This window comes from Westiellopsis prolifica IICB1, assembly GCF_004323185.1.
GTDB lineage: Bacteria > Cyanobacteriota > Cyanobacteriia > Cyanobacteriales > Nostocaceae > Pelatocladus > Pelatocladus prolificus_A.
On record NZ_NAPS01000002.1, the window covers coordinates 1,230,757 to 1,286,670 of the forward strand.

Annotated in this window: 53 protein-coding genes and 1 pseudogene; 20 read left to right on the forward strand and 34 right to left on the reverse strand. The window is 40.3% G+C overall.

Going from position 1 to position 55,914, the window contains the following annotated elements; genetic code table 11:
* Window positions 1-199 precede the first annotated feature (199 nt).
* The 3 genes from serS to B4U84_RS19595 form a co-directional block, all read right to left on the reverse strand.
* Window positions 200-1,480, reverse strand: a complete 1,281-nt coding sequence (serS, locus tag B4U84_RS19585; protein ID WP_131120199.1) for a serine--tRNA ligase — start codon at window positions 1,478-1,480, stop codon at window positions 200-202.
* A 219-nt stretch (window positions 1,481-1,699) separates the two neighbouring features.
* Entirely contained in the window at window positions 1,700-1,918 is a 219-nt protein-coding gene (locus B4U84_RS19590; protein WP_017310828.1) for a hypothetical protein, read from the reverse strand.
* A gap of 300 nt (window positions 1,919-2,218) precedes the next feature.
* Window positions 2,219-2,788: a DUF3611 family protein gene (locus B4U84_RS19595; protein ID WP_017310829.1), complete on the reverse strand. Its 570-nt coding sequence runs from the start codon at window positions 2,786-2,788 to the stop codon at window positions 2,219-2,221.
* Window positions 2,789-3,495: 707 nt separating this feature from the next.
* Between B4U84_RS19595 and B4U84_RS19600 the strand changes: the two genes are divergently transcribed.
* A complete protein-coding gene (locus tag B4U84_RS19600) occupies window positions 3,496-3,843 on the forward strand; it encodes a PadR family transcriptional regulator (RefSeq protein ID WP_017310830.1) in 348 nt (115 codons plus the stop codon).
* Between the two features lie 63 nt (window positions 3,844-3,906).
* Window positions 3,907-4,434, forward strand: coding sequence for a cofactor assembly of complex C subunit B (locus tag B4U84_RS19605; protein WP_131120201.1), 528 nt, complete (start codon window positions 3,907-3,909; stop codon window positions 4,432-4,434).
* Between the two features lie 789 nt (window positions 4,435-5,223).
* On the opposite strand, the gene B4U84_RS19610 is transcribed toward B4U84_RS19605, so the two are convergent.
* Entirely contained in the window at window positions 5,224-5,541 is a 318-nt protein-coding gene (locus tag B4U84_RS19610) for a DUF3155 domain-containing protein (RefSeq protein ID WP_026081913.1), read from the reverse strand.
* Window positions 5,542-5,846: 305 nt separating this feature from the next.
* On the opposite strand from B4U84_RS19610, the gene B4U84_RS19615 reads away from it, so the two are divergent.
* Complete coding sequence (locus tag B4U84_RS19615) at window positions 5,847-7,160, forward strand: GAF domain-containing sensor histidine kinase (protein ID WP_017310833.1); 1,314 nt, start codon at window positions 5,847-5,849, stop codon at window positions 7,158-7,160.
* A 146-nt stretch (window positions 7,161-7,306) separates the two neighbouring features.
* Window positions 7,307-7,810 carry a 2TM domain-containing protein gene (locus B4U84_RS19620; RefSeq protein ID WP_017310834.1) on the forward strand — a complete coding sequence of 168 codons (504 nt, stop codon included), beginning with the start codon at window positions 7,307-7,309 and terminating at the stop codon, window positions 7,808-7,810.
* A gap of 176 nt (window positions 7,811-7,986) precedes the next feature.
* Here the strand turns inward: B4U84_RS19620 and B4U84_RS19625 are convergent, their stop codons facing one another.
* Complete coding sequence (locus B4U84_RS19625) at window positions 7,987-8,784, reverse strand: DUF1868 domain-containing protein (RefSeq protein WP_131120203.1); 798 nt, start codon at window positions 8,782-8,784, stop codon at window positions 7,987-7,989.
* 146 nt (window positions 8,785-8,930) lie between these two features.
* Here B4U84_RS19625 and holA point away from each other — a divergent pair, with 146 nt between their 5' ends.
* Together holA and B4U84_RS19635 are read left to right on the forward strand one after the other, a co-directional pair.
* The gene (holA, locus tag B4U84_RS19630; protein ID WP_131120205.1) at window positions 8,931-9,920 is read left to right on the forward strand and encodes a DNA polymerase III subunit delta; all 990 of its coding nucleotides are present in this window, start codon (window positions 8,931-8,933) and stop codon (window positions 9,918-9,920) included.
* A 110-nt stretch (window positions 9,921-10,030) separates the two neighbouring features.
* Window positions 10,031-10,507: a DUF4168 domain-containing protein gene (locus B4U84_RS19635; protein ID WP_044447044.1), complete on the forward strand. Its 477-nt coding sequence runs from the start codon at window positions 10,031-10,033 to the stop codon at window positions 10,505-10,507.
* Between the two features lie 24 nt (window positions 10,508-10,531).
* On the opposite strand, the gene B4U84_RS19640 is transcribed toward B4U84_RS19635, so the two are convergent.
* Window positions 10,532-11,158, reverse strand: a complete 627-nt coding sequence (locus B4U84_RS19640) for a helix-turn-helix transcriptional regulator (RefSeq protein ID WP_044447042.1) — start codon at window positions 11,156-11,158, stop codon at window positions 10,532-10,534.
* A 553-nt stretch (window positions 11,159-11,711) separates the two neighbouring features.
* Here B4U84_RS19640 and B4U84_RS19645 point away from each other — a divergent pair.
* Window positions 11,712-12,071: a DUF6464 family protein gene (locus tag B4U84_RS19645; RefSeq protein ID WP_017310839.1), complete on the forward strand. Its 360-nt coding sequence runs from the start codon at window positions 11,712-11,714 to the stop codon at window positions 12,069-12,071.
* A gap of 69 nt (window positions 12,072-12,140) precedes the next feature.
* Here the strand turns inward: B4U84_RS19645 and fmt are convergent, their stop codons facing one another.
* Entirely contained in the window at window positions 12,141-13,148 is a 1,008-nt protein-coding gene (gene fmt, locus B4U84_RS19650; protein WP_131120207.1) for a methionyl-tRNA formyltransferase, read from the reverse strand.
* Window positions 13,149-14,519: 1,371 nt separating this feature from the next.
* On the opposite strand from fmt, the gene B4U84_RS19655 reads away from it, so the two are divergent.
* The 5 genes from B4U84_RS19655 to B4U84_RS19675 all read left to right on the forward strand — a co-directional run bounded on the left by B4U84_RS19655 (window position 14,520) and on the right by B4U84_RS19675 (window position 18,384).
* Window positions 14,520-15,758: a hypothetical protein gene (locus tag B4U84_RS19655; RefSeq protein ID WP_131121012.1), complete on the forward strand. Its 1,239-nt coding sequence runs from the start codon at window positions 14,520-14,522 to the stop codon at window positions 15,756-15,758.
* Between the two features lie 269 nt (window positions 15,759-16,027).
* Window positions 16,028-16,273 (forward strand): regulatory protein SipA, encoded by a 246-nt coding sequence (gene sipA / locus B4U84_RS19660; protein ID WP_017310842.1) that lies wholly within the window; start codon window positions 16,028-16,030, stop codon window positions 16,271-16,273.
* A 38-nt stretch (window positions 16,274-16,311) separates the two neighbouring features.
* Window positions 16,312-16,869, forward strand: coding sequence for a peroxiredoxin (locus B4U84_RS19665; protein ID WP_044447037.1), 558 nt, complete (start codon window positions 16,312-16,314; stop codon window positions 16,867-16,869).
* 216 nt (window positions 16,870-17,085) lie between these two features.
* Complete coding sequence (locus tag B4U84_RS19670) at window positions 17,086-17,571, forward strand: hypothetical protein (protein WP_017310844.1); 486 nt, start codon at window positions 17,086-17,088, stop codon at window positions 17,569-17,571.
* 624 nt (window positions 17,572-18,195) lie between these two features.
* Entirely contained in the window at window positions 18,196-18,384 is a 189-nt protein-coding gene (locus B4U84_RS19675; protein WP_131120209.1) for a DUF2949 domain-containing protein, read from the forward strand.
* Window positions 18,385-18,508: 124 nt separating this feature from the next.
* On the opposite strand, the gene B4U84_RS30705 is transcribed toward B4U84_RS19675, so the two are convergent.
* The 4 genes from B4U84_RS30705 to B4U84_RS19690 all read right to left on the reverse strand — a co-directional run bounded on the left by B4U84_RS30705 (window position 18,509) and on the right by B4U84_RS19690 (window position 23,927).
* Entirely contained in the window at window positions 18,509-18,682 is a 174-nt protein-coding gene (locus tag B4U84_RS30705; RefSeq protein WP_017310846.1) for a hypothetical protein, read from the reverse strand.
* Between the two features lie 75 nt (window positions 18,683-18,757).
* A complete protein-coding gene (locus B4U84_RS19680) occupies window positions 18,758-19,312 on the reverse strand; it encodes an Hsp20/alpha crystallin family protein (RefSeq protein WP_044447036.1) in 555 nt (184 codons plus the stop codon).
* Between the two features lie 188 nt (window positions 19,313-19,500).
* Window positions 19,501-19,881 carry a response regulator gene (locus B4U84_RS19685; RefSeq protein ID WP_017310848.1) on the reverse strand — a complete coding sequence of 127 codons (381 nt, stop codon included), beginning with the start codon at window positions 19,879-19,881 and terminating at the stop codon, window positions 19,501-19,503.
* 14 nt (window positions 19,882-19,895) lie between these two features.
* On the reverse strand, window positions 19,896-23,927 hold the full coding sequence (locus B4U84_RS19690) for a response regulator (protein ID WP_131120211.1): 4,032 nt from the start codon (window positions 23,925-23,927) through the stop codon (window positions 19,896-19,898).
* A gap of 766 nt (window positions 23,928-24,693) precedes the next feature.
* On the opposite strand from B4U84_RS19690, the gene B4U84_RS19695 reads away from it, so the two are divergent.
* Complete coding sequence (locus tag B4U84_RS19695; RefSeq protein ID WP_131120213.1) at window positions 24,694-25,548, forward strand: DUF72 domain-containing protein; 855 nt, start codon at window positions 24,694-24,696, stop codon at window positions 25,546-25,548.
* A 177-nt stretch (window positions 25,549-25,725) separates the two neighbouring features.
* Here B4U84_RS19695 and B4U84_RS19700 read toward each other — a convergent pair whose 3' ends face one another.
* Window positions 25,726-26,607: a shikimate dehydrogenase gene (locus tag B4U84_RS19700; RefSeq protein ID WP_131120215.1), complete on the reverse strand. Its 882-nt coding sequence runs from the start codon at window positions 26,605-26,607 to the stop codon at window positions 25,726-25,728.
* Between the two features lie 247 nt (window positions 26,608-26,854).
* Here B4U84_RS19700 and B4U84_RS19705 point away from each other — a divergent pair, with 247 nt between their 5' ends.
* Window positions 26,855-27,796: an alpha/beta fold hydrolase gene (locus B4U84_RS19705; protein ID WP_044447032.1), complete on the forward strand. Its 942-nt coding sequence runs from the start codon at window positions 26,855-26,857 to the stop codon at window positions 27,794-27,796.
* 90 nt (window positions 27,797-27,886) lie between these two features.
* Here B4U84_RS19705 and B4U84_RS30710 read toward each other — a convergent pair whose 3' ends face one another.
* The 5 genes from B4U84_RS30710 to B4U84_RS19730 all read right to left on the reverse strand — a co-directional run bounded on the left by B4U84_RS30710 (window position 27,887) and on the right by B4U84_RS19730 (window position 32,470).
* Window positions 27,887-28,090: a hypothetical protein gene (locus B4U84_RS30710; protein WP_207390970.1), complete on the reverse strand. Its 204-nt coding sequence runs from the start codon at window positions 28,088-28,090 to the stop codon at window positions 27,887-27,889.
* 161 nt (window positions 28,091-28,251) lie between these two features.
* Complete coding sequence (locus B4U84_RS19715) at window positions 28,252-29,796, reverse strand: mercuric reductase (RefSeq protein ID WP_131120220.1); 1,545 nt, start codon at window positions 29,794-29,796, stop codon at window positions 28,252-28,254.
* 139 nt (window positions 29,797-29,935) lie between these two features.
* On the reverse strand, window positions 29,936-30,703 hold the full coding sequence (locus B4U84_RS19720) for a TVP38/TMEM64 family protein (protein WP_131120223.1): 768 nt from the start codon (window positions 30,701-30,703) through the stop codon (window positions 29,936-29,938).
* Window positions 30,704-30,817: 114 nt separating this feature from the next.
* Window positions 30,818-31,519 (reverse strand): TVP38/TMEM64 family protein, encoded by a 702-nt coding sequence (locus B4U84_RS19725; RefSeq protein ID WP_131120225.1) that lies wholly within the window; start codon window positions 31,517-31,519, stop codon window positions 30,818-30,820.
* 228 nt (window positions 31,520-31,747) lie between these two features.
* Entirely contained in the window at window positions 31,748-32,470 is a 723-nt protein-coding gene (locus B4U84_RS19730) for a TIGR04283 family arsenosugar biosynthesis glycosyltransferase (RefSeq protein ID WP_131120227.1), read from the reverse strand.
* Window positions 32,471-32,534: 64 nt separating this feature from the next.
* On the opposite strand from B4U84_RS19730, the gene B4U84_RS19735 reads away from it, so the two are divergent.
* Both B4U84_RS19735 and B4U84_RS19740 read left to right on the forward strand, forming a co-directional pair.
* Window positions 32,535-33,053, forward strand: a complete 519-nt coding sequence (locus tag B4U84_RS19735) for a pentapeptide repeat-containing protein (protein ID WP_131120229.1) — start codon at window positions 32,535-32,537, stop codon at window positions 33,051-33,053.
* Between the two features lie 16 nt (window positions 33,054-33,069).
* Window positions 33,070-33,498 (forward strand): pentapeptide repeat-containing protein, encoded by a 429-nt coding sequence (locus tag B4U84_RS19740; RefSeq protein ID WP_278248355.1) that lies wholly within the window; start codon window positions 33,070-33,072, stop codon window positions 33,496-33,498.
* A 102-nt stretch (window positions 33,499-33,600) separates the two neighbouring features.
* Here the strand turns inward: B4U84_RS19740 and B4U84_RS19745 are convergent, their stop codons facing one another.
* The 6 genes from B4U84_RS19745 to B4U84_RS19770 form a co-directional block, all read right to left on the reverse strand.
* Window positions 33,601-33,906, reverse strand: a complete 306-nt coding sequence (locus tag B4U84_RS19745) for a type II toxin-antitoxin system RelE/ParE family toxin (RefSeq protein ID WP_131120233.1) — start codon at window positions 33,904-33,906, stop codon at window positions 33,601-33,603.
* The gene (locus tag B4U84_RS19750; protein ID WP_131120235.1) at window positions 33,903-34,157 is read right to left on the reverse strand and encodes a type II toxin-antitoxin system ParD family antitoxin; all 255 of its coding nucleotides are present in this window, start codon (window positions 34,155-34,157) and stop codon (window positions 33,903-33,905) included. Before B4U84_RS19750 ends, B4U84_RS19745 begins: the two co-directional genes overlap by 4 nt.
* Window positions 34,158-34,161: 4 nt before the next feature.
* Window positions 34,162-34,314, reverse strand: a complete 153-nt coding sequence (locus B4U84_RS32140; RefSeq protein WP_510650807.1) for a PIN domain-containing protein — start codon at window positions 34,312-34,314, stop codon at window positions 34,162-34,164.
* The gene (locus B4U84_RS19760; RefSeq protein WP_096678957.1) at window positions 34,314-34,541 is read right to left on the reverse strand and encodes a hypothetical protein; all 228 of its coding nucleotides are present in this window, start codon (window positions 34,539-34,541) and stop codon (window positions 34,314-34,316) included. The genes B4U84_RS32140 and B4U84_RS19760 overlap by 1 nt, the downstream gene beginning before the upstream one ends.
* Window positions 34,542-34,790: 249 nt before the next feature.
* Window positions 34,791-35,282, reverse strand: a complete 492-nt coding sequence (locus tag B4U84_RS19765) for a PIN domain-containing protein (RefSeq protein WP_131120237.1) — start codon at window positions 35,280-35,282, stop codon at window positions 34,791-34,793.
* Between the two features lie 5 nt (window positions 35,283-35,287).
* Window positions 35,288-35,527: a hypothetical protein gene (locus B4U84_RS19770; protein WP_017310862.1), complete on the reverse strand. Its 240-nt coding sequence runs from the start codon at window positions 35,525-35,527 to the stop codon at window positions 35,288-35,290.
* 182 nt (window positions 35,528-35,709) lie between these two features.
* Between B4U84_RS19770 and B4U84_RS19775 the strand changes: the two genes are divergently transcribed.
* Entirely contained in the window at window positions 35,710-36,936 is a 1,227-nt protein-coding gene (locus B4U84_RS19775) for an LL-diaminopimelate aminotransferase (RefSeq protein ID WP_131120238.1), read from the forward strand.
* A 180-nt stretch (window positions 36,937-37,116) separates the two neighbouring features.
* On the opposite strand, the gene B4U84_RS19780 is transcribed toward B4U84_RS19775, so the two are convergent.
* Window positions 37,117-38,400 (reverse strand): aspartate aminotransferase family protein, encoded by a 1,284-nt coding sequence (locus B4U84_RS19780; protein ID WP_131120240.1) that lies wholly within the window; start codon window positions 38,398-38,400, stop codon window positions 37,117-37,119.
* Window positions 38,401-38,540: 140 nt separating this feature from the next.
* Between B4U84_RS19780 and B4U84_RS19785 the strand changes: the two genes are divergently transcribed.
* Window positions 38,541-39,605: a potassium channel family protein gene (locus B4U84_RS19785; protein ID WP_017310865.1), complete on the forward strand. Its 1,065-nt coding sequence runs from the start codon at window positions 38,541-38,543 to the stop codon at window positions 39,603-39,605.
* Between the two features lie 80 nt (window positions 39,606-39,685).
* Here the strand turns inward: B4U84_RS19785 and B4U84_RS19790 are convergent, their stop codons facing one another.
* The 4 genes from B4U84_RS19790 to pyrG form a co-directional block, all read right to left on the reverse strand.
* Complete coding sequence (locus B4U84_RS19790) at window positions 39,686-40,240, reverse strand: methylmalonic aciduria and homocystinuria type D protein (RefSeq protein WP_017310866.1); 555 nt, start codon at window positions 40,238-40,240, stop codon at window positions 39,686-39,688.
* Between the two features lie 425 nt (window positions 40,241-40,665).
* Window positions 40,666-40,872: a hypothetical protein gene (locus tag B4U84_RS19795; protein ID WP_017310868.1), complete on the reverse strand. Its 207-nt coding sequence runs from the start codon at window positions 40,870-40,872 to the stop codon at window positions 40,666-40,668.
* Between the two features lie 210 nt (window positions 40,873-41,082).
* Window positions 41,083-42,249 (reverse strand): ABC transporter permease DevC, encoded by a 1,167-nt coding sequence (devC, locus tag B4U84_RS19800; RefSeq protein ID WP_131120243.1) that lies wholly within the window; start codon window positions 42,247-42,249, stop codon window positions 41,083-41,085.
* Window positions 42,250-42,745: 496 nt separating this feature from the next.
* Window positions 42,746-44,383 carry a CTP synthase gene (gene pyrG / locus B4U84_RS19805; protein WP_131120245.1) on the reverse strand — a complete coding sequence of 546 codons (1,638 nt, stop codon included), beginning with the start codon at window positions 44,381-44,383 and terminating at the stop codon, window positions 42,746-42,748.
* A 123-nt stretch (window positions 44,384-44,506) separates the two neighbouring features.
* Between pyrG and B4U84_RS19810 the strand changes: the two genes are divergently transcribed.
* Together B4U84_RS19810 and B4U84_RS19815 are read left to right on the forward strand one after the other, a co-directional pair.
* Window positions 44,507-46,321 carry an N-acetylmuramoyl-L-alanine amidase gene (locus B4U84_RS19810; RefSeq protein WP_131120247.1) on the forward strand — a complete coding sequence of 605 codons (1,815 nt, stop codon included), beginning with the start codon at window positions 44,507-44,509 and terminating at the stop codon, window positions 46,319-46,321.
* A gap of 986 nt (window positions 46,322-47,307) precedes the next feature.
* On the forward strand, window positions 47,308-48,084 hold the full coding sequence (locus tag B4U84_RS19815; RefSeq protein WP_131120249.1) for an SDR family NAD(P)-dependent oxidoreductase: 777 nt from the start codon (window positions 47,308-47,310) through the stop codon (window positions 48,082-48,084).
* Between the two features lie 443 nt (window positions 48,085-48,527).
* Here B4U84_RS19815 and B4U84_RS19820 read toward each other — a convergent pair whose 3' ends face one another.
* From B4U84_RS19820 to B4U84_RS19845, 6 genes and pseudogenes are all read right to left on the reverse strand, one after another.
* Window positions 48,528-49,307 carry a photosystem II electron transport protein, Sll1252 family gene (locus B4U84_RS19820; RefSeq protein ID WP_017310873.1) on the reverse strand — a complete coding sequence of 260 codons (780 nt, stop codon included), beginning with the start codon at window positions 49,305-49,307 and terminating at the stop codon, window positions 48,528-48,530.
* A gap of 68 nt (window positions 49,308-49,375) precedes the next feature.
* A complete protein-coding gene (locus B4U84_RS19825) occupies window positions 49,376-49,876 on the reverse strand; it encodes a hypothetical protein (protein ID WP_017310874.1) in 501 nt (166 codons plus the stop codon).
* Between the two features lie 81 nt (window positions 49,877-49,957).
* Window positions 49,958-50,338: a hypothetical protein gene (locus B4U84_RS19830; RefSeq protein ID WP_016859203.1), complete on the reverse strand. Its 381-nt coding sequence runs from the start codon at window positions 50,336-50,338 to the stop codon at window positions 49,958-49,960.
* 445 nt (window positions 50,339-50,783) lie between these two features.
* Window positions 50,784-51,287: a hypothetical protein gene (locus tag B4U84_RS19835; protein WP_017310875.1), complete on the reverse strand. Its 504-nt coding sequence runs from the start codon at window positions 51,285-51,287 to the stop codon at window positions 50,784-50,786.
* Between the two features lie 220 nt (window positions 51,288-51,507).
* Window positions 51,508-55,311 (reverse strand): tetratricopeptide repeat protein, encoded by a 3,804-nt coding sequence (locus tag B4U84_RS19840; protein ID WP_131120250.1) that lies wholly within the window; start codon window positions 55,309-55,311, stop codon window positions 51,508-51,510.
* A 414-nt stretch (window positions 55,312-55,725) separates the two neighbouring features.
* A pseudogene (locus B4U84_RS19845) lies at window positions 55,726-55,914 on the reverse strand (hypothetical protein); the annotation flags it as partial.

The window sequence follows — 55,914 nt, forward strand, 5'->3', positions numbered from 1 at the left end:
CTCGCGCACGAGTCTTTGATTCTCGCCGATGAGTCTTTAATACTGCTGGGTTAAGGATTTTTCGTCATATTTTTGGCGTTGTACCAGACGCGATATATCGCGTCTCTACATGATTTAAAATCAATTGGCGGCCTAACCCATCATGATTTACGATGCGTTACGCTGTCGCTAACACACCCTACTAATTACGAACCAAAAATCACAAAACTTCCCGTCCCAAATAAGGCTGTAGGACTTCTGGTATCTTCACCGTACCATCTTCTTGTTGATAATTCTCCAAAATAGCCGCCATTGTTCGTCCCACAGCTAACCCGGAACCATTGAGGGTATGGACTAACTGTGTTCCTTTCTTACCAGCTTCTTTAAAACGAATATCAGCCCGTCGTGCTTGGAAGTCTACAAAATTAGAACAACTGGAAATTTCCCGATATTTCCCAGACGAAGGAAGCCAAACTTCTAAGTCATAGGTTTTGGCAGAATGGAATCCTATATCCCCAGTGCATAAATTAATGACTCGATAAGGCAACTTTAAAGCTTGTAAAATTGCTTCTGCATCACCAACTAATTTTTCTAGTTCCTCAAAAGAAGTGCTGGGATGGACAAATTTCACCAACTCTACTTTATTAAATTGGTGCAGCCGAATTAATCCCCGCATATCCCGCCCATAACTCCCAGCTTCACGGCGAAAACAGGGAGTGTAAGCACAGTGATAAATAGGTAAATCTTCTCCAGCGAGAATTTCACCGCGATAAAGGTTGGTGACGGGTACTTCTGCTGTGGGGATAAGCCACAAATCGTCATCAGCGCATTTAAAGCTTTCTTCCGCAAACTTGGGTAGTTGTCCGGTAGCTGTCAGTGAAGCACTATTAACTAAAAACGGAGGAATAACTTCTACATATCCTGCTGCTGTTTGGCGATTCAGCATAAAAGAAATTAATGCTCTCTCTAGTGCTGCTCCAGCCCCAATCAAGGTCACAAAGCGACTTTGGGCAATTTTCACAGCCCGTTCGGCGTTGAGAATACCCAACTTTTCCCCAATTTCCCAGTGCGGGATAATATTCGCGTTTTGCGGAATGTACTCATCACCCCAGCGCCGCACTTCCACGTTTTCTTCTTCATTCTTCCCTATGGGTGTGGTGTCACTGGGTAAATTAGGGAGTGCAAGTACTAGTTCTTGGATTTTGGCTATGATTTCTTTTTCCTGCGGTTCCAGTTCGCTTAATATGGCTTTAACAGAGTTACCCTCATCCCGCAAGGCTTGAATTTCTGGGTCTTGAGGATTTGTCCCAGATTTAATCTTTTGTCCAACCAGCTTACCAATTTCATTACTACGCGCTTGAAGTTGGCTACGCTTACCCTCCAATTCACGTTGTTGTTTATTTAAATCTACTATCGGCTGAATATCATAGTTACTACCACGAGTATTCAACCTCTGTTGTACAAATTGTGGATTTTCCCGTATTTGCTTAATATCCAGCACAGATTTTTCTCAGTTTTTAGTATAAGAATAAGTAATTTGCCAAAATTTTGCCCCAGCATTACCGCCGGGGCTATCACACTGCAATTTGTTTTAGGCATTTCCAGGGCAATTTTCCAATAATTATATCGGTTCTACCAATATTTTGATTATTTTAATAGTGCGATCGCTTAACTATTTCTTAAATATCGCTAAATAATAAAAATTATATATTTCTTAAGATTATTTTTCTTGTTGGTTGGCTTTAGGTTGGCTGAAATTCTCTTCTTGAGTACTAGAAGGAGAAGGTAGCCAATAGGCTAGCACAGTGCTTAAACCACTCCAATACAGTGTCTGATTTTCTTTAGTTTTATCGTTGACAAGCTGGAAAGTACAAAGACCAATCATTACTGTACTGAAAAGAAACTGTATCCCAAATCTCCAAGTTTGTAATTCTCTCATCGTGTTAGACCTCCAATTTCTAATATCACCTCATTGGCTTAACTTGTATCAGTCCCTGGTAAGATGCTTGTGTCAGGAACATGTATTAGTCTCCACAGCCCACAGAAATGATTCCGGAAATGAGCGATTCGATTTAAGATTTTAGATTTTGGATTTTGGATTTTAGAGTTGGAATTGACTTTTTTGTCTCCCTGCTCTCCCAGACGCGATGAATCGCGTCTCTACATTACTCCCCACACTACCCGCTCTCCCCGCTCTCCCCGCTCTCCCCGCTCTTCCCAGTCTCCCCACACTCTTCATCTAACGAGTAATGCGATTGAGTAGCCAAATTGACCCTACAAGTCCAGCGAAGTGAGCAGAGACAGTATTAGTGTTTGCTTGCACCACAAGCATATCTAGACCACTAATAATGCGGTTGGGGTCAAACAATTGTGTAGTAATTGCTTGGGGAGATATAGACCTTGCTACCAGAGTACCAACAATCGCCTGCGCTCCTAACAAAGTCAACAGCATTCCGACTAAATTTACTAATAGCCCTAACCGCAAGACTTGGACTGTTTCTAGTTTGCTGGGGTGATTACTCGGATTAGAAGATAACAGTTGTCTGCCAATACGGGTGTAGCGGAAAGCTAAATATACACCTACACCCAAGGTAACTAGTCCACAAACTGCCAGAAATACACCAAATCCATTACCTGGGTTATTACTCGGACTACCAGGTCTTTGACTAAAAACACCATATAACAGCACAATAATTGTAGAAACTACGCCTAGCACTAGCTGAATCCAAAAGCTAATCCAACCAACGAGGCGAAAGATTTTGGCAATTTCTTGACGACGAGAGGAAGATGATTGAGAGTCTACTGACATAGTGATTACCTATGTGCTGGAGGGCTTGATTAATTGATAAATTAACTATGACACTTAATACCATTGTGATTGGTAAATGTTGACTGGATGAGCTTTTGGGTTATCTATCTGTCGCAATTTTTGTTCAAACAGGGATATAAACAATAGCCTTTAAGTATGCCAAGTCTAAAAATTCAGTAGACTATGGGACTTGGAATGTGTCAAGAGCTGCAAGGGTTGAAAATTATAGATATTAACTTATGCTTGATATTTAAAGATTTATACTGGTGCGATCGCTGTAAAAAAAGTGTTTATTAAGTTTTACAGAAAAATTTGCAATTAACCTTTAAAATTGCTAAGGCAACAATTTATGCTTAAACAGTCCTCACACGCTCGGCATCACTTAACACAAAGATAATGGTCAAACCGAAACCGTTGTCTGTTTGCTCCTCACCACACTGACTAGAGCTTGAGGCAAAAAGGAGTGCATGATTTTGCACTTCTCAAGCTGGCGCATCAATCAGGCGCTGTCACTGGAATTTATTTCTGGTGCTGAAAGTGCCGTCCCTACGCTTACAAACTTGGGTTAATGATTTTATTGTGTGCGCTTGCTAATTTCGCCTAAGTAGCGTTATATACTTACCCAAGTAGGGGGGTAGCACTATATACTCACAAAAAAGATTGTAGGCTTAACCCTTGGGCATTGTTTTAGCAATTCTTCACTAACCATGAAACTTGAGGATATATATCAATTCTTTGAGAATCCTCCGCCAACTTACCTTTGTCAAGAACTAGCAGTTTGTTACATCTTGTACGTTTTATTACAAGGGGAGTCTTACGGAACCGAGTTAATCCAACGCTTAGAAACTGAATATCCCAACTATCGCCTTTCGGATACAGTACTTTACAGTGCGATTAAGTTTCTCGAAGACAACAAGGCAATCACAGGATATTGGAAAAAACTTGAAGGACGCGGACGTCCCCGGCGGATGTACCAAGTTTCTTACGAGTGGACTCCACAAGCACAAGATTTAGCTCGTCTTTGGCAACAGTACATAAATGGGAGGACAAATTAACGAATACACTGATAATGAATAATGAATAAGTCCCCTCCAATCAAACAGTAAAAACTCACTATTATGGATACCGCTATCCTGCCATCCACGTTGATGCTTACTTTGTTATTATCGGTCGGATTATTTTTCTTTATCCGTGCCTCTACTAAAGACCGTACAGAAGTAGCACAACTGGTATCTGAACAAGACGAAGCTACTTTAATGTCTCAATTAAGGGAGTATTTTCGAGCGCGGTCTTACCGGGTGGCAGCGGTAGACCCAGAACAAAACCAAGTGATTTTTGAAGGCAATGTTCGTCCCAGTTGGTTTTTAGCCATATTTTTGACCGTGCTAGCTGCTACTGGTATTCTTTGTCTATCACTGGTTTTGTCACAACTTTTTCCTAGCCTGAGTGTTTTTTTTCTAGGGATGGTATTACTATCGCCTTTGGTCGGAATTTACTACTGGAAAAAAGCTAAAAAACTTGAGAAGGTGTCGCTGAAGGTAGAAACAACCGAGAGCGAATCACCATCCTCAAGTACTATTACTGTTACTGCCCATCGAGATGAACTAATTGAGTTAAAAAGGGTATTAAAGCTAAAAACTAGCTAACAACCGCTAGTTGCAGTTACCATTTCCAAATCACAAAATTCTGATTTTTGACCAATCATAAAAACTCGCGGTAAGTGTGGAAACCCATAGCCTTTAGGCATGGGAGGAAACACGACGCGGCACTTTTAAGTGTCTTAAATATTTACACCATTACACGGGGGTTACTTAATCCCGTGTAGCTTTGCAATCTACTTTCGTCCGGGCAGTTACGAACTGAAATTTTTCGCCCTGTACGCATAACGAGGCGAATCTTGGAAAAAGAAGGAGGCTTGTTCCCTTGATTACTCGAACGACCCACTAATAAATCAGGGGGTTTTAAGCCTCCCTCTTTTTCTTTAGCCAAATGCGATAACCGTTCTGCACGCGATGTGCCTCCCAAAAGGGGTAATGTTAGCCTTGACAATGTTATTGGTCGGTACTATCCGAAAGATACTGGCTTAACCAAATAAACCTGTTTAATCTTTCAGTTCTAGAGCAGGGAACTGGCTACGCATTCCCTGGTAGGTCTTTAACTCTCGCCAATAACGTAGTACGCAAAGTACTTAGTCGGCTCAACTGCGAGCTAGAAGCCCATCAGCTTTAGCCATGGGTCGTTGACTTGTTATCTAAATATAATCCTACAAATACAAAGATCTGACAGGATTTGATTCGTCTTATTCAGAGTGCTAAAGTTGACTGGCAAATTAGCCTAAAATTAAAAAAAAATTAAATTTTTAGATATCTTGAGCATTTTGCCAGTTAATAAAAGTCAAAAGCCACAATCACAATCTACAAATCGCCTTGAATTTTTTAGCGACTAACCAAGGCTATCGATTCTTGAACTGGAGAAGGTTCCAAGGTTCTTAGACTTGGGAATAGGAAATGGTTCTCTTCTACATACTGAGCACCAAATAAACCTTTTTCAGCCCAAAAATACCGATCTGTTGTATGTTCGTTGCGCTTTACGAGCAGCAAAGCGGGTGGCAATATCCCTTCAGCTTGAATAAATTTTCTGGCTGCTGTCACAGGTTTCTCTTCGCCACTTTCAATGCTATATTGGGGCACATGCTCTAAGATACGCCGTCCTTCTTGCCGACGACGGCTTTTCCGCTTTCGTCTCCTTGCCAACCTTTTTTCCTCCTCTTCAAAGCTACAGATTGTAGTTATAGCTACAAAATCCGTCGTCATTATAAAAGTTCTAGTTCAAAAGATCAACAGTTTTTAAACTTTTGATACAAAAAACATAATTTATTTTAAAGTAGATAAATTATTTAGGTAAGTATTTATAAACTGTATTGTTGGTTGGTGCTTACTCACCTTCTGCCTTGAGACCAATGTCATTAGTTGCAAAATATAGTTAAGCTTTGTTACATATAGAACTCACACTTTGTCCTCGTATTTATTTTGTCCCGATTGTGAGCAAGAGCTAAAAAATGTTAATGTCTGCCAGTTCGGAGTTTATTGATCTGTGTCGAGAGCAAATGGCCTTACTAGTCCAAGGGCTAGGAGCGTCTTTGAGTGTCGTATATTTAACACAAGAATTGGTAGAGGCTCCAACAAGTGAAGCGAAATTAATTCCACTGGTGGTTTATCCGGAAACGGCGGTTGGAGTTCAACATGCAAATGCTTTAGCATTGCCAAAACTGAATCACAAGTTATTGACAGCAGCAAAAGATTTTCCTACCCCATTAAATGCTGAGACCGAAGATAGAACTTCAAAAAATCCACACGAGGAGTATCTATTAAGCGGCGACAAAATAGTTTTACCTCTGGTTTATAAAGATGTAGTCATGGGGTTACTAGTGACAGCCAGAGAAGACAGGACATGGAATGAACAGGAGCGCGATCGCATAGAAAGTATAGCTAGAACACTGGCTATTGCCTGTATTTTAGATCAACGACGCACATGGTTGGAGATGCAATTGCATCAACAACAAATCCTCCAAGAAAAACAGCAGGATTTACTAGATAATCTCTTGCATCAATTTCGTAATCCTCTGACAGCATTGCGAACCTTTGGAAAGCTGCTTCTCAAACGACTGCGACCAGGAGATCCTAACCGAGAAGTAGCAGAAAGTATAGTGCGAGAGAGCGATCGCCTACAAGAATTATTGAAGAAATTTGATGAAGTGATTGATTTTGGAGTAGAAAATTTAGCACCTTTAAAACTACCAGAACAACAAGAAATATTTGTAGAAGCAACTGTAGAGAAAGAACACAAACCAGCATTATTATTACCAGGAACAGGAGAAAAAGAAGCAGATTGCTACATAGCTGAAATCTTGCAACCATTATTAGTTTCAGCACAAGCAATAGCCCAAGAACGTAACCTACAACTTACAACAAATATTCCATCTCATTTACCGTTAGTACACGCTAATCGTAAGGCATTAACAGAAGTATTTAGTAACATCATTGATAATGCTTTAAAATACACTCCTGCGGGCGGCAAGATATTAATAGAAGCCGGACAACAAAAAGACAATTTGCAAGGAGTTGCAATTACAGATACAGGTCCCGGTATTCCAGTCCAAGATTTGGAACATCTGGGTGAACGTCGTTACCGGGGTGTACAAGCTCAAACTACAATTCCTGGAACAGGGTTAGGAATAGCTATTGCTAAACAACTAATAGAACAAATGCAGGGAGAAATTGAAGTAAAAAGCCCTGCTTTAAACTCAGCTATTACATCACCTCAAACACCAGGAACTACTTTTATTGTGTGGTTACCAATTGCTGATAGATAGTGGTAAACTACCCACAAATTACAAACAATCAACCGTAGATTTGCTAATCTAATGATATTGGCAAGTGCGTTGCTGGCGATCGCACAAGTGGCTAACTGTTAGTAAATAGAGAAACTTATATACAAAGTAATAACAGAGACATTCTTATGACAGCACCAGAAGATCAACTCTCTCGTTTCTACACTCAAGAAGATATACAGAAAATTCTACATTTGGCGATCGCCCGCCAAGCGAAAGACCAAGAAAAAGAATTTTCCTATGAACAACTCTTAGAAATTGCTGGAGAATTAGAAATTCCCCCAGAAACCCTGCAATTAGCAGAACGTGATTGGCAAGTTACCCAAGGAGAAATACAGCAAAGGCAAGCTTTTAACAATTATCGCATCGGGAGATTTAAAAAGCGCTTTGGTAAATTTTCCATTGTCAATGGTGTGTTGCTTTTAGTTGATTTAGTAGGTGGTGCTGGTCTATCTTGGTCACTGTATATTTTGCTATTTTGGGGACTGGGTGTAGCCCTTGATGCTTGGAACACCTTTCAAACTAAAGGCGAAGATTACGAAATCGCTTTCCAAAAATGGTATCGCCAGAATCAGGTTAAACAAACTATTAACAGAGTTGTCAATAAACTCCTTAACGCATGGCAGAGTTAGAAGAAGAGGAAGAGAGACTTATCAGTTATCAGTTATCAGTTATCAAATTAAACTGTTAACTGTTAACTGTTAACTGATTCATACCCAATACCAATGACCAATGACACTTGACCAATAACCAATTGTACAGACGCGATTCATCGCGTCTCTAATGACCAATGACACTTGACCAATGATTAACTAAAATTTAAAGCAGGCCAATCTACTTGGCGATAATAACGAGTCATATCGTCAAACTTTCGCAATTCCGCAAGACTGATCAGAAATTCTGGTGTATTTAATAACCATTGTTGATTCAACTGTGAAAATAGGTTAGCAAGGCGAGCGCGATCTAAATTTGGTGAAACTTCGCCAAAATAGCCTAAAGTTACGTGGGCGGTAAAGTGATACTGCTGTTCGATGCCTAAAGTCATGATGTTAGGATTTTGATAAATTGCTCGACGAAAATTAATGATCTCTTCGTAAGAATTTTGATCTTGGGGTACTAAACAAACAGCTACAGCCCTTGTCATTACCATAAGTCCTAGCATTTGCCAACGAATGGGGTTAACAACACGTTTTGTCAAAGATCTTTGATATTGCTGAAAAATTTCAGCAAAGCAAGAACGCAACTGTTGTTCGTAGTCAGGATTTTTTTCACAAGCATCACGAAAAGCACTATCCCAAATCAAATCTGCCAAAGTTAAATGGAAGCTACCAGGGGGTACGGGTACAATCAGATTATTACCAATCGGTAACTGCAAAAGTTCCTCTTGATAACTCTGCAATTGAGCGTAGAAATTAGAGTTTTGTGTTTCTTCTTGGTGGGGCGGGGTAATAACTGTATAACCTGGAAAACCCACAGCTTGTCTATTGCCATTTTGTGTCAGCTGAAATTTGGAAGATTCCAGGATATGCTGGACTTGAGTTCCATAGGCTTCTGGTAGTGTCATCCGTGCTACCCGATTGAGGTAGGTTTGATAATTATCGTCCACGTTTCATATCCTCGCACTCTGTCCTTGATTTTAATTTGTTAGTGGTTGATTGTTGATTGTTGGTTGTTGGTCAATTGTCAATGTTTACCCTTCACATCCTCTTTTTAAATTTTTAATATTTAATTTTTCATAACAGGAGGTTTCTCATGCCAATTCATGTTTACTGGGGTGAGGACGATTTTGCTATCGAAAAAGCAGTTGCACTTTTACGCGATCGCGTCCTTGATTCTTCATGGACGAGTTTTAACTACACTACCCTTTCGCCAGATCAAACTGATAGTGCGATCGTTGGGTTAAATCTAGTGATGACACCACCTTTTGGTGCTGGTGGCCGCTTGGTATGGCTTGTCAATACAACTATTTGCCAACACTGTCCAGATAATGTCTTATCAGAATTAGGACGTACTTTACCAGTAATTCCCGAAGATTCATTTTTATTACTGACTAGCCGTAATAAACCTGATGAACGGCTCAAGTCTACTAAACTTTTAAAACAATTTGCTGCTGAATATCGAGAATTCTCGTTAATTCCGCCTTGGAAAACAGAACTATTGGTACAATCTGTTCAGACTACTGCTCAAGTTGTGGGTGTAAAATTAACTTCTCAAGCAGCAGAAATTTTAGCAGAAGCTGTAGGCAACGATACACGACTACTATACAATGAGTTAGAGAAAATACAGCTTTATGCTGGTGGTAGTAACAAACCACAAGATATAGATGTTATTACTCAGCTAGTTAGAAATACTAATCAGAATAGCTTACAACTAGCAGCAGCTATGAAAGCCGGAGATACAGCCAAAGCTTTAGCTATATTGGCTAATCTCATCAATGCTTGTGAACCCTCTTTACGGATCATTGCGACACTGATTGGTCAATTTCGTACCTGGTTATGGGTAAAAATCATGGTCGAAAGTGGTGAACGCGACCCACAAGCGATCGCCAAAGCAGCTGAAGTCAGCAACCCCAAGCGTATTTACTTTTTACAACAAGAAGTTAAATCTCTTTCTGTGCAACAACTAATTGACTGTTTACCCCTATTACTAGAATTAGAAGTAAGCCTCAAACAAGGGGCAGTAGAAATGTTAGTACTCCAGACAAAAATTATCGAAATTTGTCAGTTATGTCAAAGAAAATGAGAAAAAATCTGAATGTAGCCGAAATTGAGTTTTTTTTTGGAACTTCTCTTTGATAAAATTATTCATTCTAATTAACATAATGATATTTGTAGTTGTTTTGAACACAGCAAATGAACAGACTATATCAACTATTGTGTCGCCCTAAGCTAACTCAAATGGTTTATCAAAGTGTGTTTTTTCGCTCTTTGACCATAGCTAGTTTTTTCTCTACAGTTTTGATATTTAGCTCAACAGCTAATGCCCAAAATTCTCCACTCAATAATAAAGATATACTTAACTACTCTAGATCTTTATTACGCATCGAACCAGAACGACAACAAGCTTTTGATGAAATAAAGAAAATTATTGGTGATCGAGAAATTCCTAAGATTGTTTGCAGTGAACCCACTAGCTTCACCTCTCTACCATCCCAAGCTAAAGATATAGCAGTCAATTACTGCAATCGTTCCCAGCAAATCGTTGAATCCAATGGTCTTAGCATTGATGAATTCAACAAGATTACTCTCCAACTACAAAATAATGATGACTTAAAACGACAGATTTACAATAATTTAATCCGTTTACAAAAAAGACCTAATGAGCAATAGGAAAAAGTTACTGATATTTTATATTTATATACTATATAGAGTGCTTTGATAAAATTGGCTTTCTAAGAAATTTTGCCGTCGTTTGGCATGAATATTCTTCATATGTTTTTTAACAGTGTTAATACTTATGTAAAGATAAGCTGCAATTTCTTTATAACTATAATTAGCTCTATATAGACACCAAATATCAGTTTCTCGCTGTGTGAGATGATATTGAGCAACTTCTGCGATCGCTAAGTTTCTCATTGATTCATAACGATTTTCAATTGTAACTAAAAAACCAGAACGTTTGCATTTAGTTAAATCAAGCCATCTCACACGGACTCGAAAAATTTTTGTCTGATTAAGTGAAATTTCATCAGATAAAAAAAATACTTTATTAAGCGATTGATGATTGCGGTTGACAAGTAACAACTCACAAAGATGCCAAATTGCTTGTGGTAATTTGTGGTGTTCATAGCTATCTTGTTTCAGTTGATTAAAAATATGATGTGCTGATGCATTAGCATAAATAAGTTCACCCACTTCACTAATAATTAGTAATCCATCTTGTAAACATTCCATAACTTCTTGTAAGAAATCTGTTTGCTGACAATAATGGTATTTAAGATAATCTTTTGAATTTAGTAATAAATCTGTGAAAGCGGTCATAATAATTTAATAATTTATTTTCAAAATTGTCTGTTGAATTAATTTCAATAAAAAGTCAAAACTGGTTCATAGCCGCGCTGAAGCCCAGCTACAAACAAAAAAATGTGGCACAGATGAGATTTATTTAAGTCCCAAAATATCTTGGAAACCTATATTGATTTAAATTGACATAATTTAAATACAAATCTTTGATTCCTGATTTCGGATATATAGCAATCCTATATTATTTATGAGAATCGCAAAGCCTAGATACCTGACTTCTAGAGAGAAGTCGGAGATCTGGTCTCTCATGAATTATTTATAAATGCTATATGATTGAGATTCTAATCTTTGATTTTATACTTCATACATCATTGGTATCAGTTAATTGCTGATCCCTGACCCTTGGTGTCCACTTTCAAGACACGCAACATCCTGACGCATTTATCCAAATTAAAAGTATATTATTTTTTACATTTTTTTAGATAATCGTTAACTATAACATAAACTCCAGATGTTAGCGCCATTGAGTGCGTTACTATCCTAAATAATGTAAATCACATTACCAGAACTTATGGAGCTAGAAACTTTACCAACCGAGGTAATTCTGACGCATCCGCGTCAGTCCCTTGGAAGTGTGAAACTTGATTGGATACCCCAACCGGGAAATTATCTTGATATAGAAGGAAAAACCTATGCTGTTTTAGAACGTCGTCACCGTTATCAACTGAAGTCGGGGCGTTACCGTTTGTATAAAATAGCTTTGTATGTGCAATCTGCTAAACGACCAGAAGAAAAAAGCTGGTTGGATGGACGTTGGATTGTCGGCAATGCTAATTGCCGCTACAATGCTCATTCAGAAATTATTCGCTGTGCGGTTAATCCAGAAGGACCATGCGAATCTTGCCGCTACTATGAAATCAGCAATCAGTGATCAGTTAGTTATCAATTGGTAACTGTTTGCTGCTAAATAGTAACTAGTAACTGAATCAGGCTTCTGGCTTTATCCTTGAAGATTTTCAAACACTTCTCCTACTGTTAAACGCATACCATTGACAAAATCCCATCCTGACTGGGGACGTTTCCCAGCTAAGTGAACTTCTTGTATAATTAACAAACCATCTCCTGTTTGCGCGATCGCTCCTATCCCCTTGGCAATGCTTACTACTTCTCCTGGATTACCTGATATTGTTAATGAATTAGATTCTTTTTGGAGATATTCCTGAAGCTCCAATGGTAGTTCCTGCCAATAAGTAGAGTCAAGGGGAGCGGTTGCAGTAATTTTTATTGGTTGGTTGCGAAAGCTAGTGATACAGTTAGGGTAAAAGCCTCTGATTTGATTGTGTAATTGGATTGCGCTCTTTGACCAATCTAGTTGGTAATCTTCCTTTTTAATCAAAGGTGCATAGGTAGCCTCAGAATTATCTTGAGGAATTGGCTCAATTTCTGTCCGTTCTAAACCGAGCAAAGTTTCTACTAGTAAATTTGCACCTATTGCGGCTAATTTTTCCCCTAAATCTTGGGCATTATCTAATAAGTTGATTGGTGTAGTAGCTTTTAATAGCATGGCGCCAGTGTCCATACCCGCATCCATCAACATAGTTGTGATCCCTGTTTCTTTTTCCCCGTGATACAAACACCACTGAATTGGAGCTGCCCCCCGGTACTTGGGTAAAATCGAGCCATGTACATTCACACAACCTAATTTAGGCATATCCAAAATTTCTTGAGAGAGAATTTGCCCATAGGCGATGACTACAAATACATCTGCACCAATTTCTCTAAGTTGAGTGAGAGTTTCAGCATCTTTCTTGATTCGCTGGGGTTGCCATACTGGTAAACTGCGAGTAGTCGCAACATTTTTTACAGGTGAAGGTATTAGCTGGTTTCCTCTACCTCGGCGCTTATCAGGCTGGCTAACAACTGCTAATACCTCAAAATCTGGATGATTCAGCAATTTTTCTAGAGTCGGAACCGCAAATTGTGGAGTACCAAAAAATACAACTTTCATGCTTTATCAGTGGTCATTAGTAGACGCGATTAATTGCGTCTGTACAAATAGTCAATGGTCAATGGTCAATGGCCAATGGTCAATGGTCAATGGTCAATGGTTCTTTGTTAGTCCTCACACCAATGACAAATGACAAATGACGACCCCTACTTTAATTTGTGCCGATTGACTTAACTAGAGTTATAATATATTGACTGAGTATTCAATCAGTATAACTGTATTTGTTACAATCAAGCTCTACTGTTCGGCTTTGTCTACTAGCAAGCCAACCAGCATCTACCTAATAATCAAGATAAATTTTTATAAATTTTCGCCAAGTTTCTAGGTTAGGGTGTGTTACCAAAAAGGCTGTCAGCAAAAGATAATCTTGTTGCAGTTATTCTCAATATAGATTTCTTTTAGCTAGACTTGAGTCACTGACTCAACCCTAAAGGGATTGAGCTTGTAAATAACAAACTTCACAACGCAAGCAGCGACTAGCCCACTAAGCCTAATCCTGGTACGCACTTCCGAATACTTCCCCAGTTCGGATTATCTGCAAGACTGTTTGTTCAGTCGTTGGGAAAGCCAAGCCATCTTGGATTAGGTGGGCGAGGGGACTTAATATGGGTTTGCTGGTTACTGGGATTATATCCATTTAAAAACCAGCATTAACACATACGGCGATGTTCATATCGCCCGTGTCTCTTTCCTCTGGGCACTGAAAGTGACTGAGTTTCCCACATCCCGTGAGGTTCTATGACTTATGGCTTGAGTTTGTTTAATTTAAAACAATACTTAACCTTCTGCTGAATTTATCAGATCTGATAAGACATGGTCGTTATCAGTAACTTTTAATCTAGTAGAAAAAAATAGACAGGCTTAATCTGCCAATTTCAACCTACTCATTTTTGCTATCTCTAGTAGTCAATATCACAAATTAATTAAAAATTAACTAATGACTATAGAGGCAACCTCTAATTAGGATTTAGGATTTTGGACTGATCCCACAGCCCCTTCCCCTAAGACCCAATATGGGGAAATGAGGACTGGAAGTTAAGGGCTTGTACCATAAAAAAATTATCGGTGACAAGCATCAACTGCTCATGGGTCAGTGTTGTGCTAGTATATTTTGCTAGCTTGTATTGGCTTGTAATATTTTGTAAGAATTCTTACACAAGAATTTGTAAAATTATGACAAATTTTAGTGATTTATCTAGTGAATACAGTTAGTTTCCTGTTATACATATAATCGAAAGTCTGCTCCATAACTATACTGGCGTCACTTCTCACACAGCAACCGCCCTCTAGTAGAGTCAACCAATGCTTAAACATCTTTTGCTGTCAGGATGGTTTCGTGTACAACCATTCTTCAAGTATGTTGTCGTCTTGATGCTGATCGCGCCCCTAGTGGATGCATCTAGTCACTCTTCCTCCGCGCAATCACAAACAGCCAAAAGTACTTCGATGATGACGGAGTTAGCATCTGCTTCTGTCGAAACAGATGCTAGAAAAATATTTAATCAGAATCAAGTATCAAAACTAGCCAATATTGACTCTTTGGCAGGCAAACACCACTCCTTACAGTTGTCTATAGCTGCTGCTGATCCGCAAATATTAATAGTGGATAAAGTAGAGTCTTGGGCGGTAGAAGGTGACTCTCTATCGGTGTTCGAAATACCAGATAACCACTCATTGGCGGCGGTGGAACTCGCACCAGCAAAAGTACAACCAGATTCTGTATCTAAAGGGCTGTCTACTAGTCAAATCAGTTTAGTGGAAAAGTTAAAGGCTGCAAAACTACAGTCTTTAGATGGGGATAAAATTTATCTATCGATGGATCAGTCTAATAGTTCATCACCTCAAGCAGCTACGATACTAACTCCACATTACAAAGAATTACCTGTAGTTGAACAACCTGAGCAAGCACAACAAGAACAGCAAGATCCAATCGCCAGTCCGCATCCGATTCCTTGGAATTGGATCATGACTACACACCAAACTGTTAGTTCTAAAAAAGGTTCTGGAGTAAAGTATTATCGCAGTTTACCAGTAGTTTCCCCCGATGGTAGGTATGCTGCTTACAGCCGTGTTCAACTAGAAGTTAAACCAGAACTTTATAACAGCCGTGTTAGCAGTGTTTTGTTCTTAGAAGACAGACAAACTAAGCAATTGCGAGTGGTATCTTCCACTTCTCGCAACATGGATACTTTAATCAATGCAAAAGTTACCCATGATGCAAATGGCGAAGGGACTATTGGGGTACTAGTTCCCGTCAGTTGGTCCGAAAAAGGCGATCGCTTCCTTGCACGTAAATTTGAAGCTGTGTTTAATACCTCTGACGCTACAGACAGGGCGGTAATTTGGGATCGACAAAGCGATCGCACTAACACTATCTCTCCTGCTTATGATGAGCAAGAACATGAAAAAATTGCCGTACTCTTAGGCTGGAGTAAAACCCAACCGAATAAGATTCTATTCCGTACTGGTGAAATGGGCGAAGAAGAATGGCCCGTATTGGCAGTTTCTAATGATGGTAGTACAGCTATAGCTACAGATACAGATAAAGCAGTGACTTTTGGTGAAAAGGTCAAAGAAGTCTGGCCTGGTCCGCAAGTCGCTTATCGCTGAAAATACCTATAATCTTCCCCTCCTCACACAAAGGGGAGGTAGGAAGAAGAGGAAGGGGACAAGGGAGAGGTGGAGGACAAGAGGAAGGGATTTTATTGAGTGCAGGATTTGGGTTATTTATTTTTTGGAGTTTTCTCAGTAAAAATAATTGGTTAAATATATATATTGAGAATTATTATTAATTGTAAATTTATGCGCTCGCTCCCACAATGATCAATGATGAACTATGCTTTTTCATAATTCACCATTCATAATTCATCCATTTGATCATGTCTCAAGAATTTCCTATAGGTAGCAAAGTCCGCGTCATCGCCTTACCCCCCTACGTCAAAACAGCCGATCCCATGCCGATGTTACGTCCGCCTGATGTGATTCATATTGGCGAAGAAGGTGTGGTACTGGATCGCCGTCCTGCTGGATATTGGGGTGTTCGTTTTACGAAGGGGGCTTTTCTGATGGAAAGCCAATATATCGAAAGTGTAGAAACTAGCCAAGCTGAGAATAGCGACGAGTAATTGTAAACTTATGTTAAGTTGTGATTCTGGTCAACACAATGACTTCTCGCCGCCATTTTTTAACTATATTGTTCGCTAGTTGTTTTGCACTCATCAGTTGGTTAAATTTTGCCCCAGTAGCTAATGCTTTGGGTGGAAAGCTTCCCACTCTTAACCAACCTGCACCAGAGTTTTCTTTACCAACCAACTCTGGCGATGGTAAAATCTCCCTTTCTGATTATCGTGGTCAGTGGGTAGTTCTTTACTTTTATCCCAAAGACTTCACCCCAGGTTGTACTATAGAAGCCCGTCGGTTTCAGCAAGATTTACCCAAATATCTCGAAAAAAACGCACAAGTAATAGGTGTTAGTGCAGACGATATAAATTCTCATGCCGAATTTTGTGATTCCGAAGGACTAAAATTTCCTTTGTTGGCAGATACAACAGGCGCAGTCAGCAAAGCTTACGGCTCTTGGATGAGCTTTATTTCTGTGCGTCATACATTTATCATCGATCCCCAGGGTATTGTGCGAGACACTTTTGTCAAAGTTAATCCAGTCATTCATAGCCAAGAAGTACTAGCCCGATTGGAGGAGTTGCAACAAGCCACCTCCTAGCCCTCAAATAAATAGCTGGCTCATAGTTAAAGTCAGCTGAAAGCTGAGTGGTACGAACTTTTACCCTGAACTGATGTGATAGGGTTTGTAGTAGACGCGTAGAAAGATTCCACAGGGTCATTTCGCGTCTCCATACAACAATAAGTAGTTATTGATAATTAGCTTTAGACTTATTGGTAAGAGTCATTGCTCATTAGTTATTCTGGGGTAATAACTATGAATTTTAAAAGCGAAGTAAACCTTAAAGATAATACACAAAATTTAAATTTTTCTCAGGCCAGTATCAGCCGTAGACCATTGGAATTACTTAGGGATACCGAGGCTTGGCTACGGCGTCCAACTGTGGCAACATTAGTGCCAATACTACCACCAAAGTTAGGGGATAACTTACAAATCGCCTCTTCGATAGCAGAAGAATCATTACATGAATTAGCAGAAATCGATTTAGAGACGATCAGCGATTGGGAACTAAGACCTCTACGGATGCGGATTGGGTTAAGTTTTGTTGGATTTGGAGCGCTGATGACAGTTTTGCTGCTACTTTACCTCGATACTCTGTACTCACAATTAAGTCCAATTGAGCAGATCGGAAAATATTGGCATGAATATGTTTGGTTTGTTTGCTTAGGTGTAACCGGCATGTTTATTCTAGGTCGAGAGGCAATGCGTCCGATTAACAAACCTCGAAAATCAGGTAAATAAATTTGTGTAAAGCCAGGTTCAAGAATTTTTCTCGAACACCAGTAGCAATACTGCAAGGGATAGGATTTTTCGTCATATTTTTGGGGTTGTAGACGCGATACATCGCGTCTCTACATGATTTAAATGTCAATTAATTTATATTATCCGAGCAGTATTGACACCACTAGTGGTCCGCCACAGCAACTTTCCTGGGTTCGTAGTGAGCGCTTAAGCGCTCATAGAGGACTAAAGTCCTCACTACAAACCCTTCAAAGTTGATGCGACAAGTACTAGGTCATGCGCCTTATTGAAACTCCGACAACGGAAGCGCGTGGAATTCTTGGGCTAAGTTTCGTAAGTAGACTGAGCTTATGAGCCGCGCTGTTTACTAGCGGGCGAGTAGATTGTTTAGTCTGATAATATTTATCTAACTCACCTTATATGACTGCTAATAACAACATAGTTTACACGCCTCGCTGTTACTGATATTATTTTCTCAAAGTAAAAATTACTCCAACTGAGAACTTTATAAAGTTAAGTAAAGAAGATAGACAGTAGCTCTTGCAAACTTAAAGGATGTTAGAGCGCAAAGGCCAATTTTATAAACATAACCTCAACATATTGCCGTAAGGATAGGTGGCGAATATGGAACCGAGAAGACTTGCACAATTTCTTGATTTTTTGCAAGAAGATTTAGCAATTCCTAACGCTGACCTACAGTTAGCATTACGACATCCTGAGCAGACTCCCAGTTTGTTACCAATCATTCTGTGGCAATACGGACTGGTAACATTGAACCAGCTTGATCGTATTTTTGACTGGTTACAGGGGTAATTATTTGTTATTAGTTATTGGTCATTGGTTATTGGTCATTGGTAGAGGTTTTAGGGATGTTTATTTTTATTAACTATTCCAACCAATAACCACTAACCACTAACAACCAACAAATCACTAACTATTAATGTCTTCCCTTATCAATTTCTCCCTCAAATGGTTGTACACCTGTTTCTGGATAATTGTCATCTCTAGGAGTAAAAATTCTCACAAATCCACCGTAAATGAAACGAAAAACTTGCTGAGGAACTTCTATAATTTTCTGCCAAATATTGTTTTTGTTTGTTGTATTAGTCATACAATATTCTCCTAAATTATTGAAAAGTGTTGCAAAAGTTTTAACAAGATTACTGGGATACTTGTTAATTAGTGCTTAATTAGTCCCAACTTCAGCAGCAGCACGAGTATGCATAGTATCTTGTAAATGTTCTTGATGTTGACGTTCTTTTGTCATTGCTTCTCGCGCTGCTTCTTGCACGGTGAGATCGATTTTTACGACATTGCGTTTAGCTGCTTCGACTTTGGGAAGAGTAAGTGTCAAAACACCGTTTTTAAATTCAGCTTTGACTTGATCATTTTTGACAGGAACTGGTAAAGGTACTATCCGTTGAAACTGACCATAGCGGAATTCAGTTTTGAGAAAACCTTTATCTTGTTCTTGTTTTTCTTGTTGATATTCTCCAGCAATTGCAACTACATCTGTGCTGACTTCCACGTCTAAGTCTTTAGCTTCCATACCTGGAATTTCAGCTTTGAGAATCATGTCTGTTTCTGTTTCTTTTAATTCAATAGCTGGTGTCCAAGTTGTATTTAATTTTGGAAACAAATTTTCATGTTCTTGACCATGCATCCACTCATCAAGCAGATGATTGATTTGTTGACGTATAGTATCAATTTCTCTAAAAGGTTGCCAACGAATTATAGACATATCCTCTCCCCCTTTTATAACTAATAACTTTTTTGTTTCGAGCCAAGAAGACTTTGGGGATTAACCTTGTGATAGTTGGCTCTACTTTCAGAGTAGGAAAAGAATATGAGGAACTTGTGAAGATATTCAAGAATTACAAATGATGAATTACAAATTATAAATTATTGTTTATTTATGAAACATAATTACTATAGATTCCAACCCAAAGCTGACGCTACTTGAGGAGCTAATTCTAAAGGATTGAATGGTTTCGCGATCGCAGCTTTTATACCCAACTTCGCATAACGGCGACAGTCAGAAGCTTGAATCTTTGCAGTTAATAAAATCACCGGGATCGCTTTTGTTATTTGATTATTTTGTAGTTTTTCAAAAGTCGTCAGTCCATCCATATCTGGCATCATTACATCTAGCAGAATAGCATCTGGTTGGTCATTTTCGGCTTTGCTGATACCTTCTTTCCCAGAACCTGCTGTTAACACTTGCCAACCTGCTACTGTTTCTAAGCAAATTTTAGCAACTTCTTGAATATATTCTTCATTATCAATTACCAACACTTTTTTATTTGTCATTCTTACCATCCTGATTACAAATTATTCTGGCTTTTTAACACCGCATTCGATTGTATAATTTGCTGTAATAAATTCATTACCCGCTGTTCAAATTCTTGTGGCGTCACCTGTCCTTTTTCAATAAATTCTGTATGTCCTAGTTTGAGAAGTTTTCTCTGAGACTCTTCTAGTTTTTTCGCCGAATAAATCATTAATGGAATTTTGCAAAGTTGATTGTGTTGCTGTAGCCATTCCACAACTGTAAATCCATCACCTTCAGGTAAAATCAAATCTAAAATCAGCAAATCAGGTTTAATTTTTTGGCTGAGATGAATTGCTTCTTTACCTGTTTTGGCATGGACAATATTAATATCATGGAGCTTAAATAGAGTCTGCAAAACTTCCGCCAAGTCGGGATCATCTTCAACCAACAATACACGAATTTGTTTAGTAGAATTTGTGAGTGCTTGTCGTAACGACTCAAATAATAAGCTTTCTTCTAAAGGCTTACTTACCCAATTGACAAAATCTTGATTTGGTTTGTTGTTATGATGAGGTGTGCAAACACTGCAAATAATGATCGGAATATTTTGAGTATCAACCCGTTGTTTGAGAACTGTCATTGTTTCCCAACCATTCATACCGGGCATGAGTAAATCTAGTAAAATTACATCTGGATGTTGAGTAGATGCAGTTGCGATCGCCTCTTCACCATTAGCGACTGTAACTACCCGATAGTGGCGTTTCTCCAACAGAGTTTGTAATTCGTTACGAATATCAAGATCATCATCACATACAAGCACCAAAGGTACATGATCAATATCATGGTCTTCTAATTCACCAATCTGAGAAACCTGTAATACAGGTAATGTAAAGTAAAAACTACTACCCTCACCCAATTGACTATCTACCCAAATTTGACCACCATGTTGTTGGACAATACTTTTACAAATTGCCAAACCCAAACCTGTACCCTCATGATTGCGCGAATCCGAAGAATCCACCTGTTGAAAGCGCTCAAATATACTCTCCAATTTATCAGATGGGATACCACGCCCAGTGTCACGAACTGTGAACACAATAGCGGGAGAATGAAAAAAACTGCTCCCTTGTCCCCCTTGTCCCCCGTGTCCCCCGTGTCCCTCTTCCCGATTCTTCAACTCTACACTCAACCAAACCGTAGAACCAGCAGTAGAAAATTTGATCGCATTACTTAATAAGTTCGTCAATGTTTGGACAATCCGATCAGGATCTGCCCACAACTGTTGAGATAAGCTAGATACCGAGAGAGTAACCTCAGCTTTGTCAGCTAGGGGTTGGATGACATTTATAGCTTTGATGATCAAATCAGCAACATTGCAGGTTTGTTTTTCCATCTTGACTTTACCTGACTCAATGCGCTCGATATCAAGAATATCGTTGATGAGTCTCACAAGACGTTCGGTACTATCCACAGCAATTTGCAGCAAGCGTTTCCCCTGTTCTGAATCTGGTTTGATTAAACCACTGGCTAACATTCCCAAAGAACCATGAATTGAAGTTAGGGGTGTGCGGAGTTCGTGACTGACGACAGAAACAAATTCATCTTTCATTCTTTCTACTTGCTTGCGATCGCTTACGTCTTGCAAGTAAACCGTATATAGTACTTCTTGACCCAGTTTTAACTTAGAAATAGAAGCTTCTGCTGGAAACTCTGTACCATCTTTGCGCCGACCGTAAATTTCCCGACGTTCTCCCATCCTCCGGGCGACTTTTGGAGATTTACCAAAGTCTGACACATACTGTCGATGTGCCTGAGTATATTGTGATGGGAGCAATAAATCAAGGGATTGTCCTAACACTTCTTGGCTAGTGTAACCAAAAATTTTCTCCGCACCTTGGTTAAACAGAGTAATATTTTGATTGCTATCAATAGAAATAATTGCATCATCTGCGATCGATACTATACCAGCAAAGATCGCTTGGGAATTCCGTAGTTCTTCTTGGGTGCGTTGGCGTTCATTGAGTTCAAACTGGAGTTGTTCGTTAATTCTAGTTAACTCGACTGTGCGTTCTACTACTGCGAGTTCTAATTCATCCTTAGCTTGGCGTAATTCTTGTTCTATTGTCGCTTGTTGACGCAGATGGGTGTTGAGTTGGGTCTGTGTTTGGGTGTTTCCTGTTTGATAAATTTCTCGCATCCGCCGTAAGCTCACCCGTTCTAGGCGATTGACAATCCTAGTAATCAGTTCTGGTCCAACAATAGGTTTGCTCACAAAATCATCTGCACCAACTGCGAAAACTTGATTCACAATATCAGCATCGTTATGAACTGTGAGAAATAGGATTGGTAGTTCACTCCATTGAGGATCATTGCGTACAACTTGACAAATTTCTATACCATTTACACCTGGTATTTCGACATCAAGAATAAGTAAATCTGGTGTGACTGTTTCTAGAGTTTCCCAAAAATTCTGGGTATTTTCCAAGGATGTCACTTTGATTCCCCAAGGCGTTAGTAATTTTTGTAACAACGCACCAATTTTTGGATCATCGTCTACAGCTAGTATGTGTGCTTCTGCATGGGGAGACTCTTGTAACACTTGATTGACTGCTTCTAGCACCTGGTTAGCAGACATCGGTTTCGGTAAAAAGGTGTGTCCACCATTGCGAGCAGCTTGTAAACGGTTGTTAAAATCGCTGTCTTTGGTTAAAACTATAACTGGTACAGGAGGTTTACGCTGATGCAACTCTGCTAATAGGTTGAAACTGTCTTCGTGATCTGAAGAAATATCTGGGTCTAACAGTACGATACTAGGATGGTTTTGATAGAGAATATTTCTAGCAGTTATAGTATCAGTAGCGATCGCCACCTGTAAATTTTTGTGACTAGCAGCTTGTTGAATTTGTGTAGTGAAAGTGCGATCGTCATCCACCACCAACAACAAAGGATACTCATCTTCAGAATAGATTCTAGATGCTGTATCTTGCTCATTACCTGCAATTTCCTGGTGTAATTGCTGTACCCAACCAACAAACTGAGTAGTGTCATCTTCACTCAAAGTTTGATTAGCTTTGAGTAAAAGCTCAATTTTGCGTGCAAGTTGGGAACCAACAGCAAAGCCAAAAGTACCTAATGATCCAGCAAGGGTATGTGCTTCTTGTAAAGCCTGTTTTCGTAGCTTTTGATTTAATTTTTGACTTTTAGCATCATCAGCAGCTTGCTTCAATAATGCTACTTGTTCTTCTACCCTAACTTTATATTTATGCCAAACTCCAGCAATAGCCTCAAGTGTCTGTGGTTGAGAAGACGCAGTGACTCGGTGACGCGGTGACCCGGAGAATATCTCATCTGTATTCCCCACGTCAGAGTGTCCCCCATCTCCCCTATCTCTTCGTATCTCCGTCTCTTCCCTACGTGGTTTCAACCGATAACCAATACCATAGACTGTTTCAATTAAATCCCCTGGTGCGCCCACAGCTTTTAATTTCTGCCGTAATCCTTTAATATGGGTGCGAACAGCTTCTTCACCTGGTATGTCCTCATAAGACCAGAGATGCTCCAAAATCATCCCACAGCTAAAAACTCGGCGACTATTTCGCAAAAATAGTTCGAGCAAAGCATATTCCTTGGGAGTTAATGATAATAGCTCTCCTGCATAGATCACTTCACAACTTGTGGGATCAAGTCGCAAATTATTCCATTCCAAAACTGGTTGGGATGCTACGCTACCGCGACGTAACAGCGCCCTAATTCGAGCAACTAATTCTTCTTCATCAAAAGGTTTGACAAGGTAGTCATCCGCGCCAGCATCTAAACCAATCGCTTTTTCATGGCTACTATCGCAACCAGTTAATAATAAAATTGGCATTTGCAAACCACGCGCTCTGATTTGCCGACACAGAGTAATACCATCTATCTCTGGTAAGATAACATCTAAAAGAATTAAATCGTAATCATAAGTTTGTATTAAATCCCAAGCTGTCTGACCATTCGAGGCTGCTTCCACAGCATAATTGTAATTAGTAAGGACAGCAGCAAGCACATGGGCAACTAGCTCATCATCTTCAACAATTAATATTTTCATTGTAAATAGTTAAATTATATTAATCAAACCAAAAGCTTACAGACACAAATAACTAAAATTTAAGTCAAAAAATATAGACGTCACTGTAATTTTAAAAAAGATATCAAAAAGAGTTAATCGCACTTTACTATTTTAAATAACTTATACCATTTCACAAAAAATCTAATACAAATACAGACCCTGTACCAGACGCGATATATCGCGTCTCTACTTACGCAAAACCATTAGGACTTACGCACACTCAACAAATCCTTGGCGTTCTACCTTACGGTAGACACGTAGTGTTCCGCAGGTAGCCGCTTGCGCGTCTAAGGCGTCTTGGCGGTAGCCTACGGCAAGGCGCAGTGCGTCTACAATAAATTAAGCTTTTTGACGATTTTTGCGTAAGTCCTGATCATGAAAAAACGAATCGCGAAGTATTATAGGAGCCTGCGATTGAAATCGCAGTCTCATAGTGAAACTCTGCTGAAGCAGACTACTTGATTTTATGAAGTCGTTTTCACGCGGCTTGTGCTATTAGCAAAGGATTCACACCCTTTAGGGTATATTGAGAAAATTGGGATGCAGAATGAAGATATTTAATCAAGGAATATAATTGTGAGCGATTGAAATCGCAGTCTCATAGTGAAACTCTGCTGAAGCAGACTACTTGATTTTATGAAGTCGTTTTCACACGGCTTGTGCTATTAGCAAAGGGTTCACACCCTTTAGGGTATATTGAGAAAATTGGGATGCAGAATGAAGATATTTAATCAAGGAAATAATTGTGAGCTTTTTTATCGGTTGTGCTGTTTGGGCCTATAAAGGCTGGGTAGGCGAACTTTTTCCTCCAGGTACTCGACCAGGTGATTTTCTTCATCTCTACAGCCGCCGTTTTGCGACAGTGGAAGGTAACACTACATTTTACGCTATACCAAATCAAGAAACTGTAGCTCGTTGGGCAACTGATACACCAGCAGGTTTTGAATTTTGTTTAAAACTACCACGAGATATTACCCACAATCAACAGTTGCAACCTTATATTCCTGATGCTAGCAAATTTATCGAGAGGATGCGTCCTTTAGGTAAACGTCTTGGCCCGATTTTTGCCCAGTTACCCCCTAGTTATGCACCGACATTAATTGACGATCTCACCGCTTTTTTATCAGCTTGGCCTCATACAGAAATACCACTAGCCTTGGAAGTACGACACCGCGACTGGTTCAAAGAACCCCATGCAAGTAATTTAACTGTACTACTAGAAAAATTAGGTGTGGGAAGAGTATTGCTAGACACTCGCCCGATCTACACTGGCGACGACGATCCTCAGCTAGAATCAGAACGACGCAAACCCAAACTACCAGTACAATTCAGCATCACCGCACCTTTTAGTTTGATTCGGTTTATTTCCCACCCCAATTTAGAAATCAATCAGCCTTTTATGGCAGAGTGGGTAACACAAATTCAGCAATGGTTGCAGCAAGGAAAGCGAATATACTTCTTTGTCCATTGTCCCATCGAAGAGCGATCGCCAAGCACAGCCCGTTACTTCCAAAAATTACTCGAACAAAGCGGTGTCAAAGTCCCACCTCTACCCTGGGATAACTTAGATTCTCCACCCAACCAACTGAATCTTTGGTAATGGTCATTGGTCATTTGTCAATGGTCATCGGGCATTGGGCATGGGGCATGGGGCATTGGGCATTAGAGACGCGATAAATCGCGTCTGTACAATGGTCATTGGTCATTGGTGTTTATTCTCTCCCTTCCGATCCCCTTTCCCCTTTCCCCTTTCCCCGATCCCCGATCCCCGCTCCCTTCACAAACCCAAATGCTTTTGCAAAGCTTGACGCATTACATCTACAGGTACATTTTCTCGTTGTAACCAGATTTTTAATGCTGCTGCGCCTTGTTGGACAAGCATTTCTAGTCCGTCGATGGCGGTTGCACCTATGTGTTGCGCCTGTTGTAAAAATTTTGTGGGGTTAGGGGTGTAGATTAAATCGTAGGCGATCGCTTGTGGTGATAAGTTTGCCATTTCTGCTGTACTCAAAGGTGATTCATCTACCTTGGGGTGCATACCGATGGGAGTTGTGTTGACGAGTAAATCTGCTTGCGGAATTAATTTTGGTAATTCATCCCATTTGTGAACACTGAGATTAACTTGTATTGGAGAATTTTCCCAACTCTTAGAAAATTCTCTCAATCGCTGGACATTTCGCCCGACAACATGAATTTCTGCACATCCCAATTGTTTACAACCTGCTACTACAGCCCTAGCAGCACCACCATTACCTAAAATTACTGCTACTTTCTGACTCCAATCTTGATGATATGTTTGTAAAGGAGCAAGAAATCCTTCTACGTCTGTGTTTGTACCTATCCAAGAGTTGTTTTTATTAGTAACAGTATTAACTGCCCCTATGGCTTGAGCAATGGGTTCTACTGCTGACAAAAGCGGTATGATTGCCTGTTTATGAGGAATTGTGACACTAAATCCTACAACACCAATAGCAGTAAACCCGTAAACAGCCGTGTATAAATCTTCTGGTTTAATGGGAAAGGGCAGATAGATGTAATCTATTCCTAATTGAGCGATCGCTGCATTGTGCATCACTGGCGACAGTGAATGTTCCACCGGATGTCCGATGACTCCGAGAAGTTTGGTTTTTCCTGTAATCAATTGTTTGTCCTTTGTCATTGGTCATTAGAGACGCGATGAATCGCGTCTGTACAATGGTCATTGGTTATTGGCGATGAATCGCGTCTGTACAATGGTCGTTGGTTATTAGAGACGCGATGAATCGCGTCTGTACAATGGGCGAGAAGCCGCTCTTACGAGCGTCTACGCGTCTGTACAATGGTCGTTGGTCATGAGTTCTGCTAATCACTAACTACTAATCACTAGCCTACAATTATTAGAGGTGACTTAACATTTCTTTGGAATCATGCAGGCAACAATAGCCTCTTCTACAACCCCTATTCCTGGTAAATGCTGGCAGTGGCGAGGACATAACATTTACTATGTACAAGCAGGACAACCCCAACCCCAACATCCGCCTTTACTGTTAGTGCATGGGTTTGGTGCTTCTACTGACCATTGGCGCAAAAACATTGCTGAACTACAGCACGATTTTGAAGTTTGGGCTATAGACCTTTTGGGGTTTGGACGTTCAGCCAAGCCAAAGTTGCAGTATAGCGGTGATCTGTGGCGAGATCAGCTTTATGACTTTATCACTGAAGTCATAGGTCAAAAAGCTGTGTTGGTAGGTAATTCTCTGGGTGGCTATGCTAGCTTGTGTGTTGCAGCTCAACGTTGTGACGCAGTGGCGGGTTTAGTTTTATTAAACAGCGCAGGCCCGTTTAACGAGAACGAGCATACACCTGAACCAGAAGCACTACAAGCTCAGATAGAACCACCGCAACAGCAAGATAATTTGCAGAAACTTTTGGGTGATGTTGCCAAATGGATTTTTCAACAACCTTTTGCCCAGTTTCTATTATTTCACTACGTCCGGCAAAAAAGCGTCATTCGTCAAACTCTAGAAAAAGTTTATCTTGACAAAAGCGCAATTACAGAACAATTAATAGAAGAAATTTCTCGCCCTGCTTATGATCAAGGTGCTTTCGATGTCTTTTCTTCGGTGTTTAGAACTCCCCAAGGCGAAAAAGTAGATATGCTACTTAAGCAATTAACTTGTCAGTTACTACTATTGTGGGGAGAAGCTGATCCTTGGATTAACGCTAGAGAACGTTCCCAAAAATTTCGTCAATATTATCCGCAACTGACAGAACATTTTCTACAAGCGGGTCATTGTCCCCATGATGAAGTACCAGATCAGGTTAATTCCTTACTACGGGAATGGGTTTTATCTGTAGTTAGTGATTAGTCTGCGACTAGTGAGGAGTTATAGATCCCCGATTTCTTAGAGAAATCGGGGATCTGATGTATTTTTGATGAGCGATCGCCTTCCGAAAAGTTACTGGGTATCTAAGCACTTTTCAAATTCACTTTGTGACAAAATCATTCCATCAATCGAAAACATCGCGACGTTTGTGGTCAACGTCGCGACATTTGTGGCTAACATCGCGACGTTTGTGGCTAACATCGCGACGTTTGTGGCTAACATCGCGACGTTTGTGGTCAACATCGCGACGTTTGTGGTCAACATCGTCTTGTTCATAAAGAACATCGTGACATTTGCCACTAACATCGCGACGTTGCTTATGAATGAGACGACATTCACCACAAACGTGAAGGCGATGCTAGAAAGCAGCTGCTACGCGATCGCAAATTAATGATTAAATTTATAGCGCCGAAATTTCGCGTCTCTACCTGTATTGCCTATAATTTTGCCAACAATCCCAAAAAGCGCTTAGTATTTGCCGTCAACAGTGTCCGTCGATAAGCATCCGCCGCTTTCTTAATTCCTTCTGCTTGTGTCGGGTAAGGATGAATGACGCTACTCATCTTACTCAAACCAATTTTATTCACAATTGCTGTGGTGACTTCCGAAATCATCTCACCTGCATGACGGGCGACAATGGTTGCACCAATAATTTGATCTGATCCTTTTTTGTAGAGGATTTTGACAAAACCATCTTCTTCACCATCTGCGATCGCTCGATCTACACTACCAAAAGGTATCTTAATCGTATTTACATCAATACCTTTTTTTTGTGCTTCTTGTTCATACATCCCCACATGGGCAATTTCTGGATCAGTATACGTTACCCATGGCATAACTAAATTACTAAGTTTATAACGTCCCAAACCAAAAGGAGAAAATAAAGTATTCTTAATAACTATCCGCGCCGCCGCATCCGCAGCATGAGTAAATTTCCAATCCATGCAGATATCACCAGCAGCATAAATCTTGGGGTTGGTGGTTTGCAAATAATCATTTACCATTACACCCCGTTGCTGATCATACTCCACACCCACAGTTTCTAAATTTAAACCTTCTACATTCGGGACACGCCCCGCACCTGCTAAAATTTCATCTACTGTCACAGAATCTTCTCGACCATTGCAGCTAAAATATACGTTCTTACCATCGCTAATTTTTTCTACTCGCTGCATTTGGCAATTTAAAACCAAACGAATTCCTTCTTTAATAAAAACATTTTGCACAATTTCAGCAGCATCAGCATCTTCTTTATTCAGAATGTGGGAACCGCGATGGAAAAGCACCACTTCACAACCCAAGCGTCGGAATGCTTGCGCCAATTCGCAACCAATCGGCCCACCACCAATTACCGCCAAACGTCTTGGTCGTTGAGTCAGAGAAAAAACTGTCTCGTTAGTTAAATAACCTGCTTGTTCAATTCCTGGAATCGAAAGACGCGCCGCTCTTGCACCAGTAGCAATCACAGCCTTTTTAAAGTTGAGAGTTTTGTCACCAACCACTACACTATTATTACTCGAAAAACTAGCGCTACCCAAAAAAACATCAACTCCCAGCTTTTGAAAACGTTCCGCCGAGTCATGATGGCTAATACCAGCACGCAGCTTTCGCATTCTTTCCATGACTGCGGGAAAATCCACATCGATGTGTTGGGGGATATTGACTCCAAAGTTTTTCGCATTCCAAATTTCACCCACAACCCGCGCCGACCGGATGACACACTTTGATGGTACGCAACCCACATTCAAGCAATCTCCACCCATGAGATGCTTTTCAATCAACGCCACTTTCAAACCTAAATCTAAACCCGCCGCACCCGCAGCTACCACCAATCCCGCCGTACCCGCACCAATCACAACCAAGTCATAATCATCAGCAGGCTTGGGATTCATCCAATCAGGTGGATGCACGTAGGAAACAAGCCTTTGATTATACTCATCTAATGGGCGAATTATGACTTTTTGAAATTCCGAATTAGACATTACGATAACCTGTTTATATTATTGGTGATCAGCCGTTTCAAAGTGTTAATTTGGAAAATTCTTGGTGTCTATGTGTGTTGGTGTTTCACCACAAAAACACCAACACACAAAGGAAGAAATATAAGCTTATTGACTTCTTCTACAAAACGTCCTGTTCCAAAGCTTTTCTCGCAATCCGAGTCACATAAATTGTGACTGCAACTGTGGCAATAAAACCTATAATCCGAATTGCCCATTGTACTGTCGGGTTGGTTGGTTGAGTTTGTGTACCAATCATGGCAATATTTCCAGCTAGGGAACCAATGTAAACATACATAATTGTTCCGGGGATCATGCCTACAGAACCAATAAAGTAGTCTTTGAGGGAAACGTCGGTGACACCGAAGGCATAGTTTAATAAGTTAAAGGGAAATATGGGGGAAAGTCGGGTTAATAGAACTATTTTGAGTCCTTCTCTACCAACAGCGCGGTCAATGGCGGCAAATTTTTTGTTATCTGCGATTTTTGTAGCTACCCAGTTTCTCGCTAGGTAACGTCCAACTAGGAAAGCAGCTGTTGCACCCAAGGTTGCACCAATAAAGACGTAAATGGAACCCCAGATGACACCGAAGACGACGCCTGCACCTAAAGTGAGGATGGAACCTGGTAAAAAAGCAACGGTGGCGATGATGTAGAGGACAATAAATGCGATCGCTCCTACTGTACCAAGATTGTCTATCCACTGCAAAGCGTTTCGCAACCATTCTTGAGGATTAAATCCTGGGGTTTTTACAGCTTGTTGTGCTAATGCAGAGTTTGTGTCTAGGCAAAAAATTAAGGTAAATACAAGTAAGGTGAAAAAAGTTTGTTTGAAGAATTTATGCGGTTTTTGGGATTTGAGTTTATTTGGTAAGGTTTGATTTTTCATGAGTGGTAAGTATTAATTAAGAAGTCATTTATAAGTAAATATTAAGTAACGCATTATTAAGGTGGCGGTGCGTTACGCTCTGCTTTAACGCACCCTACAATAAACTTTTTATTTTTACTCTACGCTTTCTTTCAGTGCTTTTTGAGCAATTCTAGTTATGTAAATAGTGACAAATATAGTGGCAATTAATCCTATGATTTGTATTAGCCATTTTCCAATTTGTGCTTCTGGGGTTGTTGGCTGGTTGGAAGTGCTAATCATTGCTAAGTCGGTAGCAAGGGAACCGATATAAACGTACATCACAGTACCTGGAATCATACCAATTGAACCCAAGATATAATCTTTCAGTGAAACTTGGGTGATTCCGAAAGCATAATTTAACAAGTTAAATGGAAAGATGGGAGACAAGCGAGTCAAAAATACTATTTTTAATCCTTCTTTGGCAACTGCTTGATTGATTGCTTGAAATTTTGGATGCTTTTCTAATTGTCTACAAACCCAATCTCGTGATAAATAACGTCCTATTAAGAATGCAAAAGTAGCTCCGATAGTAGCAGCAATTAATACATAGACAGAACCCCAAACTAAGCCAAAGAGACAACCACCTTTGAGTGTGAGTAAGGAGCCGGGTATAAAAAGTAAGGTTGCTAAATTATAGATAAAAACGAATGCGATCGCACCAAATGGACCAAGACTTTCAATCCAGATAATTAATGTCTGCAACCATTCCTGAATATTCAAATATTTGGCAGCAATAATCAAGCTGACAACTAGAAAAAATAATAGTATTAGTTTGAGCTTAGATTTGTTTTGCATATCGGGGATCGGGGACAGGGGATCGCTTAAGGTGGGGCCCCCTCTGGGGATAAGGGGTAACGGGGATCGGGGATCGGGGACAAGGGAGCAGGGAGCTCTTAGCAGGGAGACAAAGGAGAATGACCGATGCCCAATGCCCAATGACCAATGACCATTGTACAGACGCGATTTATCGCGTCTCTAATCACCTAACCACTAACAAACTACATAAACAAAATGAGAAACTACTTAAAACCTTTTAAGTTTTTCCCGACGATACCAACTGCGAATTCGTTGGGGGGAGATTCCGAGAAAATATGCGATGATTACTATTTGATTCGTTAATGTTGTTTGCCAAACTCCTTTTTTGAGCCAGCGTCGTGCTGAGGTAATAACTGGTACAAAAATAAGCGTGATTTTACCCAGGGTTTTTAAACGTCGTATGAGTTCAAAGTCTTCCATGATTGGTAACTCTGGAAAGCCACCAATATGATTAAATATATTTTTAGTTAAAAAAATTGCTTGGTCTCCATAGGGCATTTGTAGAAAGCGCGATCGCATGTTCACTCCCCATTCTACTAGTCGTAAACTTGGCTGTTCTGCACCAATTCGCAAGCAAAATGCACCTGCTACAACTCCAGAATGTGTAAGTGCTTCGCGAACCATGACATCAAATCCAAGCGGTAAGCGAGTATCAGCATGGAGAAACAGCAAAATTTCGCCCCTAGCAACAGCAGCACCTGCATTCATTTGCATGGCGCGTCCAGGAGCAGATAATATTACTTTGACGCCTAAAGAATCGGCGATTTGTACTGTTTCATCTTGGGAACCACCATCGACTACAATTACTTCGACATGATTGCTTGTTTGAGTGCTAGCTAAGGCTGCTTTGATGTTCCCCGCTTCATTGAGAGTTGGAATAATAATGGAGATTGTAGCAGGAGTAATGTTTTGACTAATAATTTCTGTCATTGGTTATTGGTCATTGGTCATTGGTCTGTGAGTTATTTACTAAATTGTGATTGGAGAATTATCAATGAAGCGTCATTTTATAGCTTGGTTACAGTCTGTTTTATGTGTTGTGCTATTTATTTGTTTCACAGGGTTGTTGTCAATTTTAAATACTCCTGCTGTTTTGGCGCAGGAAAACACGGTTAACTATACACTTTCTGACTTACGAAATCGAGATTTTGCTCATCAAGATTTACATGGAACGTCTTTTGCTGGTGCTGAAATGCAGCGAGCAAATTTTCAGGGAGCAAATTTGAGTGGAACTATTCTAACTAAGGGGTCATTTTTACAAGCTGATTTGAGTGATACTAATTTAGCAGAAGCATTTGCTGACCGCGTGATTTTTAATAAAGCTAATTTAACTAATGCTATTTTTACTGATGCGATGCTTGCTAGTAGTCGCTTTTTTGAGGCGGATATTACAGGTGCAGATTTTTCCGGTGCAATTGTTGATGCTTACCAAGTAAAATTAATGTGCGATCGCGCTGATGGTATTAATCCGGTGACTGGTGTTTCAACCCGCGAAAGTTTGGGATGTCGGTGAATTTTAGATTGATAATATCTCAAAGTTCTACAAGCGTTGGCGAAGCCTCTCTGAAAGAGACTCGCTCAATGCATCTAATCTTCAAAGATGGTGTACTAACCTCACTTCTGCCATCCTTAGTGATGCCATGCTCAACGGTACTAACTTCAGCAATGCTAAACTTAGCAGTGCCAAACTCAAGAGTGCTGATCTTAGTGATGCTGACTTTAGCCGTGCTAACCTCAGCCGTGCCGACTTCAGTAATACCAAGCTCGCTTTTACTACTTTCAATAGTGCTAACCTCAATCGTGTTAACTTCGGTGGTGCAGATTTAGACAGTGCTGACTTCAGTGGTGCCAAAAACCTAACTCCTGAGCAAGTTAAATCTGCTAAAAATTGGGATAAGGCGAAATACGACAAGGATTTTCGTGCCAAACTTGGTTTACCACCGGAAAAGGCGAAGTGAATCAGTTAACAGTTAACAGTTATCAGTAAATCTTCATCACATTTTTGGATTATTCTTAGATATAACGAAGCTGGTTTTTCATCTCATCAGCTGTGACTTGATTCAGTCATCATCTGATTCTGAAAATAAAGATTCTAAATCCCGATAACCGCTGACAACGCGAGCTATATCAATTCCATCTTCTCTGGAAGAGTAAAAAATAATATAGTCATCTACAATAAACCCCCGCAAGCCATGAGCCAGATGATCATAGCTTTTTCCCATGTTTGGAAAGCCTGCCACCAGTTTACATTTTTGACGAATAGTGTCAAAAAGCTTACTAGCTGCACGGGGATTACTCCGAGCAATATACTCACAAATTTCATCTAAGTCTTGAACAGCTGCATCGGAAAAAGAGTAATTGCTCATGCTCCAGATTCAGCAATTTTATTCATCTTTTCTTGCAGTCTGGCAAAGACTATCTCGCCATCCGTTACCTGTCCTCTAGCAATTTGTTCAGTTCCCACGGCAATTTTCTGACGCAGTTCTTCTAGGCGATGCTCCCTTTCCTCAAGTAGTTTAAATGCTGCACTAATCACCTCTTGGGCGTTGGCATATTTCCCTGTTTCAATTTGGGATTGAATAAACTGCTCATCTTCAGGCTTCAGCGAAATATTCATCGGCTTAAAACCTCTGTTCCCTTTTTCTGTAAGCTGTCACATATCCAACCACTTGCCCAGAATCAATTGTATTAAACAAAGCTTCCGCGTCTTGCACAAATGGCTCTCGATCTAGCAAGTAATCTAAAAGAATATTAGTGTCAATCAGAACTCTCACTAAAGATACTTCTCCACCCGACGTTCTTCTAACATCACTTCTACCTGTTCATCGGTCGGCGCTGGCTGGTCGGTCTTCAATAAACCTTTCATTTGCTTGATAATTTGCGTCCGTTCGGGTTGTTGACTTTGAGTATCTTGTAAGGATTCGACGATCGCACGGATGAGTTCAAGGCGATCGCTTGCAGACAACTGACGAGCTTCCTCTTTAAGCTTCTGTAGGGTCATAGGAATTACTCCAACAAACATGGTAGGTTTTAAACTGGTTAATCAGGCTACTGACTGGGTATGTTTATATAGCAATCCTAAATCATAAGCCCTTTGGGCAGGCTGCGCCAACGTGAGAGGCAAGATCCCCGATTTCTGCGAAGTCGGAGATCTGGGACAACTCAATTAGAATTTCTATAGGATAATATCTCAAGGATAATATCTCAAATTCCTACAAGCGTTGGCGAAGCCTCTCTGAAAGAGACTCGCTTAAAGCATCCAATCTTCAAAGATGACATCAAAAAGCGATCGCTTAACTCTGAAATTAATAGCCATGATGTCTTGATACAATTGCTCTAGGCTACTAATGGTAATTTTGCCATCTGCCTGAAGTTTCTTGATTACTGCTAAAGTTCCCTTAACATTCAGTCCCAGTCGATTTGCTTCTTTTCTCGCTGCAAAGTCATCTAAAATTATGTAGTCTGTCTGTAATTCAATACCTAAAGCAATGGCTTCTGATTCTCCTCTTCCCAGTCGCATAGTTAGACTATTGGCTAAGGAAGTTAATTGAATTGCTTTGACGCAAATTTTATCAGAATCAATCAACGCTCTCACATGTTGACAAGGCTCATCAAATTTCGCACTGATTTCTTCAGCAACAAATTTCGGTAAGTAAAAATCATCTGGAGAATCAACAAAACAATCCAGAAATCCCAGACGTGATAAAAAAATTAATGGAGAAGAATTAAAAACAACCTTCACAGCGTTTACCAATTCTTCTCAAGTGCGATATCCTGTGGAGTCAAGTAGGAAAACTCAAGCCCCATCAAATCTAATAGCTGCATAAATACATCAGGCTCTAACTCCATAATCTCTGCGGCTTTTTTCAAGCTAATGACTCTGGAGAATAACGCCCCTAGCACAAACAAAAATGTTTCTTTCTGTTCAATATTATTAAAAAGTTGAATTTCTGAAGCAACGCTTCTTAAAACTTCCTTGCTAGTCATGAGTTTTCAAGCTACTGACTGGGTATGTTTATAGGATAATATCTCAAATTCCTACTAAAATCCATAGACGCCCCTTGGGCGGCTTCAAGGTAGAGTAATCCAAAATCCAAAATAGATTCACCCAAGATATCACACATGGCAGTAAGCTGTTTTATTTAGAGCATTTATAAAAATTTACAACTATGGCAACGATTAACGACAACTACCTCAAGCTGAAAGCTGGTTATCTGTTTCCGGAAATTGCCCGCCGGGTCAACGCTTTTGCAGAAGCTAACCCAGATGCCAAAATTATTCGGTTGGGTATTGGTGATGTCACCGAACCATTGCCAGAAGCTTGTCGGACTGCGATGATTAAAGCAGTAGAAGAAATGGGCGATCGCGCTACTTTCAAAGGCTATGGTCCAGAACAAGGTTACGCTTGGCTACGAGAGAAAATAGCTCAATCCGACTTCCAAGCACGGGGATGTGAGATTGATGCATCGGAAATATTTATCTCTGATGGCTCTAAATGTGATACTGGTAACATTCTTGATATATTTGGCAAAGACAATACTATTGCCGTCACAGACCCCGTTTACCCCGTATACGTAGATACTAACGTCATGGCGGGAAATACAGGCAGCGCCAACGATAAAGGTGAATTTGAGGGTTTAGTTTATCTGCCAATCACCGCCGAAAACAACTTCACTGCTACCATTCCCTCGCAAAAAGTTGATTTAATTTACCTCTGCTTCCCCAATAATCCCACCGGCGCAGTTGCGACCAAAGAACATCTTCAAGCTTGGGTGGAGTATGCGAGGGCAAATGGCTCGATCATTTTCTTTGATGCTGCTTACGAAGCTTATATTACTGATCCAGAGATTCCCCACTCCATCTATGAAATTGCAGGTGCAAGAGAGTGTGCGATCGAATTTCGCTCTTTCTCTAAAAATGCCGGTTTTACTGGTACACGCTGTGCTTTGACAGTAGTACCCAAGACACTCACAGCCAAAGCCGCAGATGGTTCTAATGTGGAACTCTGGAAACTCTGGAACCGCCGCCAGTCTACCAAGTTCAATGGCGTATCCTACATCGTCCAACGTGGGGCTGAAGCAGTTTATTCGGAAGATGGGCAAGCGCAAACCAAAGCGTTAATTAGTTTTTACCTGGAAAATGCCAAAATTATCCGTGAGCAACTCATAGCCGCAGGATTAGCAGTCTACGGTGGTGTAAATGCACCTTACGTCTGGGTGAAAACACCGAATGCTCTTTCCAGTTGGGACTTCTTCGACAAATTGCTGCACACCTGCAATGTTGTGGGTACACCGGGTTCTGGCTTTGGTGCAGCAGGTGAAGGCTATTTCCGCATTTCGGCGTTTAACAGTCGCGAGAATGTGGAAGAAGCGATGAAGCGGATTACATCCATTTAACTTGACCGAAAAAAGTGACCAAGCCCCGTTGGGGCGGGTTTAGGGGTGTGGGGTGTAGGGGAAAGAACTAGCCCCAACAACCTTTGGGATACAAGCCGCGTCTTTTTAAGAAGCTCGCGCCCAAGGGAGCTTGAACTCCCTTGGGCGCTGTTTTCCCTACACCCTTATTCCCCCACACCGCTAGTTTTTGACAGTCGCCATTGCTTTGTCAACAATTTGCAGTGCTGTATTTACTTCTTTTTCACTCACAATCAAGGGTGGTACAAACCGGATGACTTTGGGACCGGCTGGTACAAGTAATAAACCCTCGTTAATTGCAGCTTTGACGATATCACCGGCGGTAAGTTCAATGTCTGCTGTTAATTCCATACCATTGATCAAACCCCAGCCGCGTACATCTACGATGTGATTGGGGTATTTGCTGGCGATCGCTCTTAAGCCACCTCTGAGCTGTTCACCCCGTTGTTGGACGTTCTGTAAAATATTCTCTTTTTCCAAAGTCTGACAAACAGCCAAAGCCACACCACAAACAAAAGGATTACCACCAAAGGTGCTAGCATGTTCACCTGGTGCGAAGACGTCGCAGAATTTTTTGCTCATCATTGCACCGATGGGGATACCACCACCCAAACCTTTAGCACTAGTAAAGATGTCTGGTTCTACCCCTAGATATTCGTAACCCCACAATTTGCCACTGCGCCCCATTCCAACTTGCACTTCATCGAAAATCAGTAGCACGCCCGTCTCATCACAAATTTGCCGTAATTTTTGGAAGTAGGCTACATCCCCCGGACGAACCCCGCCTTCTCCCTGTAATGGTTCAATCAAAATTGCTGCAACGCGGTAATCACCTTCATCCAACTCGCTAATTGCCGCTTCTACCGCTGAAATATCATTGTAAGGTACGTAGTGGAATCCAGGTACTAGGGGATCGAAATTTTTTTGATACTTTGGCTGCCCTGTGGCAGTAATAGTTGCTAACGTCCGTCCGTGGAAACTGGAGTGAGTAGTGATAATAATTGGACGTTCGATTTGCAACTCTGTGTGAGCGTATTTACGCGCCAGCTTAATTGCAGCTTCGTTTGCTTCTGCCCCTGAATTGCAGAAAAATACGCGATCGGCACAGGAATGGTCAACGAGCCATTTTGCCAACTCTCCCTGTTCGGGAATGTAGTATAAATTAGAAACGTGATGCAGTTTTTGAATCTGCCGTGTCACCGCCTCTACCATGGCTGGGTGAGCATGTCCCAAGGTGCAAGTAGCAATCCCTGCTACAAAATCGAGATATTCTCGTCCTTGGGTATCCCAAACGCGACAGCCTGCACCCCGCTCTAAAGCGAGGGGAAACCGCCCATAGGTAGACATAACAGCCGCATCAAAACTATCAGCATCAAAGGTGGTAGATGATGCAGTACCTGACTCTGGAGTAATGGGGTGTTGTTGAATTAGAGTTTCTAGGCTCACCTGTTTGGCTCCCTAAATTCTTTATTATAGGGTGATTAACTGGTCTGATAGAAATCCGTCAAAATTTCTTATCCTTCCTAATATTTCATCTTAAGCTGACACTCGGTTATCCTCAAAACGAGTGGCGATGGTGAATAATTGTGTACTCAAATCTGGAACAAAAATATCAACGCATCCAAAAAGAGTTAATGTTAGGAGCGATCGCTCTGGCTGGTGTCTTTTTGATTGGTACTTTATGGTACGCCCTAGTAGAACGCTGGTCATGGGAAGATGCAGCATATATGACAGTCATTACCTTAGCTACCGTTGGTTATGGTGAAACCCATCCACTAGGAGACAGAGGACGACTATTTACCATCGCCTTAATTTTAATGGGTGTAATTACTATTGGTTATATAGTTAATAGATTTACAGAAGCAATTATTCAAGGCTACTTTCAAGAAGGAATTCGATTTCGGCAGGTGCGGCGGGCAATGGAATCTTTATCAGGGCATTATATCATCTGTGGATTCAGTCGGACTGGTCGGCAAATTGCGATAGAATTTCAAGCAGAAGGCGTCTCTTTTGTGATTATTGATTCTGATGCCGAATCTGTAAGAAAAGCGCAGGAACAAGGTTACACTATATACCAAGGTGATGCCACCCTAGATGAAACTTTATTGAGAGTAGGCATTGAGAGAGCAGTTTGCATAGTTGCAGCCCTTCCTTCCGACGCAGAGAATTTATACACAGTACTTTCCGCTAAATATTTGAATCCAAGCATTCGGGCGATCGCCAGAGCCAGTACAGAAGAAGCTTTGCAAAAGTTGCAACGCGCGGGTGCAGATAGTGTAATTTCTCCTTATATTACTGGTGGTAAAAGAATGGCTTCTGCTGCTCTTAGACCTCAAGTTATGGACTTTGTAGATGGAATTATCTCAGGTACAGACCGACAATTATACATGGAAGAATTTTTGCTTGACCCCAAAGTGTGTCCTATGGTAGGACTGACTCTTGGACAAGCCAGATTACGAGCGCAAACAGGTGCATTGATACTCGCTGTCCGACGCAACGACGGCACTCTCATCGGTGGTCCCACTCCTGATACAGTATTTATGCCAGCAGATGTATTAATTGCTATGGGTACACCAGAACAACTACGCGCCCTCAATCAACTTCTTGGGCCAATTGGTTCTAAGCAGTTACGGAAACCAAAGAATAGTTGATCGGGGACGGGGATTGGGGACTAGGGAGACTAGGGGGACAAATAACAATTGACTATTGACTATTGACCATTGACCAATAACTAATCAATTTCTTTCCAACCATGCAAAGGGGCGATATTTTGAATTGCCTTTTTAGTGATAGCTGGGGGGGCTACTGAGAGTAAAATGCTAGGATAAACTGCCATGCCCCATCTAGGATGAACTAGGACACGGCATTTATTTTCTATAACTGGATAACCGAGTAAAGCTTTGACAACAGCTGTGTCATCGTGAGGAATTATCCCCGGATGAGAAAGTAAAGGGTAGCCTGTGCGGGGATCGATGAGGTCTGTCAAATAACCGCGATCGCGCAAATTAAAAGCCACATCTAAGCCAAACCTCATAAATTTTTCGCGTAATTTTTGTTTTTCCGCTTCAATTTCTGGCGTGCTTATTATCATTTCGTAGCTAGATTGTTGTAAAACAATCACCACCCACAAAAAAAGCTGATGTTTCCAATCAGGTAAGATCCGTTCGCAGTTGGCACAAATGTACTGACTCGGAGAATGAATAGAAATCTCAATCGCTTGTCCGCTTGTGCCAACCAAATTAATAGGATAGCCTGCAACAAAAGTGTTAAGCGTTGGATAGTTCACTTATCTTATTTTGTTTTTTTCAAGTTTTTTAATCTTTCCTTTGTATAGATGATAACTCTGAAAGTTTCAAAAAAATCATCAAATATATTAAAAGAATAGTTGTCTTTGCAGCTTTTATTAATTATTTATTATTTCTTAATCTTGTGGTGATATTTTCTTAACCTCTGAGCAAGATGGCTATACTATTTTGGATTTTGGATTACTCTACCTTGAAGCCGCCCAAGGGGCGTCTATGGATTTTGGATTTTGCGAAAAGTTTGAGCGGAGGTTTCCTCCGATCAAAGCTTTTAAAGACGGATTTTGGATTTTGGATTGGGAAACTTTTTGTGCATAAAAGTTCTATGAATCTATCTGTCGCATTCTTTTTTTAAATTGGTGTTAGTGGTTATTAGACACCACTAATACCATTTCATGTCTATTGACAATTAATTTAGTTTCAAAGCATTGACTGGAACTTGATCCCAGGAATTAACTGTCCGTAACTGTGCTACCCAACCTGCTATTTTTTGTGTTTCAGTCAAGTTTTTCTTAAAAGACTCATGACACTCTTGAGCTTGGGACTCATTACAGCAGGCTATACAGGCATAAATCAAGCCAGATGGATCAATTTGCTCATTCACCCAAATAGTCATGCTCTATTCCCTCAAAAAGTCAAGTGAAAAAATAATACGTTATTTTAGGGTACTCTCTTTAACACTCCCCTGGCTACTTCGTTGAGTGAGGGGTCTTTACATCCCAGGAGAAGCAGGGAGTGTCGGAAGTGTGGGAAGAATTATTTGACAAGTCTCTTCCCAATGACCAATGACCAATGACAAATGACAAATGCCCAATGACAAACTACTTTAAAATACATCAGCAGGATCAACAGAATTTAATTTTCGCATTGTGGTAACTGCTGAAATCATACACATAGTTACAGTTAAAAAAAATACAGTAACGCCGCGTTCGATAGTCATAAAAATCGGCAGCATAGTAGCATTAGCAGCTACCAGATACAGTCCTAATGAAACAAGAAATCCTGGTACGTAACCCAATACAGCTAGGAGTAAAGCTTCTTGAAGAAGGACTGCGATTAAATAGCGATCGCTATATCCAATTGCTTTAAGCATGGCATATTGCGGCAAGTGATCCGCAATATCGGCATAAATAATCTGATAAACAATCACAATACCGACAATAAAAGATACCATTACACCTAAACCAAAAACAAAACCTATGGGAGTTTTTTTTGCCCAATAAGCTTTTTCTAACTGAGCAAATTCTTCATTAGTAAGAATCATGACATCATCAAGTAAATCATTGATTAAACTTTGAGCTACTTGTTCTGGATCTGCATCTGGTTGTAACTTAATTAGACCAATCTCAATCTGTTCTGGATGATGATTGGAAAATAAATGCAAAAAAGTTGAATCACTGGTAATCAAATTTCCATATGCACCAAATGATGCACCCAAAGTAAATAAACCTACAACCCGGACGTTTACATCATTTAATTCAGTTTCTAGAATTGCTTGTTGTTGGAATAAAGTAGCGATGGGACCAAACTCTGGTAAAGAACCTTGATCAAACAACACCGTATTCAATTTTTGCAACTGACTGCGGTTTTGCTCAACTTCAGGAAATTTAAATGCAGTGGTTCTTGGGTCTGTGCCAAATACTAAAATAGTTTGCCAACGGCGTGTTTGGGGATTTCTCCATTTTCCGTAACCCATATAAAGCGGGCTTACCGACTCTACACCTTTAAATCCTAACGCCTGATATAATCGTTCCCTAGTAAAACTTTTGACTGAATATACACTTTTAAAATGGGAACTTACCATTACTAAATCTGTATCTAAACTTCTTTGTGGTGCCGTGGAACTACTAAATAATGAAGCTTCAAATCCCATTTGAGCGCAAATCATGATATTTGCAAAGGCAATACCTACTACCGCCACCACTAAACGAGTCTTCTGTTTAATTAGCTGTCGCCATGCTAGGAAGATTGTACGAAAATATTTGCGAAGCATTACCAGAGTCCTTGGGCAAGTCCTCTAATATATCTCTGGCAAAAGTGATTAAAAACCGGATAAAAGGCGATCGCTCTTCCTCATAAGACCATTTCACAAAAAATCTGATACAAATACAGACCCTGTACCAGACGGGATTAGGACCAGCCCTTTCAAGGTGGAGCAAAATTCTCAACAATCAACTCCTCTGTAAGCTCTTATCTCTGTGTTCTCTGTGCCTCTGCGGTTAAATAAATAACTTTTAAACCGCAGAGAACGCAGAGAGCGCAGAGAGGAAAAAAGAGATTTTATGAGTCACCTTGAAAGGGCTAGTCCTAGGGATATATCGCGTCTCTACAAAAAAATATGTTTCACTTGTAAAGGAAATTGGTATTATAGCGGTTCTCATTTGAATCAAATACAGTATTACAAACGGTGTAGAGACTAGCACCTGCTAGTCTCTACAATCTGTATTGCACACAAGCGAGAACCGCTATATATGTGGAACACCCACAACTCACGAAACTGGAACAGGGGTTTGTCTACCTTCGTAAGATTGAGAATGAGCGATCGCAGCTTCAATAAAGCCTTGAAATAGAGGATGGGGCGCACTGGGACGAGATTGAAACTCCGGATGGAATTGACAAGCTAAAAAGAAAGGATGATTAGGGAATTCTATCATTTCCACTAAACGTCCATCGGGAGAAGTGCCACTAATGACATAACCAGATTCTAAAAACAGGTTGCGGTAAGCATTATTAAATTCGTAACGATGGCGATGTCGTTCGTAAATCACTTCTTCTTGATAAAGACTAAAAGCTAAGGTATTCGGCACAACGCGACAAGGATACAAGCCCAGGCGCATTGTTCCGCCTAAGTCTACTACATCTTGCTGTTCTGGCAATAGGTTAATGACGGGATTTTCTGTATGAGGTTCAAATTCAGCACTATGAGCATCCGTAAATGATGCAGTATTTCTTGCCCATTCAATCACGGAACACTGCATTCCTAAACATAAACCCAAGAAAGGAATTTGATGAATGCGAGCATATTTGATGGCTTCAATTTTACCATCAACTCCACGTACACCAAAACCTCCGGGGACAATTACACCATCAACACTGGCTAAGTGATTCTCTGCTCCGTCTACTTCTAATTTTTCTGAGTCTACCCAACGTAAACGTAGTTCACCACTCATGGCGATCGCCCCATGACGCAATGCTTCAACTACAGAAAGATAAGCATCACTTAACTGTACATATTTACCAACTATGGCAATTTCGATGCGATGTTTCGGGCTATACAGTCTTTCTACCAAAGTTTGCCACTGAGCTAAATTAGGTTGGTGTTGCTCCATGTTCAGCAACTCTAGTGTTTGCTGTGCGAGTCCTTCCCGTTCTAAAATTAACGGTACTTCATAAATACTCTTGGCGTCGATCGCCGGAATTACACAAGCTGCGGGAACATCACAAAATTCGGATAATTTATATTTAAGTCCGGTTGGTAAGGCGCGATCGCATCGACAAATTAAAATATCTGGTTGGATACCAATTGATCGTAACTCTTTAACAGAATGCTGTGTCGGCTTAGTTTTCATTTCACCCGCCGAAGCAATCCAGGGAATCAAAGTAACGTGCATATATAACACGTTTTGTCGTCCCACATCCTTGCGGAATTGCCGAATTGCTTCTAAAAATGGCAGTGATTCGATATCTCCGACTGTACCGCCGATTTCTGTAATTACCACATCAGGATTAGTATCTTTGGCAACTCTTTCGATTCTTTCTTTGATTTCATTCGTGATGTGGGGGATCACCTGCACAGTACCACCATTGTAGTCACCGCGCCGCTCTCGATTAATGACTGCTTGGTAGATTGAGCCAGTAGTGACACTATTAAGACGGGACATCGAGGTATCAGTAAAGCGCTCGTAATGCCCTAAATCCAAGTCTGTTTCCGCACCATCTTGGGTAACAAACACTTCTCCATGTTGAAAAGGACTCATTGTTCCTGGATCAACATTAATATATGGATCGAGCTTGAGAATCGATACCGAATAATTTCGAGATTTGAGCAAACGTCCCAGGCTTGCTGCTACAATTCCCTTGCCGATACTGGAAACTACACCGCCGGTAACAAATACAAACTTAGTCATAACCCTTGTTTTCTAGTAACTTTAAACAGTTAACAGTTATCAGTGAACAGTTACCAACTGATAACTGATAACCTACAGACGCGATCTTCCTCGCGTCTCTACCTAACTGATATGTGAATCTTAATGAAATTTGGCGTGAAATCACTTATAGGATCTGTAATATTAGGCTTAATCGTCGCTTCCTCCGTCGTTGTCTTGGCACAACAGCCATCTTTCCAGGTTGTTTATCCCCCTTCAAAGCACCAAACAAGTGCCGATCGCATCTTTTTTCTTGGTACAGCCCCCACTTCCGGACAGGTTTTGATCAATGGTAAGACAATTAGGCGCAGTCAGTCTGGCCATTTTGCCCCTAGTTTACCTTTGCAGCCGGGAGAAAATACCTTTAGTATTAACTACCAAAATCAAGCCATCGAGATCCGGGTGACAAGGCTTTCCACTCAACCAGAAGTACCACAAGATTTAGCTTTTGCCAAAGATTCTTTGGCTCCAGCAGTTGACATTGCGAGACTTCCGGGTGAACTGATTTGTTTTAGCGCGATCGCTACTCCCAAAGCTAGTGTCTCTGTAAAATTAGGTAATCAAACAATTCCCCTGTCACCCCAACCCCAGCAAGCACAACTTCCTGGTAACTCAGCAGCACTGACAGGACGAAATCAACCTGCTGTTAACAATGGTGCAAGCAAATATGAGGGTTGCACTACAGCATTAGCTGATCACATCACTTCTGGTGCAGTCATTTCAGACAACACCAAAGAAATAGATTTGGGTAGACCTCAGTTTCAACTGACACATAATGGCAAAACAATCAATCAGGAAGGAACAGGAAAAATTACTATCCTCTCAAAAGCAAATTTGCCAGTTGTAGAAGTCACAGCTGATGCTGGTGTTGCTCGTACTGGTCCGAGTACAGATTATTCTCGACTGACACCGTTACCGAAAGGTACACGTGCAGCAGTCACAGCTAGGGAAGGAGAATGGTTACGCTTGGACTATGGCAGCTGGATCAACAGTAAAGAAACAACCATGATACCAGGGGCTATACCTCCACACTCAATCATTCGCAGTGTTGGTTATCGTCCACTACCTAACATGACCGAGATGGTTTTTCCTTTGCAAGTCCCCGTTCCCGTGAGTGTACAACAGAGCAATCAAACTTTCACCCTTAATCTCTACAATACCACTGCTCAAACCGATATTATTCGTTTAGATGATAACCCCCTAATTTCTCGCCTAGATTGGCAACAAATTAAGCCAGAGCAAGTACAATACACCTTTAACCTCAAAAAAAATCAACAATGGGGATATAAGCTCAGGTACGAAGGTACAAGCTTAGTATTGAGTTTGCGTCACTCTCCTATTTTAAAGAGTAAACAAAAACCTTTATCGGGAATCAAGATATTATTAGATCCGGGACACGGAGGGAAAGAACCGGGTGCGAGTGGTCCGAATGGATATTTAGAAAAAGATGTGAATTTAAAAGTATCGAAATTAGTGCGGGATGAATTAGTCAAACGTGGTGCAACAGTTGTGATGACGCGGGAAGATGACAAAGAAGTTTCGCTTCCTCAGCGCCAAGCAATTATTGATCAAGAACAACCCGCCATTTCTATTTCGATCCATTACAACTCTCTCCCCGATGATGGTGACGCTGAAAATACTAAAGGAGTCGCAACTTTTTGGTATCATCCCCAAGCGCACGACTTAGCAATATTTATGCAGAAGTATCTGGTTAAAACTAGAAAGCGCCCTTCCTACGGTGTATTTTGGGATAACTTAGCTTTGACACGTCCAGCGACTGCGCCATCTATATTATTAGAGTTGGGTTTTATGAGTAACCCCGATGAATTTGAATGGGTGACGGATGAGAAAGAACAGAAAAAATTAGCACGAGCGATCGCACAGGGGATTGTCAAGTGGTTTAGATCCCCGACTTTTTAAAAGATACAACTGGCAAGTTTAGATCCGCGACTTTTAAAAAAAAGTCGCGGATCTTCCACCAAATTTTCAAGAGCAAATTGATAATTGCGAGCCAGATCCCCGACTTTTTTAAAAAGTCGGGGATCTTGGTCTTCACCCCCAAGAATTTTATCTTTTAGTAGGCAAAAAGGCATTTTACCTTCTCGAAATGCCATTCTACCTTTTCAWWWYMSYAWWTYACSYWCTCAAAATGSCATTCTACCTTCTCARAATGCCATTCTACCTWCTCATTTCAGTAGAACACGCACTCGAAATGCCATTCTACCTTCTCATTTCGGTAAATCACGCACTYSAAAWRSYWKKMTAYYKYCWMATTTCGGTAAATCACGCACTAATTTCCATAAAATCAGCAAGCAAAGAGGTAAATAAATCGTCTATCTTGAGACTTTAAATATTAATTTTTGCAAAATATGTCAGCAAAATCTGGAAATGGAAATGTCTTTACAATTAACTTGCTTTATCATTTGGAATAATGGTGAGAGAGAAAAATTTGTTGGCAAAGATGCTCAAACAATAGCTCAAGCACTTGGGAAATTGAAAGATTAAGAGTAGAACCCAGGGGATACAGATAAAAAACTCTATCCCCTTCTAGATGGAATTTATCACCGTTTTTACGAAAATTATGAGCTTAATCCCGTAAAATCAATTTCAAAGTTCATAGCTTCAACCCATTAAAATAGGATTGCTATAAGCTGATGTGCGCTTAAATTAAATATTTTTGCGTTAGGACTGTCCAGGGTCAAGAGTCCAAAGTCTAACCTACTCTTTGACTCTGGACTGTTGACTTTTGACAACCTGATCGCAAAATATACAATTTAAATGGATAACAGCTTAGAGTGCTTGATTATTTTTTTGAGCTTTTTAACTTATGACTCTAGGCAGGTAAAACATTAAGCAATTATTGTTAATATATATATATTGACTAAAATTTATCTTTATTATTTCAAATGCCAACTGCTTTAATTACAGGAGCCTCCGGTGGTATTGGCAAAGCCTTTGCTGAGGAGCTAGCTGCACAAAATTATAATCTTGTTCTTGTTGCTCGTGCTGAGAATAAATTAAATGAATTAGCAAAGCAACTGAATCAAAAATTTCAAATTAAAGTTGATGTAATCGCGAAAGACTTAACAGAAATAGGTGCGACTAATTCCGTATTTGACTTTACTAAACAAAACGGATTGACGATAGATTTATTAATTAATAACGCTGGTTTTGGAGACTATGGAGATTTTGCCGAAACAGATGAAGAACGTCAAATTAAAATGATTCAACTCAATATTTTGGCATTAGTAGATTTAACCCATAAATATTTGCCTTTGATGCGAAAACGCCGTTCTGGCAGCATAATTAATATATCCTCAATCGCTGCATTTCAACCAATGCCATATCTATCTGTTTATTCTGCTAGCAAAGCTTTTGTTCGTAATTTCAGTCAAGCATTGTGGGCAGAAAATCGTCAATATGGTATCCGCGTCTTAGTTTCTTGTCCAGGCCCAACGGAAACTAACTTTTTTACAGAAGCAAAATTTCCGCCAACCCTAGCAAATAAAACTAATCAAATATCAACTTCAGAAGAAGTAGTACAAGAAACCCTCAAAGCATTAGAAAGAGGAGACTCTACCGTTGTGATTGGTGGTCTTTCTACTCACGTACTCACAAAAGTAGCTAATTTAGTTCCACGAGAAACCTTACTAAATCTTTTGGAAAAGCAGTTTAAAGCTTAAAAATGTTGATTGTTGGGAGGAATATCCCAAATATTCCAAAAATCCGCCTGCGCTTGAAATCACTCTTTGTGTCTTAGTGTCTTGGTGTTTCATATCAAGTTCGGATAATTTAGTTATACTTCCCACAGTCATTGCACCCCACCCCTTAATCCCCTCCCCGCACGCGGGGAGGGGAGGTTTTGGCGTTAGACAAAACCGGGGTGGGGTTCAGAGGGAATCATAAGTAATCAAGCGAACCTGATATCAAATATTGTTCTTTCAACACAAAGACACAAAGAAATTATCGTTTTCCAAATTTACACCTTGAAAGCGCTAAACAATAGACATCGACCGAATTTAACTGTGCGTTGGCCAAAATACTTGTAGAGACGTGAAATTACCCTGCGGGAACGCTAAAAGCGAACATGTCTCTACATTCTTTGTCGGAGATGTCTAATAACCAACTACATATAACGAGTTAGTTGGACACGATATCTGTCTTTTTTGGTAATCGCAATTTCCCCAACTTCCAAACGTCCTTTACCGCGAATAGCTATTAAATCACCGGTTTTGACTTGAGAACTAGATTGAGTGATTTCTTTCCAATTGACGCGCACATCACCGCCATCAATTAATTCCACCATTTTACTGCGGGACATGCCAAACCCGGCTGAGGCGATCGCATCCAATCTTAAGGAAGCTTCAACAGTAGTTAATTCTTTTTTCTTCGGTTCTCGGATTTTTAATTCACTTAAATCAATGCGTTGAGTTTTCACTGGAACTGAACGCACTTGTTTCAAGTTCATTTCTAAAAATTCCACCAATTCCGGTACAACGATCGCCTGCGCTCCTCGTTCGCCTAGTACAATAATATCCCCAGTTTTTTCGCGGATAATACCAGTTCCTAACATCGCGCCTAAAAAATCGCGGTGAGTCGCAGTATCAAATAGAAAATTACCAGCAATATCTAATGCTGCGATCGCCACTTGAGATACATCTAGAGGAAGTTCCGAACGTGCGATCGCAATTCTTTGACGTTCTGCTTGTGGATAACCTCCCCAAACCTGTAATTGCACCTCAGTTAACCGACTAAATATCCGTTGAACTTCCGCCAACTCTGGGGGAGAAACAAAATCTGTGAAGACAACTTCCCAAGTTTTAATCGCCTGTTCTGCTTGATCAATTACACGAGCAACAGTATCTCTATTTTCAACACCTTTTAAAAGTTCTTCTCTTGGTAGCATTATTTCATTTTGTTAATGATTGGTTGTTGGTGGTTAATTATTGGTGGTTTTAGCTCAACAACTAACAACTAAACCGACTCTTTATAACCTTGAATATTTTCTGGTTCAAACTGACGTAAAATCCTAGTTGCTTGACGGTGAACACTTTCAGTACCTTGCACCACTATTAAGTATTTACCTTCATTCAAGCGATTGCGGTAAGGTAAAGCATCGCCACTACCAGTAATTAATCCAACTCCACCACCAACAAATAGACTACCTAAAGCTCCACTCGCTGCTCCCAGCAATCCCCCTACAACATGATTACCAATTTCACCCGCCCAAGCAAAGGTATCTAACCCAGTGATCAGGCTGAAAGTTGCTCCTGCAAAAAATCCGAAGGGTATTAGCCAGAAAGCCATAAGTCTTGCTTGCTTTTGAGCGACTTCTTTGGGGTCAATTAAGCCAAACTCATCAGCACTTTTGTATCCCTTACCGAGAATAGTACCTTTTATGCCTTCTTTCTCTAAGGCTAAGTAAGCTGCTTCGGCTTGAATACGATCTGTTAATACGGCAATAAGGTAATTCATCTATATTTTAGCCCGGTGAGAATGTCAACAGGGTATCAGTAGAAGTAGGGGATCTTGAATCTGACGAAGGATTTAGAAATGCTATTCCAAAACTTCATCTAGTGGTTCACAAAAAGAGTTTACACCTTGTTTGAAGACATACATCAAAACTGGTGTTGCTAAAATTTGCGGAAATGTAGATATTGTTTTTATCTGTGCCATCAAGCTTTGGACTGAACCTTGGAGCAAATCTTCGCGAAATCCTTGCTCACAAATCACAGCGCGCCACTTTTTTGCCAAAGCATCTAACCATTCTGAATTACCTGTTTCTGGTTCTTGTCCAGCTCGAATAGCTAATGTCATTGCTGCATCTTCCAGATCGCCATCACAATCTTCAATTACGTCCAGTGCTTCCATCACTGTCGGGTATTCTGCTAGTTGAGAGCGAAACTGTGCTATTTCTTGCGCTGTGACTTTTGTCATAAAAACGTTTTTCCTAGCCGAGCAATTGACCACTCAGCTTATGTTATTCCAAATTTGACCGAAAATATTTATTCCGTAGCCCACTTGAAATAAATGTATTGATTGTTAGTGCTTAGGGAGGCGCATAGCCTAAGCTGATGTGCGCTTAGATTAAATATTCTTGCGTTAGGACTGTCCAGGGTCAACAGTCCAAAGTCCAAGCTAGTCTTTGACTCTGGACTGTTGACTTTTGACAACCTGATCGCAAAATATACAATTTAAATGCATAACAGCTTATTAGCAGCACAACACATTCAAGGACACTTGCAAGATCAGTTTTTCTGACTCACACGTGTCCATAATGTTTACGCTTAATCATTACTCAAAAGTCATTAATCTTACAGTTGAAAACACTCATTCCTTATGGTTGGGGAAAAGAGTGTAACGCTGGCATTATAACTAATGACTAATCAAAGTAAAACAGCGTCACTAATTTTCTATGTTCTTCCGCTTCTTGACAAGTTTGCAACAAAATACCACTGTCATGAAACGCAAAGCAAATTAACTGCTGGCAACGGGAGACAATCTCCTTATTGCACAGGTAACTAGCCTCTGCGAGAGACAGATGATCATTACTGGGATTTTCCACCAAATGCATAACTTGTTCTAGTTGCAGGCGGGATTCATAGGGCTGACGTTCCAAGCTTTGGGGTAGAATCACAGTTAACAATTTGGGATCACCCCGCATAGCTCCCTTGATCGCAGCTGAATTAGTTCCCGTTGCACCAGAGGTAATGATCTGATTCCCTGACAAAACCAGGGCAAAAGTCATCATCTCAATAAGATTTTGATGCGTAATCGGGACATGACGCGAACCCAATAAGGCGATTCGTTTAGAACCAGTTTGCTGGATCGTCGCCAGTTCTTGGGCTAATGTATCGACGTTAATAAGGTCTATTGACTGGCTCAAAGACGGACGGGATCTGAATTAAACAACCTAGATATTCTATCAGACTCAGAGGAAACTCAAAGCTGCTTTAAGTTATATGTTGTTTTAGGGGAACGCAAGGGAGTGTGGGAGGTGTGGGGAGTAATGTAGAGACGCGATTCATCGCGTCTGGGAGTGTGGGGAGACAAGGGGGACAAGGGAGAGAATAAACACCAAATGACCAACGACACTTGACAAATAACTATTCCAATTGACCTGTAATTTTAAATCCTGCCCAATAATAGGGATGATGATAAATTTTTGTGTCTGGTGCCATTTGACTTGTTCTGTATAGTTCCGATGCTAAATGAGTTTTGATTCTTAATCCCTCTGAAGGTATTTGTTCTAATAATTGTTCATACCATCGTGTTAGTTCACAAGCAGTTAGTTCCTTCAGCCATAGTATTGTTTCTGCCAAAGCGATCGCAGGTGATTTATTTTGCTTGATTCGTTGATAAAATTCTATAATCACCAATGTGTTGACTGGAGATTCTACATTCCAGAAATTAGTGAGTATATGAGGAATTCCCAAATTCAGCAAACCAGTAGGTAAACCAGTATATTCAGTAGTAATAGTTTGGAAACCAACAGAACTAGTTTCGATATTGCAGAAGCTAAGGAGTTTGTAGCTTGCTAATTGATTGATATCAAGTTCTGCAAGAGTTATTTTCCATTGATTAGCTAATACTAATTCCGATGCATATGGTTGACCATAATTCTCAATTATTTGCCCCATAAAATGAAAGATATTGTAATCCTTGAGTAGGCAATTTTTTACATACTCTTTAGTCGCTCGTGCTTCTGGAATACATTGGAAATGAGCAAATATTTGACTAATTACTTCAGTTTCAACTTTGGTAAATTTTTGTTTGGAATAACCTGTCGCTGATTCAACACATAACATCCGCTTTTCATCTGTTTTTTCTATAGGCTTTGCTTTTAAAGATAAACCCATCTGTGCGCTTGATAGGTAAGTGATTGTGAAATTAGATGACAAATTTTGTGATTTTTCCTCACCGAAACAATCTAGATAAAAAAGCGAATGAAGAGGTAATTTGTGTAAGTCACGGTGAGGAATCAAAATTAATTGGTTGACGTCTTCTAGTTCTTGGACAATCGCAGAAATATTAAGTATTTTTTTGAGTTGCAGCAACTTACGTTCAATATCTAAGTCCCAGGAATACTTATTTCGGTTTTGTTCTTCTTCACTGAGACTGAAAGATTCTTTATATTGTTGATACCATTGTTCCATCCAATCTTCAAATGCACTTAAACGTGCGACTGCTTCAGGCACAGGTAAATCATTAATTGAAGCAATGTTGAGTACAGGTGTAAAAATTGGAATTGGTTCAGGCGATTTATATTTAATTACAAAAGTGCGTAATGTACAAGGGCTAATATGCCAGTAAATTATTGCAGTGTTGGGATTAAGTAATTGATGAATTTCAGTGTAACTGGGTGAGGTAATTTGCGTCGATAAATCAGAAAATAGCCAGTTAAAACAAGCATTTTTACCATATTCGGCAATTTCCCAACCTTGTGCTAATTCCCCAAATTGTATGGCGATATCAACTGCTAATTGTCCTAAACCTGCAAATCTTAAAGCTAGTTGTTTTTTGTCTGCATCGGTGCGAGTAGGTTCATTTAACAGACTTTGCAATAAATAAATACCATGTTGTTGGTATTGGTGTGCTTGTTTTGTTTCTCCCAAAACAACTAGGGTTTTGATAAGATTTTGCAGAGTCTCCAAATGCAATACAGGAAAGACTTCTTCTGTGAGGGTAATCAGTGCATTTTCGTAAGCAGCAGCAGCTTCTAGCCAATAATGACGGGGTAGAGGATGTCTTTTACCCCGATCATAATGAGCATTACCGATCGCCAGACATAATCTACCCCAACCTTCAGGATGAGTGTTTGGATTAACATATCTCAACCCTTCTTGATAACTGGCCAATTTTCCTTCATAACCGCGTTCGTTGAGGGCATGATTATCGGCTGCGATGCTACTATAAACCTTTGACTGCCATTCCAGCATAATTGCATTTCCAGCAGCACTACCTCGACCTAGCCAAGCTTCCCAGTAGTCTGGTTGAATTTGTAAAGCGCTATCATAAGAAACTATCGCCTCTTCAAATTGTCCTAAATAAAATTGAGCTAAACCCCGGTTGTACCAAGCAAGGTAAAAATCGCTTTGTATTTCTATGGCTTTGTCGTAAGATGAAATCGCTTCTTGACGGCGTCCTAAATTGTCCAAGGCTACACCCCGGTTAAACCAGGTTAAATAAAAATCAGGATCAATTGCTATGGCTTTGTCCCAGGAGGCGATCGCTTCTTCCCATTTTCCTAAACCAGCTAAGATTACCCCTCGATCAATCCAAGCTTCATGGAAGTTGGGTTGAATTTGTGTACATCGATCATAGGCTGCGATCGCTTCTTCAATTTTGCCTAATTTTTCTTTGACACCACCCAACCCATACCAAGCTTGATAACATTCAGGGTTGATTTTAATTGCTTGATGATAATTGGCGATCGCGTCTTCCCAGTTACCAGCGTTAAATAGTGCTACGCCGAGCTTATACCAAGCCAAATCAAATTCAGGATAATATTCAAGGGCGTGATTGTAACAGGCGATCGCGTCGTAATTTTGTCCAGCTTCTGCTAATGCGGTTCCCCGCAAATACCAGCTTTCTGGATCTTGGGGTTGTATTTGTAATGAAGCATCAAAACTAGCAATGGCTTCGGATAAATTCCCTAGCTTTAACTGTACCAAGCCTCGTGCAGACCAAGCTTCTTGGTAGTCACTTTTCAATTTTAAAGCTTGATCAAATGAGGCGATCGCTTCGGTAAAATTTCCTAATTCACTTAAGGCTGCACCTCTGTTGTACCAGCCTTTGTAAAAATCAGCTTTTATCTGAATTGCTTGATCATAGGAGGCGATCGCTTCGGTAAAATTTCCTAAATAAAATAATGTTAAACCCCGGTTAAACCAATATTCATAAGCATTAGGATTTAATTCTAAGCTTTTATTATAGTACTTGAGCGCTCCTTGCAAGTCACCTATTTTAGCTTGTTGCAGACCTTCGTAAAACCATCCTTCTGCTTGGACACTATTTCCATTTGCTTCATCGCTAAGTGCTTCAATAATTGCATGAGTGTCGTTGGTTTGAATTCCCAATCCCACAGCTAACTGTTGTACTAAATTAGTACTCTGCTCTAACCTCACCAACAAATCATCTAGTGAAGTGTCTACTATTGGCGGTGAATTTTTCCAAGATTCATCAACTGCTGTGACTGCGAGACTTTCTCTGACCCAAGTTTCTTCCTCAAAGTCTTGCCAAGCAGTATCCTCTTTTACTATATCTAAGGGCGGAACAAAATTACTTGGTGTTATGCTTGCTACATTATCTTCCTGATACTCCCACAACAGTTCTCCTAGATTGCGTATCAAATCTATCCCTGGAGTCTCCGGAACAAGTTTAGGTACAGTGTTTTCCTCATCTTGATTTGGTAGATTTGAGGTCAACTCTAGTTGTGGTAAGGAAACAGGTGTAGGTGCGGGGGCTGGGATTTCCAATTCTTCTACATGAGTTTGCCAATATTGTCCACCTAGATTGCGTGTTAATAGGCGTGTACCTATATCATAGGCAAGATCTCCGATCATTCCAATTCTCAATTCACCTAATTGCACCATTCTTTCTGCTATGTGGTTATTTGGTGCGGGTGAGGTGAGTAATTTCTCGCCAAAATTTAACAGCCACTCTATCCAGCGCTCTGTACTGATGCGGTGTTCCATCCGTTGCAGATATTTGATCGCCCAGTACTGTCCTCGCGCCTGATACACACCTTCCAGCAATTGAGTAAACAAAAATTCTAGATCCGCGTTTGTTAGTTCTGGTAGCTGCTGTACCACCTGATATCCTGCCATAGCTTTACTACCAGCAGTCTGCTTTCTGCCATAGGGATACTTCCATAACTTTTTAACCCACTGTAATAGCCACTTGAGCATTTCGGAAACTCTTAGGTGATTTTCATATAGATTTTAGCGATCGATGTTTAAAAAAACTCATCAATTACGTAAAAACCCGTTAGATTTTTCACAGAGAAAAATTGTAAAAATGTAACCAAAATATCTCACTAATTCTACAGTAAGATACTGGTCTAAAATTTATAGCTATTCCCTCAGTGAAGGTCAAGTCCATAGTATACATAATTCTCAGTGAAAATCTGACTTGGGAATAAGGGAGACAAGGGGGACAAGGGAGAGAAGGGAAGGGGGACAAGGAGGACAAGGAGGACAAGGGGGACAAGGGAAAGGAGACATATCAATACTCCTCGGATAAGACAAATCAATTGACATTTAAATCCTGTAGAGACGCGATATATCGCGTCTCTACAACCCCAAAATTATGACGAAAAATCCTTAACCGAGCAGTATTTGGAGACATATCATTTCGACGAACCCAAAAATGATTTCGGCTAACTCAAAAATGATTTCGACGAACCCAAAAATGATTTCGGCTAACCCAAAAATGATTTCGGCTAACCCAAAAATGATTTCGGCTAACCCAAAAATGATTTCGGCTAACCCAGAAATTATTTCGACTTTGGA

Excerpts from the sequence above, each read along its gene's own strand:
- B4U84_RS19590 (WP_017310828.1), bottom strand. The coding sequence starts at position 1,918 with ATGAGAGAATTACAAACTTGGAGATTTGGGATACAGTTTCTTTTCAGT.
- B4U84_RS19595 (WP_017310829.1), bottom strand. The coding sequence starts at position 2,788 with ATGTCAGTAGACTCTCAATCATCTTCCTCTCGTCGTCAAGAAATTGCC.
- B4U84_RS19600 (WP_017310830.1), top strand. The coding sequence starts at position 3,496 with ATGAAACTTGAGGATATATATCAATTCTTTGAGAATCCTCCGCCAACT.
- B4U84_RS19605 (WP_131120201.1), top strand. The coding sequence starts at position 3,907 with ATGGATACCGCTATCCTGCCATCCACGTTGATGCTTACTTTGTTATTA.
- B4U84_RS19615 (WP_017310833.1), top strand. The coding sequence starts at position 5,847 with ATGTTAATGTCTGCCAGTTCGGAGTTTATTGATCTGTGTCGAGAGCAA.
- B4U84_RS19620 (WP_017310834.1), top strand. The coding sequence starts at position 7,307 with ATGACAGCACCAGAAGATCAACTCTCTCGTTTCTACACTCAAGAAGAT.
- holA (WP_131120205.1), top strand. The coding sequence starts at position 8,931 with ATGCCAATTCATGTTTACTGGGGTGAGGACGATTTTGCTATCGAAAAA.
- B4U84_RS19635 (WP_044447044.1), top strand. The coding sequence starts at position 10,031 with ATGAACAGACTATATCAACTATTGTGTCGCCCTAAGCTAACTCAAATG.
- B4U84_RS19640 (WP_044447042.1), bottom strand. The coding sequence starts at position 11,158 with ATGACCGCTTTCACAGATTTATTACTAAATTCAAAAGATTATCTTAAA.
- B4U84_RS19645 (WP_017310839.1), top strand. The coding sequence starts at position 11,712 with ATGGAGCTAGAAACTTTACCAACCGAGGTAATTCTGACGCATCCGCGT.
- fmt (WP_131120207.1), bottom strand. The coding sequence starts at position 13,148 with ATGAAAGTTGTATTTTTTGGTACTCCACAATTTGCGGTTCCGACTCTA.
- B4U84_RS19655 (WP_131121012.1), top strand. The coding sequence starts at position 14,520 with ATGCTGATCGCGCCCCTAGTGGATGCATCTAGTCACTCTTCCTCCGCG.
- sipA (WP_017310842.1), top strand. The coding sequence starts at position 16,028 with ATGTCTCAAGAATTTCCTATAGGTAGCAAAGTCCGCGTCATCGCCTTA.
- B4U84_RS19665 (WP_044447037.1), top strand. The coding sequence starts at position 16,312 with ATGACTTCTCGCCGCCATTTTTTAACTATATTGTTCGCTAGTTGTTTT.
- B4U84_RS19670 (WP_017310844.1), top strand. The coding sequence starts at position 17,086 with ATGAATTTTAAAAGCGAAGTAAACCTTAAAGATAATACACAAAATTTA.
- B4U84_RS19675 (WP_131120209.1), top strand. The coding sequence starts at position 18,196 with ATGGAACCGAGAAGACTTGCACAATTTCTTGATTTTTTGCAAGAAGAT.
- B4U84_RS30705 (WP_017310846.1), bottom strand. The coding sequence starts at position 18,682 with ATGACTAATACAACAAACAAAAACAATATTTGGCAGAAAATTATAGAA.
- B4U84_RS19680 (WP_044447036.1), bottom strand. The coding sequence starts at position 19,312 with ATGTCTATAATTCGTTGGCAACCTTTTAGAGAAATTGATACTATACGT.
- B4U84_RS19685 (WP_017310848.1), bottom strand. The coding sequence starts at position 19,881 with ATGACAAATAAAAAAGTGTTGGTAATTGATAATGAAGAATATATTCAA.
- B4U84_RS19690 (WP_131120211.1), bottom strand. The coding sequence starts at position 23,927 with ATGAAAATATTAATTGTTGAAGATGATGAGCTAGTTGCCCATGTGCTT.
- B4U84_RS19700 (WP_131120215.1), bottom strand. The coding sequence starts at position 26,607 with ATGACAAAGGACAAACAATTGATTACAGGAAAAACCAAACTTCTCGGA.
- B4U84_RS19705 (WP_044447032.1), top strand. The coding sequence starts at position 26,855 with ATGCAGGCAACAATAGCCTCTTCTACAACCCCTATTCCTGGTAAATGC.
- B4U84_RS30710 (WP_207390970.1), bottom strand. The coding sequence starts at position 28,090 with ATGAACAAGACGATGTTGACCACAAACGTCGCGATGTTGACCACAAAC.
- B4U84_RS19715 (WP_131120220.1), bottom strand. The coding sequence starts at position 29,796 with ATGTCTAATTCGGAATTTCAAAAAGTCATAATTCGCCCATTAGATGAG.
- B4U84_RS19720 (WP_131120223.1), bottom strand. The coding sequence starts at position 30,703 with ATGAAAAATCAAACCTTACCAAATAAACTCAAATCCCAAAAACCGCAT.
- B4U84_RS19725 (WP_131120225.1), bottom strand. The coding sequence starts at position 31,519 with ATGCAAAACAAATCTAAGCTCAAACTAATACTATTATTTTTTCTAGTT.
- B4U84_RS19730 (WP_131120227.1), bottom strand. The coding sequence starts at position 32,470 with ATGACAGAAATTATTAGTCAAAACATTACTCCTGCTACAATCTCCATT.
- B4U84_RS19735 (WP_131120229.1), top strand. The coding sequence starts at position 32,535 with ATGAAGCGTCATTTTATAGCTTGGTTACAGTCTGTTTTATGTGTTGTG.
- B4U84_RS19745 (WP_131120233.1), bottom strand. The coding sequence starts at position 33,906 with ATGAGCAATTACTCTTTTTCCGATGCAGCTGTTCAAGACTTAGATGAA.
- B4U84_RS19750 (WP_131120235.1), bottom strand. The coding sequence starts at position 34,157 with ATGAATATTTCGCTGAAGCCTGAAGATGAGCAGTTTATTCAATCCCAA.
- B4U84_RS19760 (WP_096678957.1), bottom strand. The coding sequence starts at position 34,541 with ATGACCCTACAGAAGCTTAAAGAGGAAGCTCGTCAGTTGTCTGCAAGC.
- B4U84_RS19770 (WP_017310862.1), bottom strand. The coding sequence starts at position 35,527 with ATGACTAGCAAGGAAGTTTTAAGAAGCGTTGCTTCAGAAATTCAACTT.
- B4U84_RS19775 (WP_131120238.1), top strand. The coding sequence starts at position 35,710 with ATGGCAACGATTAACGACAACTACCTCAAGCTGAAAGCTGGTTATCTG.
- B4U84_RS19795 (WP_017310868.1), bottom strand. The coding sequence starts at position 40,872 with ATGACTATTTGGGTGAATGAGCAAATTGATCCATCTGGCTTGATTTAT.
- devC (WP_131120243.1), bottom strand. The coding sequence starts at position 42,249 with ATGCTTCGCAAATATTTTCGTACAATCTTCCTAGCATGGCGACAGCTA.
- pyrG (WP_131120245.1), bottom strand. The coding sequence starts at position 44,383 with ATGACTAAGTTTGTATTTGTTACCGGCGGTGTAGTTTCCAGTATCGGC.
- B4U84_RS19810 (WP_131120247.1), top strand. The coding sequence starts at position 44,507 with ATGAAATTTGGCGTGAAATCACTTATAGGATCTGTAATATTAGGCTTA.
- B4U84_RS19815 (WP_131120249.1), top strand. The coding sequence starts at position 47,308 with ATGCCAACTGCTTTAATTACAGGAGCCTCCGGTGGTATTGGCAAAGCC.
- B4U84_RS19820 (WP_017310873.1), bottom strand. The coding sequence starts at position 49,307 with ATGCTACCAAGAGAAGAACTTTTAAAAGGTGTTGAAAATAGAGATACT.
- B4U84_RS19825 (WP_017310874.1), bottom strand. The coding sequence starts at position 49,876 with ATGAATTACCTTATTGCCGTATTAACAGATCGTATTCAAGCCGAAGCA.
- B4U84_RS19830 (WP_016859203.1), bottom strand. The coding sequence starts at position 50,338 with ATGACAAAAGTCACAGCGCAAGAAATAGCACAGTTTCGCTCTCAACTA.
- B4U84_RS19840 (WP_131120250.1), bottom strand. The coding sequence starts at position 55,311 with ATGCTCAAGTGGCTATTACAGTGGGTTAAAAAGTTATGGAAGTATCCC.